The 51,822-nt window shown below is 65.1% G+C and carries 37 protein-coding genes and 1 pseudogene (1 of these 38 running past the window's edge); 21 read left to right on the top strand and 17 right to left on the bottom strand.

From position 1 onward, the window contains the following. Positions 1 to 680, bottom strand: partial view of a phenylalanine--tRNA ligase subunit alpha gene (pheS, locus tag ACSFDB_RS19170; RefSeq protein WP_440772503.1) — the beginning only. Its footprint begins 847 nt before the window's first position; only the first 680 of its 1,527 coding nucleotides appear in the window; its start codon is at positions 678 to 680; its stop codon lies beyond the left edge, outside the window. A gap of 529 nt (positions 681 to 1,209) precedes the next feature. Between pheS and ACSFDB_RS19175 the strand changes: the two genes are divergently transcribed. Next, positions 1,210 to 2,151, top strand: coding sequence for a UbiA family prenyltransferase (locus ACSFDB_RS19175; RefSeq protein WP_440772504.1), 942 nt, complete (start codon positions 1,210 to 1,212; stop codon positions 2,149 to 2,151). A gap of 125 nt (positions 2,152 to 2,276) precedes the next feature. Next, entirely contained in the window at positions 2,277 to 3,941 is a 1,665-nt protein-coding gene (locus ACSFDB_RS19180) for a sensor histidine kinase (RefSeq protein ID WP_502260897.1), read from the top strand. A gap of 13 nt (positions 3,942 to 3,954) precedes the next feature. On the opposite strand, the gene ACSFDB_RS19185 is transcribed toward ACSFDB_RS19180, so the two are convergent. The 3 genes from ACSFDB_RS19185 to ACSFDB_RS19195 form a co-directional block, all read right to left on the bottom strand. After that, positions 3,955 to 5,415 carry a hypothetical protein gene (locus ACSFDB_RS19185; RefSeq protein WP_440772505.1) on the bottom strand — a complete coding sequence of 487 codons (1,461 nt, stop codon included), beginning with the start codon at positions 5,413 to 5,415 and terminating at the stop codon, positions 3,955 to 3,957. Between the two features lie 146 nt (positions 5,416 to 5,561). Then, positions 5,562 to 7,187 carry a tryptophan--tRNA ligase gene (locus ACSFDB_RS19190; RefSeq protein WP_440772506.1) on the bottom strand — a complete coding sequence of 542 codons (1,626 nt, stop codon included), beginning with the start codon at positions 7,185 to 7,187 and terminating at the stop codon, positions 5,562 to 5,564. A gap of 110 nt (positions 7,188 to 7,297) precedes the next feature. After that, entirely contained in the window at positions 7,298 to 8,668 is a 1,371-nt protein-coding gene (locus ACSFDB_RS19195; protein WP_440772507.1) for a geranylgeranyl reductase family protein, read from the bottom strand. A gap of 107 nt (positions 8,669 to 8,775) precedes the next feature. Between ACSFDB_RS19195 and ACSFDB_RS19200 the strand changes: the two genes are divergently transcribed. Then, the gene (locus ACSFDB_RS19200; RefSeq protein WP_440772508.1) at positions 8,776 to 9,174 is read left to right on the top strand and encodes a methylated-DNA--[protein]-cysteine S-methyltransferase; all 399 of its coding nucleotides are present in this window, start codon (positions 8,776 to 8,778) and stop codon (positions 9,172 to 9,174) included. 39 nt (positions 9,175 to 9,213) lie between these two features. Here the strand turns inward: ACSFDB_RS19200 and ACSFDB_RS19205 are convergent, their stop codons facing one another. Continuing rightward, entirely contained in the window at positions 9,214 to 9,534 is a 321-nt protein-coding gene (locus tag ACSFDB_RS19205) for a hypothetical protein (RefSeq protein ID WP_440772509.1), read from the bottom strand. Positions 9,535 to 9,683: 149 nt separating this feature from the next. Between ACSFDB_RS19205 and ACSFDB_RS19210 the strand changes: the two genes are divergently transcribed. Together ACSFDB_RS19210 and ACSFDB_RS19215 are read left to right on the top strand one after the other, a co-directional pair. Further along, positions 9,684 to 10,613, top strand: a complete 930-nt coding sequence (locus ACSFDB_RS19210; protein ID WP_440772510.1) for an ornithine cyclodeaminase family protein — start codon at positions 9,684 to 9,686, stop codon at positions 10,611 to 10,613. Positions 10,614 to 10,796: 183 nt separating this feature from the next. Next, positions 10,797 to 12,566 (top strand): gamma-glutamyltransferase family protein, encoded by a 1,770-nt coding sequence (locus ACSFDB_RS19215; protein WP_440772511.1) that lies wholly within the window; start codon positions 10,797 to 10,799, stop codon positions 12,564 to 12,566. 285 nt (positions 12,567 to 12,851) lie between these two features. Here ACSFDB_RS19215 and ACSFDB_RS19220 read toward each other — a convergent pair whose 3' ends face one another. The 4 genes from ACSFDB_RS19220 to ACSFDB_RS19235 all read right to left on the bottom strand — a co-directional run bounded on the left by ACSFDB_RS19220 (position 12,852) and on the right by ACSFDB_RS19235 (position 16,817). Further along, positions 12,852 to 14,000 carry an FtsZ/tubulin family protein gene (locus ACSFDB_RS19220; protein ID WP_440772512.1) on the bottom strand — a complete coding sequence of 383 codons (1,149 nt, stop codon included), beginning with the start codon at positions 13,998 to 14,000 and terminating at the stop codon, positions 12,852 to 12,854. A 55-nt stretch (positions 14,001 to 14,055) separates the two neighbouring features. Beyond that, complete coding sequence (endA, locus tag ACSFDB_RS19225; RefSeq protein WP_440772513.1) at positions 14,056 to 15,120, bottom strand: tRNA-intron lyase; 1,065 nt, start codon at positions 15,118 to 15,120, stop codon at positions 14,056 to 14,058. A 271-nt stretch (positions 15,121 to 15,391) separates the two neighbouring features. Further along, positions 15,392 to 16,168 (bottom strand): DUF91 domain-containing protein, encoded by a 777-nt coding sequence (locus ACSFDB_RS19230; protein ID WP_440772514.1) that lies wholly within the window; start codon positions 16,166 to 16,168, stop codon positions 15,392 to 15,394. Positions 16,169 to 16,211: 43 nt separating this feature from the next. Beyond that, complete coding sequence (locus ACSFDB_RS19235; protein WP_440772515.1) at positions 16,212 to 16,817, bottom strand: TlpA family protein disulfide reductase; 606 nt, start codon at positions 16,815 to 16,817, stop codon at positions 16,212 to 16,214. Positions 16,818 to 16,943: 126 nt separating this feature from the next. On the opposite strand from ACSFDB_RS19235, the gene ACSFDB_RS19240 reads away from it, so the two are divergent. The 4 genes from ACSFDB_RS19240 (at position 16,944) to ACSFDB_RS19255 (ending at position 20,452) form a co-directional block, all read left to right on the top strand. Then, on the top strand, positions 16,944 to 17,663 hold the full coding sequence (locus tag ACSFDB_RS19240; RefSeq protein ID WP_440772516.1) for a hypothetical protein: 720 nt from the start codon (positions 16,944 to 16,946) through the stop codon (positions 17,661 to 17,663). 144 nt (positions 17,664 to 17,807) lie between these two features. Then, positions 17,808 to 18,341: a P-loop nucleotide/nucleoside kinase family protein gene (locus ACSFDB_RS19245; protein WP_440772517.1), complete on the top strand. Its 534-nt coding sequence runs from the start codon at positions 17,808 to 17,810 to the stop codon at positions 18,339 to 18,341. 121 nt (positions 18,342 to 18,462) lie between these two features. Beyond that, entirely contained in the window at positions 18,463 to 19,638 is a 1,176-nt protein-coding gene (locus ACSFDB_RS19250) for an HD domain-containing protein (protein WP_440772518.1), read from the top strand. 589 nt (positions 19,639 to 20,227) lie between these two features. Next, on the top strand, positions 20,228 to 20,452 hold the full coding sequence (locus tag ACSFDB_RS19255) for a hypothetical protein (protein WP_440772519.1): 225 nt from the start codon (positions 20,228 to 20,230) through the stop codon (positions 20,450 to 20,452). A gap of 55 nt (positions 20,453 to 20,507) precedes the next feature. Here the strand turns inward: ACSFDB_RS19255 and ACSFDB_RS19260 are convergent, their stop codons facing one another. Next, complete coding sequence (locus ACSFDB_RS19260) at positions 20,508 to 20,816, bottom strand: MazG nucleotide pyrophosphohydrolase domain-containing protein (RefSeq protein ID WP_440772520.1); 309 nt, start codon at positions 20,814 to 20,816, stop codon at positions 20,508 to 20,510. A 111-nt stretch (positions 20,817 to 20,927) separates the two neighbouring features. Here ACSFDB_RS19260 and ACSFDB_RS19265 point away from each other — a divergent pair, with 111 nt between their 5' ends. Together ACSFDB_RS19265 and ACSFDB_RS19270 are read left to right on the top strand one after the other, a co-directional pair. Next, positions 20,928 to 21,779, top strand: a complete 852-nt coding sequence (locus ACSFDB_RS19265) for an inositol monophosphatase family protein (protein WP_440772521.1) — start codon at positions 20,928 to 20,930, stop codon at positions 21,777 to 21,779. 79 nt (positions 21,780 to 21,858) lie between these two features. Further along, complete coding sequence (locus ACSFDB_RS19270; protein WP_440772522.1) at positions 21,859 to 22,452, top strand: DJ-1/PfpI family protein; 594 nt, start codon at positions 21,859 to 21,861, stop codon at positions 22,450 to 22,452. 144 nt (positions 22,453 to 22,596) lie between these two features. Here ACSFDB_RS19270 and ACSFDB_RS19275 read toward each other — a convergent pair whose 3' ends face one another. Then, complete coding sequence (locus tag ACSFDB_RS19275; protein WP_440772523.1) at positions 22,597 to 23,718, bottom strand: sensor histidine kinase; 1,122 nt, start codon at positions 23,716 to 23,718, stop codon at positions 22,597 to 22,599. A 214-nt stretch (positions 23,719 to 23,932) separates the two neighbouring features. Between ACSFDB_RS19275 and ACSFDB_RS19280 the strand changes: the two genes are divergently transcribed. From ACSFDB_RS19280 to ACSFDB_RS19290, 3 genes are all read left to right on the top strand, one after another. Then, a complete protein-coding gene (locus tag ACSFDB_RS19280; protein ID WP_440772524.1) occupies positions 23,933 to 24,754 on the top strand; it encodes a winged helix-turn-helix transcriptional regulator in 822 nt (273 codons plus the stop codon). Between the two features lie 234 nt (positions 24,755 to 24,988). Further along, positions 24,989 to 25,462, top strand: coding sequence for a DUF4870 domain-containing protein (locus ACSFDB_RS19285; RefSeq protein ID WP_440772525.1), 474 nt, complete (start codon positions 24,989 to 24,991; stop codon positions 25,460 to 25,462). A 192-nt stretch (positions 25,463 to 25,654) separates the two neighbouring features. Then, positions 25,655 to 35,323, top strand: coding sequence for a right-handed parallel beta-helix repeat-containing protein (locus tag ACSFDB_RS19290; RefSeq protein WP_440772526.1), 9,669 nt, complete (start codon positions 25,655 to 25,657; stop codon positions 35,321 to 35,323). A 20-nt stretch (positions 35,324 to 35,343) separates the two neighbouring features. Here the strand turns inward: ACSFDB_RS19290 and ACSFDB_RS19295 are convergent, their stop codons facing one another. Further along, the gene (locus ACSFDB_RS19295; protein WP_440772527.1) at positions 35,344 to 37,092 is read right to left on the bottom strand and encodes a histidine kinase N-terminal 7TM domain-containing protein; all 1,749 of its coding nucleotides are present in this window, start codon (positions 37,090 to 37,092) and stop codon (positions 35,344 to 35,346) included. Between the two features lie 226 nt (positions 37,093 to 37,318). Between ACSFDB_RS19295 and ACSFDB_RS19300 the strand changes: the two genes are divergently transcribed. Then, entirely contained in the window at positions 37,319 to 37,978 is a 660-nt protein-coding gene (locus ACSFDB_RS19300) for an HAD family hydrolase (protein WP_440772528.1), read from the top strand. A 130-nt stretch (positions 37,979 to 38,108) separates the two neighbouring features. Here ACSFDB_RS19300 and ACSFDB_RS19305 read toward each other — a convergent pair whose 3' ends face one another. The 3 genes from ACSFDB_RS19305 to ACSFDB_RS19315 all read right to left on the bottom strand — a co-directional run bounded on the left by ACSFDB_RS19305 (position 38,109) and on the right by ACSFDB_RS19315 (position 41,796). Further along, positions 38,109 to 40,472, bottom strand: a complete 2,364-nt coding sequence (locus ACSFDB_RS19305) for a DEAD/DEAH box helicase (protein WP_440772529.1) — start codon at positions 40,470 to 40,472, stop codon at positions 38,109 to 38,111. Positions 40,473 to 40,563: 91 nt separating this feature from the next. Then, entirely contained in the window at positions 40,564 to 41,163 is a 600-nt protein-coding gene (locus ACSFDB_RS19310; protein ID WP_440772530.1) for a DUF7978 family protein, read from the bottom strand. A gap of 117 nt (positions 41,164 to 41,280) precedes the next feature. Further along, positions 41,281 to 41,796 (bottom strand): PH domain-containing protein, encoded by a 516-nt coding sequence (locus tag ACSFDB_RS19315; protein WP_090312157.1) that lies wholly within the window; start codon positions 41,794 to 41,796, stop codon positions 41,281 to 41,283. Positions 41,797 to 41,973: 177 nt separating this feature from the next. On the opposite strand from ACSFDB_RS19315, the gene lipA reads away from it, so the two are divergent. From lipA to ACSFDB_RS19345, 6 genes and pseudogenes are all read left to right on the top strand, one after another. Beyond that, positions 41,974 to 42,924: a lipoyl synthase gene (lipA, locus tag ACSFDB_RS19320; RefSeq protein ID WP_440772531.1), complete on the top strand. Its 951-nt coding sequence runs from the start codon at positions 41,974 to 41,976 to the stop codon at positions 42,922 to 42,924. A 295-nt stretch (positions 42,925 to 43,219) separates the two neighbouring features. Beyond that, positions 43,220 to 44,326, top strand: a complete 1,107-nt coding sequence (gene pdhA, locus ACSFDB_RS19325) for a pyruvate dehydrogenase (acetyl-transferring) E1 component subunit alpha (RefSeq protein WP_440772532.1) — start codon at positions 43,220 to 43,222, stop codon at positions 44,324 to 44,326. Positions 44,327 to 44,330: 4 nt separating this feature from the next. Next, positions 44,331 to 45,391 (top strand): annotated as a pseudogene (locus ACSFDB_RS19330) (alpha-ketoacid dehydrogenase subunit beta). 1 nt (position 45,392) lies between these two features. Next, positions 45,393 to 47,099: a dihydrolipoamide acetyltransferase family protein gene (locus tag ACSFDB_RS19335; RefSeq protein WP_440772533.1), complete on the top strand. Its 1,707-nt coding sequence runs from the start codon at positions 45,393 to 45,395 to the stop codon at positions 47,097 to 47,099. Positions 47,100 to 47,177: 78 nt separating this feature from the next. Next, on the top strand, positions 47,178 to 48,641 hold the full coding sequence (gene lpdA, locus ACSFDB_RS19340; RefSeq protein ID WP_440772534.1) for a dihydrolipoyl dehydrogenase: 1,464 nt from the start codon (positions 47,178 to 47,180) through the stop codon (positions 48,639 to 48,641). Between the two features lie 149 nt (positions 48,642 to 48,790). Next, a complete protein-coding gene (locus ACSFDB_RS19345) occupies positions 48,791 to 49,942 on the top strand; it encodes a multicopper oxidase domain-containing protein (protein WP_440772535.1) in 1,152 nt (383 codons plus the stop codon). A 275-nt stretch (positions 49,943 to 50,217) separates the two neighbouring features. Here the strand turns inward: ACSFDB_RS19345 and ACSFDB_RS19350 are convergent, their stop codons facing one another. Beyond that, the gene (locus tag ACSFDB_RS19350) at positions 50,218 to 50,514 is read right to left on the bottom strand and encodes a DUF7521 family protein (protein WP_090312164.1); all 297 of its coding nucleotides are present in this window, start codon (positions 50,512 to 50,514) and stop codon (positions 50,218 to 50,220) included. After that, a complete protein-coding gene (locus ACSFDB_RS19355; RefSeq protein ID WP_090312165.1) occupies positions 50,511 to 50,888 on the bottom strand; it encodes a winged helix-turn-helix domain-containing protein in 378 nt (125 codons plus the stop codon). The genes ACSFDB_RS19350 and ACSFDB_RS19355 overlap by 4 nt, the downstream gene beginning before the upstream one ends. Positions 50,889 to 51,822 lie beyond the last annotated feature (934 nt).

Raw genomic sequence — 51,822 nt, forward strand, 5'->3', positions numbered from 1 at the left:
TTGTACTCGGCGAACTCGACGTCCTCCCATTCCCCGCTGGTCAGGAGTTCCGGCGTGACCTGACCGACCGTCTCGGCGGTCTCCAGGCCGGCCATCAGTTCGGTGACGGCGCGCTCGGTCAGCGTCACCTCGCGGACGGTCGACTCGGTGCGCTCGAGGAGGCCGCGCCGCTCGAGTCCCTCGAGGGTGTCCTCGTCGACGTCGACGCCTTCGACGGGTGCGTCGTCGGCTCCCGAGAGCGTCTCGAGTGCGTTCGCTTCCGCGTCCGCGCTCGGGTCAGCGTCCGGGTCGGCCGTGATCTCGCCGCTGTCGATGACGCCGTACCCCTTGCGGGCGTAGTTCGAGAGCGCGATGTCGACCTGCGGTCCCTCGAGTCCGGAGGCGCCGATGACCCGCCCCATCTGAACGGGATCGGTGTCGCCGCCGGCCTCGAGCGCGGCCTCGTAGAGCCGAACCTCGGGCAGTCGTTCGTCCGCATATTCGACGCCCTCGTCGGTGAGGGTGATCGTTTCGTCGACCCGCTCCGCGACGGCGACCAGCCCCGCCTCCTCGAGTTCGAACACCGCGCCGGTGACGGTCTCGGGAGGGAGGTCGGTCGCCGCAGCGAGGGCGTCGACGGACTCCGCCTCGTCTGCGCTCGCGGCCTCTACGACCGCGACCTGTTGTGCTGGAAGTTGCATTCGCTTGTTCGTATGGCTGCGTGTCGGTCAGTTAGCGGTTCCGATACTGCCTGCGGTTCGTTCCGCCGACGGGGCGCGTCGAACGGTCGGTTTCGCGGCGAGGACACGGTGTGTGCGCTCGCGGCTCCACCGGCCCGGAGTCACCGGGTAAAGAAGAAGCCGAATCCCTGATTGCAACGCAACGGTCGGTCACCGATACCGGCACGAACGTGGGATTCGGGTGCCATACGTTCCGTCTCTCGACGGCGGGCGAAAAACTTTGCGCTCACTGTGGTTCTCGTACCGCGGACCGAACCGATAACCGTCCGTCGACGACTCACACCCGAACAAAATTCATTCGGCTAATTCACTGAAACATACTTTCTTGTCATTTTACACATCCTATCTGGAGTCGGGGTTGGCAGTTCAATCGTCCACTCTCAGCTGTTAATGTAACCATTGTGCAATCCATACGCATATCTGTTAGCATAGACGACACATTCAGTACAGAGCCGCCACCGGACGGCCGCTCTCGAATACTACCGCAACTATGGCACGAAAAAATCACACGCTCTCAGACGAGAGTCACACGACAGTAGCGCGACGCAGTTCGCTGCTCGCTCGGCTTCCATCGAGTATCGGCCGGTTCTGGAACGCACTGGTGTACAGTTCGACGTATCTGGCGTTGATTGCGATGACCGAGGTGGTCATCGTCTCGGTTCTCCTCTCGCTGTCACTGACCCCGGCGGCGGTCGTCGTCGGACTGGTCGTCTTCGCCGTCTACACCAACGACCGCCTCGCGGACGTCGACACCGACGCGGTGTCGAATCCCGACCAGGCGGGGTTCGTCAGGCGGTACCGGGACGCCCTCTACGTGCTGGCATCGATCGCGTACGGACTCGCCGTCGCGCTCTCCGTTCTCGGTGGACCAGCCGCGCTCGCGATAACGCTGCTTCCGGGGGTGTTCTGGGTGTGTTACGCCACGGACTGGATCCCGGACACTGGCATGCGCGTCCGTCGGTTGAAAGACGTCTTCCTCGTCAACACGATCGTGGTCGCACTCGCGTGGGCCGTGACGCTGACGTTCCTTCCGCTCGCGTTCGCCGGCGGCGCCGTCACGATGTCGGCGCTGTTCGTCTTCGCGTACTTCTTTCTCCGGGTGTTTACGAACACGGAGATTCCGAACGTCCGTGACGTCGAAGGCGACCGGGCGATCGGCGTCCTGACGATTCCGGTCGTCTTCGGCGTCGACCGGACGCGCAGGATCCTCGCCGGGATCGATTGCTGTACGGCCGGACTCGTCGCGTTCGCAGTCTACGCCGGGTACATCCCATCCGTGCTGGCAGTTCCGCTGCTCGCCGGAATCGCCTACTCCCTGGGCATCACGTCGTTGGTCGGCCGGTACGAGAACGAGCGACTGCTGGCGAAGGCTGCCGAGTGCGAGTACCTCGTCGTCTTCGTCGTCCTTGCGTTCGTCGTACTCCTGATCTGACTCAACTGACGGGCTGCAAACATCTTTTGATGGCACGATTTTTCCGCACGTTTAATAGCTAACGGAGCCTCTCTCCTGCATCGGTGTTCTCTCTTACACTTTTGTCGGGAATATTACTTGCAACCGTGGCGATCGGCACAGCGGCGGCACTCCTCGCCTGGCGAGAACGACCCGAGCCGGGCGCCGTTCCACTCGTCGTGATGCTCACCGGACAGTGCATCTGGTCGGCGCTCCTCGTTTTCGATCTGGAGGCATCGACGCTCGGCGGGAAAGTCTTCTGGGCGAATCTCAGGTGGATCGGCGTCGTCGCCATTCCGGTCGGCTGGCTGCTCTTCTCTCTGGAGTACACCGGCCGAGATCGGTACGTCCAGCCACGCTACGTCGCGCTCATCTCGATCGTTCCGGTCCTCACCGTAATCTTCGCACTGACCGATAGTAGCCTGCTCTACACCGACTCGAGACTGGTGTACGAGGGCGATATGCTGTTGCTCAGCCGGACTCCCGGTCCCTGGTTCTGGGTGATCGCCGCCTACACCTACCTGCTCGGACTGCTCGGAGCTGTTCCACTCTTGGAGCTGATTCGGAACGATTCGCTGCCGTTCAGAGGGCAAAGCGCTGCACTTCTGGTCAGCATCGTGGCGCCGTGGGCGAGTAACCTCCTCTTTCTCGTGGGCGCGATTCCGATCCCGGGTCTCGACCCCACGCCGGTCGCGTTTTCGATCTCCGGGGTCGCCTGCCTCGGCGCACTCACGCGGTTTCAGCTCTTCGGGACGAGTCCGTCGCCGAACCCGCGTGCACGCCGACTGCTCTTCGAGCGGATGCCGGACGGTGCCATCGTCGTCGACGGACACGACTACGTCGTCGACATCAACGAAACCGGTGCGGCGATTCTGGGAACGGTTCCCAGTGCTGTGCTGGGGAGTCCGCTTCGAGAGACCGTTCTCGACGACTCGCTCGTCTCGTCGGACGGATCGGTCTCGGTACAACACCCTTTTCGAAGCAGAGACGACGAGCGACTGTACGACGTGACGGCGACGCGTATCACCGACGTCCACGATCGAACGATCGGCCACGTCATCACGTTTCACGATATCAGCGAGCACGTGCGACAGCAACAGCGCCACGAGGTCCTGAACCGCGTCTTCAGACACAACATCCGAACGGAGACGAACGTCATCAGCAGCTACGCAGAACTGCTCGCAGACGGTGCGAATCAGGACGTCGCCGACGAAATCACGGCGAGTGCGAGACGTATCGAATCGCTGGCGACCAAAGCCCGCGAAATCATCGACGTCTTCGAACAGGGACGCGAATCGATCGAGCCGGTCTCACTCGAGGTGCTCCTCTGCGATGTGAGCACGGCCATCCGTACCGAGTACCCGAACGCTCGCATCGAACGGGAGTCGAATCTGGACGGGATCTACGTCGCCAACGTTCTCGAGCCCGTGTTCGCGAACCTCGTCGAAAACGGCATCGAACACAACACCGGCTCGGACCCGTTCGTTCGCATCGAGGTCGAGGCGGACGACGACCGGGTGCGGATCCGTATCGTGGATAACGGTCCCGGAATCGACGCCTACGAGCGATCGTCGGTCGAACGCGGGACCGAGACGCCGCTCGACCACGGGAGCGGCCTCGGCCTCTGGTTGGCCAAGTGGGGCGTCGAAATCGCGGGCGGCTCGGTGACCTTCGGGACGAACGAGCCGACCGGGTCGGTCGTCACTATCGAGGTCCCACTGTTGTGCCCGTCCGGCGAATCGAGCGACGAGTCGAACGGAGTCGCGCCCTGAGTGCAACGAGAGACTACCCGTTCGGGAGCCGCGTCGTCTCGAGCGAGCCCGAATCGACCCACTCGAATCCCGCTTGCTCGCCGGCCGCTTTCGCCGTCGTCACCGCGTCGGGATCGAACGACTCCGCGAACTCGATGCGGGTCTCCTCGGGTTCTATCGCGGGCAGTTCGGGGAGGAACTCGTCGTCCTCGAGCAGCCCCTCGACGCTGACGGCGCCGCCGGCGCCGAGGGCGACCCCCAGCGCGCTGTAGCGGTCGTGCTCCGTCGCGAACTCGTCGTCGGTCCCGAAGGAGTCGTTGCCGACTCGAGCGGTCTTCGAGGAGCCCGAGAGCGTGCCGAATCCGTCGTCCGACGACTCATCGTCTTCGTCGGCTCGCTCGCGTCTGTCGCGTCCGTCGCGTCGCTCGGCCGTTCGCTCTCGCTGGTCCTCGAGCATCGCGTCGGCGACGTCCTGCGGCGACGGACCGGAGCTCGAGTCGCCGTCGCTCACCCTCGAAACCGTCGGTGAACCCCCTCGGATCTCGAAGCTGTCGGTTTCGGGCGACGGGGACGGCGTCGACGGTGCCGAGGCCCTCGCGTCCCCCTCGTTCGCTGCGGTCTCGCTCCCATCCGGTTCGGCTTCCTCGATGAGCGACGCGACCGAGGACTGGGTGCCGTCCGTCTCCGGGGTAGCAGCGTCGCTCTCGCCGTCGAGGAGCGACGGTCGCCGTTTCGCTCGCTCGAGCGCCCACGCCGGCCACGGACCCGACTCGAAAGCACCGTTCGGACCGTCGATACCGCTGTCTTCGCTGCCATCATCTGCTTCGAGATCGTCGTCCGCGGGAACGTACGCCTCGAGGCCGTGTTCGGGCAACAGCGGCCGATCGAACGCCGAAATTTGTTGGCCGTACCGTTCTCGAAGACGCTCTAGCTCCTCCGTTTCGACAACTGCGGCCCGCCAGCGGTCGGCGCCGGCCGACAGCAGGACGACCGTCGCGCCGGTGCCGGCGAGCAGTCGTTCGTCGACCGCGTGCAAGACGGCGGGCAGGTTATCGTCCGCGAGCGGCGTCTGCGGGTAGGTAACCGTCGCCTCGCGGGTGCGCCCTTTCGGATCCGTGGCGGTCAGTTCCAGTCTATCGCGTCCGGTTTCGGCCGGTCCCGTCCGCGTCCACTCGAGCGACCAGCCGATCGACGCGAAGACGGCCTCGAGTTCGCGCCCCAGCGCTCGCTGGGCGTAGCGCGCCGAACACGTAACGCCGCGGTCGCCGTGACAGATCAGCTGTCGAACCGTCGCCGTTCGGTCGCGTTCGTCGGCGAGCACGTCCGCGATGATCGCCTCGAGGGAGGCGTCGCCACCCGCACGGCCGGGCGGGACTGTGGTGTGATACTCCCGGCGCTGGGCGCGCACGTCGGCGGGCGTGACGCCGAAGGAGCCGAGAATATCGGCACAGCGCACGACGTCTCGATTCGGGGCGCCGGCTCGGCCGGTCTCCATCGACCCGGGCTACATCGTGACTACTGATATGCTTTCTCCTCGGGTTCAGTGACAAAAAACGAACGAACGCGATCGCCCGCCGCCGACGCCGTTTCCCCGTTGAATCGTCGCTGCTGCCGTCCGGAACGGTTTCCGCTCCGTCGTCGTTACCGCCGCCGGGGCGACTCGAGTTCGATGTCGGCGTCCTCGAGCAGTTCCTCGACCTCTGCGCGTTTCTCCTGGTGGTCCGCGAGGAACTCCTTCATGAGTTGGGCGGCCTGCTCCTTGCAGTCGCCACAGAGGCGTTCGCCGCCGACACACTCGTCGTAGACGCGCTTGGCGAACTCGTCGTCGTCGCCGGCGAGCAGGTAGGCGTACAGCTCGTAGACCGGACACTCGTCGGCCTTTCCGCCCTTCTCGCGCTGCTCCTCGGCCGTCTCGCGGCCGCCGGTGGTCGCCGACTTCACCTTGTCGTAGCCGTCCTCGGGGTCGTCGAGCAGCGAGATATGACTCGCCGGCACAGAGGAGGACATTTTCCCGCCCGTCAGCCCGGTCATGAACCGGTGGTAGATCGACGACGGCGGCTGGAAGCCGTAGCCGCCGTTGTCGACTTCGACCTGCCGGGCGAGCTCTTCGGCCGCGGCGCGGTCGATCTCGAAGGCGTCGACGTGGCTCTCGTAGACCCGTTTTTCGCCCTCGACGGCGTCGATGAGCGCGTCGAAGGCATCGTCGGTCGCCCGCCGATCGAAGAAGCGGGTGCGCGGGCGGACCGGCTCCATTCCTGCTTCGTTCAGTTTCGTCAGCACCGAACTCAGCGTGTCGGCGTCCGCGTCGATATCCGACAGCGGCGTCTCCTCGAGCGCCTCGGCGACGTGGACGCAGCGAAGGTCGTCGTCGTCGAAGTCCGCAGGATCGAGTCGGTCGTAGAACCCAGCGACGAGGTCGCGCTCCGCGGGCTCGAGTTCGAAGCTCGCGTACGCCTCGCTCACCTTGAAGAATCGCATTCGTTCGGCCAGATCCCGGGCCAGCCGGACGTGTGGGTCCTGATCCGGCCCGACGGGGATGACCGTGGGCTTTGGCTCCTCGAGTTGCGGGTAGAGGATGTCGGCCATCTGGGTGACCACGCTCTGCATGTGGGAGACGTCGGTCTCGCCGTCGAAGCCGTAGATCGCCTGGAACTCCGAGAAGTTGGCCTCGGCGCCGAGCTCGAACGCGAGGTCCTGCACCTCGCGGTTCGTCGACTGGCGGTAGAGCGTTCCGTCCTCGGGATCGAAGCCGAGCGCGAGCAGGGAGAGCAGGTAGCTGCGGGCGTGCTCGTCGATCTCCGCCCAGCTCATCCCGCGGGCCGAGTTGGCCTCGAGGTCGGCGATCAGGGCGTAGGCGTCGGCCCCCTGTTGCTGGTGCCAGATGATCTCGTCGAAGACGAGCTTGTGGCCGATGTGGGGGTCGCCGGTCGGCATAAAGCCCGAGAGGACGGCCGCGGGCTCGTCGTTCTGCAAGGCTCGTGCGACCGGGCGATAATCCCGGTGGCCGAAGATCACGCCGCGGCGCATCAGGTAGTGCGGGTGGGGCACTTCGTCCAGCACTTCGTCGAACTCTTCGATGCCGAACTCGTCGAAGAGTTTCCGGTAGTCGGAGACGGAAGAGGAGCCCCAGGGGTCCAGCGCGACGTCGTCGGCACCGGCAGCGCCGCCGTCGGCTCGAAGCGCCGACTGCGGTTCTGCGGCATCCTCACCTCCTTCGGTCAGCGGTTCCCCTGACTCGGACTCCTCGAGTGGGTCGTCTCCGGTCATTACTGGTTTGTTTCGCGCGCCACCGCGCAAAAGCCTTCGGCTTCGCGGCGCTGGACCGTCACGAGAGGCGACAGCGACCGATAGCGCTGCGGAACGAGTATTCGGCAGCGCTAGTACTTCGTTTCCGCGCCCGTCGCCGCGTAGATGTCGTCCATGATCGAGTTCCGTTCGGCCTGCCACGCGTCGAAGCTGTCGGGGGATTTCGGGTAGGTCTCGTAGTGGGCGAGCAGGCGGTCGGCGAGCCCCTTCGTCTCGTAGAGATTCTTCAGCGTCCCCCAGTGGCCGACCGTCTCGTACAGCACCTTCAGCTTCAGCCCGAGGCCGACGTCCGACGAGCCCGAGTACAGCGCCTCGGAAAGCTGTTCGCCGGGCAGCGCCGCCAGCAACGAGAGCAGGTCGTCGAGGTCGTACGCCGTCGCGAAGACGTTGTAGACGTCGAGAGCGGCGTACCGGCCGCCGTAGTGGTCCATCACGCGCTCGTTGTACCGCCAGAGGATCTCCTCGCTCGCATCCTCCTCCTCGAGCGCCCGTATCGCCTGTTCGCCGGCGTACTGGCCGGCGTAGGCCGCGCCACCGATCCCGCCGCCACTGATCGGGTTGACGTGTGCGGCCGCGTCTCCGATGGCCATGTAGCCGGGGGCCGTCGCCGAGTCGTACGGTCGACGCGTCGGAAGCGCCGCCCCGAGCTTGTCTTTCACCGTCGCTCCCTGCAGCTCCGGCCGCTGGCTGATGTCCTCCCGGAGGTCGCTGACCAGGTGCATCGGCTCCTCGTTCATCTGGAAGCCGAGACCGACGTTGATCTCCGTCGGCGTCCGCGGGAAGTACCACAGATACCCCGCGGAGCGTTTCGTCGGTTTGACCACGAGCGCGTCGTTCCACTCGACCGGTTCGTCCACCTCGATGATCTCGCGGTAGGCCGAGGAGAACTGCGAGTACCGCACGTTCGTATCGAACGTCGTCCCGTCGAAGTCGATCGCGTCCTGAAGGATCGACAGCGCTCCGGCGCCGTCCAGCGTGACGGTCGCCTCGTAGGACCGGCGTTCGCCCGCCCGCTTTGCCTCGAAGCCCGTGACGCGGCCGTCGTCATCCTGGGTGACGCCCTGTACGACGGTATCGTAGTGGAAGTCGACACCCGTGCGCTCGGCCGCGTCGATGAGCTGTCGACCGAACTCCCAGCGGTCGATGACCGCGAGCTCACCCGGGACCGGAATGTCCAGTACGGCGTCCTCCTGTGGAATCTCGAAGCGGCCGTGGTCGACGGCCGTATTCGTAAACGCGTCGGCGATCTCCGATTTCGGAATCGCCTTCGGGAACTCGTCAGCTCCCTTCAGTGCATCACCACAGGCGATGTGTCCGGCCTCCTCGACGTCCTTTCGCTCCACGATGACGACGTCGTATCCAGCCTTCGAAATCGTCGATGCCGCGTAACAGCCGGCGGTGCCAGCACCGACGATCGCGACGTCGTACTCGAACGAGGTCATGGTACCACCTTCGGTTCAGCGGGGAAAAATACTCATACTTCGGCGCTTCGCGTGACGCCTCCGCCGAAACATAGAGTAAAGCAGGCGGGCGACGAACGGCGCCACGAATGCAGATCAGCATCTTCGGCCGGGACCGAGAGATAGCCGCCTCGAGGATCGACGCGGAGCCGGAGGCGATCCGCGAACAGCTCCGCGAGTACGAGACCGGCGAGCGGACCGCGTTCGATCTCGAGATCGAGTATCCCGACGATTTCACAGGACGGGTCATGCAGGCGATGACGGAGATTCCGGCCGGCGAAACGCGAACGTACGGTGATATCGCGCGGGAGCTCGAGAGCGCGCCGATCGCGGTCGGACAGGCCTGTGGCCGAAACCAAATTCCGATAATCGTCCCCTGTCACCGAATCGTCGGCGTCGACTCGCTCACCGGGTACGGTGGTGGGTTGGACCTGAAACGCGAGTTGCTCGAGCACGAGGGGGCGGTGATTCCCGGCGAGTCGGCGTAGGCCGCACGACTTCGAGCGATAGGTCATCGATACGGCGACTCAACCGGGGCGCCCCTCCGCAGACGATTCGTCCCTGTCGACGAGCGCGATCGAGCACTCGGCGACGGTCGGGGCAGCGTCCCCGGACCTCGACACAGTGACTTGCAGGCCGACGCGAGTGCCGGGAATCTCGAGGATCCGATCGCGCCGGAGTCGTCGGACGAGCAGAATCCCGGCGATGACCACCGCGATGGTGGTGACAGCGACTGTCGGGTAGTCGACGGCGACCAGGACCGCAACGAAGCCGGCGACCACGAGGAAGCCGGCGGCGATCGAGCGGCCGGTGACGGGGTCGGGATGCGGCGGGTTGTGTCTCCACATACTGTCATAGAGGGTGTCGCCCGCCATAATTGTAATCTGAAATACATTTCAGTAAGGCGGCTTACCGAACTCGAGTTCAGTCGTCGGTGACACAGGTCGTCCTCGAGTCTCCGTCAACTGTTATCTCGGTCGCGGACGTCGGTTCGATCGTGCCCAATTTCCCCATCCTGACCGACGGAGAGGTCTACTCCCAGTTCGACTACGAGACTGTCGTCGACGCAATGTCCGACGCGTTCGCCGAACGCGCCGCCGGAACGCTCGAGGCCCCGCCGCGCTGGCACGTCGACGCCGGCGCGGGCGACCTGGTGTTCACCGCGGGCGCTGCGACCGGACCGACGAACGCCGCGGGATTTCGCGTCTACGAGACCTACCCCGAATCGGGCGCGGACCACACGCAACTCGTCGCGGTCTTCGACGCGACGACGGGCGCGTTCGAGGGTCTCGTCGTCGGTCACGCCGTCGGCGGTCTCCGAACGGGCGGGATCGGCGGCGTCGCGATCGACTGCCTCGCGCGCGAAGACAGCGAGACGCTCGGTGTGCTCGGCAGCGGCTTTCAGGCTCGAGCGCAGGTCGGCGCGGCCTGTGCGGTTCGGGATTTTTCGACGGTGTTGGTCTACAGTCCAACGGAAGAGAACCGAAACGCGTTCGCGGAGACGGTCGATGACGAGGTCAAACCGGCCGTTCGCGCGGTGGACGATCCGGAATCGGTCGTCCGCGAGGCCGACGCGCTCGTCTGTGCGACCGACAGCCAGGAGCCCGTCTTCGATCCCGACTGGCTCGAGTCCGGGACCCACGTCACGACGATCGGGCCGAAGTTCCGGGACGCCCACGAACTGCCCCTCGAGGTGGTCGAGCGGGCCGACGTCGTCGCGACCGACTCGCTGCCGCAGATCGACGCCTACGACCGGCCCCACCTCGTTTCGGGTGAGCACTACGACCGAATGATCGAACTCGCCGACGCGCTCGAAGACCCGACTCTCGGACGGACGGACCCGGACGACGTGACGCTGTTCTGTTCCGTCGGGCTGGCCGGCACGGAGGTCGTACTCGGGTCGCGATTCCTCGAGACGCTCGCGTAACCATTCGTTGCGGTGAACGACGCCGCTCGAGACGGCGCGCGTTCGACGACGACAGCACTCGCGCACTCGACCGCCGCACCGAGTGACTGTTGCGCGACTCGTCTCGACACCCTGCCCCATAACATCTCACTACGGCTCGAAACGTCCGGCGCCATTTTCCTTCTCGCTACCCGCCCACCCGGCATGGACACGAACGTCCGCCGCCGCGAGTTTCTCGCGGGTACCGGCGGGATCGGTGCCACAAGCGTGGCTGGGTGTACCGGGTTCTCGGTCGAGGAGTCCGACGAAGCCCAGAACGGATCCGGATCCGTCGCGGTCGTCTCACAGCACGAACTCGCGACCGAGGCCGGCCTCGAGGTCCTCGAAGACGGCGGTACGGCCGCCGACGCGGCCGTCGCCGTCGCCGCCGCGTTGAGCGTCGTCGAGCCCTGGTTCTCCTCCGCGCTGGGCGGTGGCACCTGGGCGCTCTACTACGACGCCGACGACGAGGAGATCACCAGTCTGGACGGCGTCGGTCCCGTCGGCTCGGAGGCGTCGCCGGAGGAGTACGAAGGCCGTGCGGAGACCGCGGGCGTGCACCAGGCCGTCGTTCCCGGCGCCTGGGACGGCTGGATGCTCTGGCTCGAGGCATACGGCGAACTGGATCTCGATACCGTGCTCGAACCCGCTATCGAGACCGCTCGAGAGGGCACCCCCGTCAACCCGGACATGCGCGGCTGGCTCGAGAACGAGGCCGACGAGATCGACGACCGGCCCGACGCCGCCGAGATCTACCACTCTGACGGCGATCTCCTGGAGGAAGGCGACACCGTCTATCAGGAGGCGATGGCGGACACGTTCGAGGCGCTCGCCGACGCCTACGACGACCACGCGGACGAGGACCGCAGCGAGGCGATTCAGGCGGCTCGAGACTACTTCTACCGCGGCCCGATCGCCGAGGCGATCGTCGAGTTTAGCGACGAGCACGACGGCTACCTCGCGCTGTCGGACTTCGAGGCGTTCGAAGCCGAGATCGTCGACCCCCTCTCGATCGAGTACGACGAGGACGTCGACGTCTACCAGAACCCGCCCAACAGTCAGGGGATCACGCAGCTACTGGCGCTGAACACGCTGAAGGCGTTCGACTTCGACGACCTCGAGTCCGAGGATGCGGACGCCGTCCACCTGCAGGTCGAGGCGATCAAACTCGCCTTCGCAGATCGCTACCACCACGTCGGCGATCCCGAACGGGTCGACATCCCCGTCGAGGAGTTGCTGGACGACGAGTACGCCGAAGCACAGACCGACCGGATCGACATGGACAGTGCGATGGAGTGGCCGTTCGATTCGGGGCTCGAGGACGAGGAATCAGTTTCGTCCGTCGGCGACGCCGATCACACCACCACGTTCCACGTCGTCGACGGCGACGGCAACGCGGCCGCGGTGACGACCAGTCTGGGCGCGCAGTTCCTCGTCGTCGGCGACACCGGCATCCACCTCAACAACCGGATGCGGATGATTTCGGTAGCGGACGACGATCCGAATCGGCTCACGCCGGGATACAAAGTTCGACACACTTCGAACCCCTACATGGCCGTTCGAGACGGCCAACCCTACATTCTGGGCGGGAATACGGGCGTCGACACCCAGCCCCAGGGCCAGACCCAGCAGTTCCTTCACGTCCACGAGTTCGGCCACGGCGCCCAGGAGGCCATCGACCACCCCCGGTTCGTGAGCACGGCGTTCCCGTCGACGGCCGTCCCCTGGGAGGCCGAGAACACGCTCGAGATGGAGGCCGAGTACCCCGAGGACGTCCGCGAGGACCTCGAGAATCGCGGTCACGACGTCGTCGACGCCCCCTCGGTCGGCTCCGCGACGATGATCGTGCTTGAGGACGAGGAGTCGCTCGAGACCGGTGCCGAACCGCGGATCTCGGCCGCCGAGGGTGAGGTTACGGAGTTGGAAACGGACTGAACTGACACGTATGCTGCCCGATCTGGCTACGTACGGTGGCGCGCGCTGTGTCTCGACGAGCGAACAGCGAGTCGCGACGCGAAGTTGCGCGAGGTCGTCGCGAGTGCCACGAGCGACTGCGTGGAAGACGCGAAGCGTCTTCCTGTGGATGAGTGAGCGAGGGCGACGAGCGAACGAATCGGTTGGGGAGGACGTGGAAATCACCGTTGCCAGTGCGAGCAAACTGTTCATCCCTACCGGAACACGACAGCACCAGCCTCCCCATTTGAAAACGGTGCGTCTGAGTTACGTCGAGCGGTCCGCAGCTGATCGCAACTCCTCGAGCCGGTCTACTGGTCCAACGTCGGCCAACACGACACCCGCGAACACCGTCTCGCTGTCGGGTCGCGGCGCGTCCCCGCCCAGAATCCCCGAACCGCCGATAGCGGACTCGAGCGTCCGCCGGCCTTCGGCGATCGCCTGCCGGTTGAGCCACGCGGGCGGGCCGCCGACGATCAGGAGTCCGCGCGCCGCGGTTTCGGGCTCGCACTCGAGCGTGAGCTTTCCGCGAATCCCCTTCCGGACGACGGTCTCGACGGCGCTGACGGCCTCTCTGGTTTCGACCTCCCGCTCCGTCGGCAGCAGTCCGAGTCCGAACTTCGAACTCGTGGTCTCGACGGTCTGTTCGGCGTAGCCGAGCGTCACGATGGCCGACTCGCTGCCAACGATCCGCTCGATATCGCTCGCGTCGATGACGGTTTGAGCGACGGGGCCGTCCGACTCGCCGCCGCCGGCGAAGACGGCCGCGACTCGCGTCGCCAGCGCTCGATTCGACCGGTCGCGGGCGTCTGCGAGCTCCTCTCCGGGTCGGAGCCACGTCTCGTTGTCGAACGGAACGATCGCGCTCGCTACTCCCTCGAGTCGCTCGAGCGTCTCGACCGCGTTCGTCGCCGCGTCGGGTCGCGGCGGCGTATTCTCCCCGGCCGTCGCCGACGCCCGCTTCGAGCCACCGCCGAGGCCGGACGGCTCGCTGGCGTCCGAGTCGAACTCCCGGTCGGCCGGCAGCGTCGCGAGGACGTACACCGACTCGTCGTAGGTTCGCTGGAGCGCCGCGACGAGCGCGGGGACCGTTCCGCCGCCGGTCACGCCACCGAGACCGACCGTGACGAGGAACGCGTCGGCCTCGGCGGGGGAGCCACGCTCGAGTACCTCGAGCAGTTCCGCGGCGTGTTCCTTCCCGTCCTCCGTCGCGGCCTCGAGCCCGCCGTCGAACGCCGATTCCGTGCCGTAGCGATAGCGGTGTGACTCGGGGAGCACCGTCCGCTGCAGGTCGGCCTCGTTAGTATCGAACGCGAAGACGTCCGTGAGAAACGAGCCTCCAGCCGGCTCCGCGGCCCGGATCGCATCGGCGATCCGACAGCCCGCGCCGCCGACGCCGATCACCTCGAGTTGCATACGGCTACCCTCTCGCGTCGGGGTTTTTATGGTTACGCTCGCGCGAGGCCCCGAATCAGGGCGTCAGCCGCTCCACCGACCACCAGTCGATCTCGCCCTCTGCGTCGACCAGCGCGAACACCATCGTCTTGCGGACGCCGTGGGCGAGACGTACGTCGAGCGCGAGGTCTCGCGGCTCGAAGACGTGGCCGTCGGGGTGCACCCGGAGCAGCAGCTCGGAGTGACCCAGGTTCTCGACGGAATCCACGTCGGCGTAGGTTCGGAAGTCCGCGCCGAACTTGTAGCCCGTCTTCGGGACGACGTCCCGCTCGCGCAGTTCGGTGTAGACCGCCAGCCGTCGAGCGAACCGCTCGCCCTCGACCTCGTGGCCCCGGTCGCGAACGGTCTCCGGGTCGAGATCGATCGCGCCGCGTTCGGCGAGGAAGGCCGCCTCGAGCAGCGACAACTGGAGTGTCGGCTCGTCGTACTCCCGACCCTCGAGCGGTTGGCCGTAGAACGTGGTCTCGTAGAGGGAAAGCGGGGGTTCCCAGACGACGACCCGATCGGCCAGCAGGTCGGCCTCACAGTTGTCGGGCAACGCGGCGTCGGGGGTCGACGACCCCGACGGATCGCGGGGCGAGACGTCGAAGTACGTGATCTCGCTCTCCTCGTCGACGACAGCGAGAACGCCGTCCTCGAGGTCGTTCGCGGGCACGTCGGTTCGCTCGCCGATCACCCGCAGCGCGTACTCGACCTCGCCGTCTCGAGGTCCCTTTCCGCGGGGGAAGACCGCGAAATCGACCGTTCCTTCGGGCAGGTCGGGAACCCACGGCTCCGCGGCCGGCGAGAGGTAGAACCCGCGCGAGCGCAGGTCGGCGTAGACCAGAAACCGGACGCCGAACTTCTCGCCGGGTTCGCGGGCCGCGAAAGCGCGGAAGTCAAGACGGTTGCCGGTCACGTCGTCGACGACCGCCTCGAGGTCCCCGCGATACAGGAGGTGAGCCGCCTCGATCGGTGCGAGGGCGATCTCGTTGCCCTCGAGCGGATAGCCGTAGCCCCGCGAGTCGTGATAGCGCTGCCGCGCGTCGCTCCCCACGCGAACGACGCCCGCCTCCGCGTCGAACCGCCCCTCGAGTGTCATACGCGGGGTTCGGCCGGCCGGGACTAAGGGGCTACGGATCGGTTCCTGGTCGAGTTTCCCGGGTGGACTGCGGAAATGAATAGCTCGAAAGCCCCTGGCACGCTCGACTCCCGCGACTTGCTGCGGTCCTCGTCTCACTGCGTTCGACTGCGGTCCTTGCGTCGTCGGGGTTCGTCGACCGCGCCAGCCCCTTTCAGTCCCGCCCGCCGCAGCGGTTGGCCGGGCGGCTGTGGTGCGTGGATGGGTGTCCGCTCTGGAGCGCGTCGTTTGGCTAGTCCCCCGCCGTGGATTCGGCCTCGAGCGGCCGTTCTAACACCGCTTCACACGTCGCGTCGAGACACCGCGTCCCGCTTTTGGTTTCGAACGTCGGCAGTCCACAGCCGCACTCGCCGTCGACGACGCCCGCGGGGACGGCGAAGCCGGTGTCGCAGTCGGGGTAGTGCTCGCAGCCGGCGATGAGTCCGCCGCGGCGGAGGATCCGGAGGTCGCCGTCGCAGTTCGACTCCGGACAGGCCCACTCGCGGTCGAAGGCTTCGCGGACCGCGTCGTCGAGGGACTCACAGGAGCGGTCGAGACAGACGTTGAACGCCAGCCCGCGCTCGACGCGCATTCTGGGGAGGCCACAGTCGCAGTCGCACTGCTCCTCGCGGATCGTCGCATCTCGAGGCACCCCGTAGCGGTCCCCGCAGCCGACGCAGTGGACGCCGTTCGAGCGCACTAACGCGCCGCCGCAGTCGGGACAGTGCCCGACGGGCGTTCCGGCTGCAGAGACCGGATAGTGCGCGAAGCCGTCCTGATCGTGGGCGGCGATCCGCAGCGTCTGGGTGTCCTTCTTCGCCACGAGCGTGAAGTCGCCGTTCCGGTCGCTCGAGACGCTGTCGGCCCGCGTCAGCCACGCCACGGGCTGGTAGCCGTCGCTGTCGTGGACTAAGACTGTGTTGTCGGGTTTGACGATCGTGGTCACTCGGCCGCGGTACTCCTCGCGGTCTCCGGTCTCGGCGATAACGGTACAGTCACCCGCAAGCACGCGGATCGCGTCGTCGATCATGAACGGTCTGGCCGCGGGTTGGTATATAAACTCGAGGATGCGATTACTGATTCTCGCCCGCGGCCTCGAGCGCGGTCTCGACGCCGTTGACCATCGTGTTCACCGTCGTTCCGCCCTCGTCGCCCCAGTGGACCTCGCCGGTGCCGTCGATGGCGATCGTCGTCGGCCGGAGCGTGACGTCGTAGTGGTCGTCGAGCGCGCCGGTTTCGTCGTTACCGATCGTCCAGTCGCCGTCCTGGTCGGCCCACCAGTCGGCCAGTTCAGTCGCCGAGGGCTGGGCGCCGACGCTCCCGTCGATAACGGAGAGCACATGGACCGTCCCGTCGGGACCGACGTCGACCGTCTCCTCGAGGCGGTCTCTGGCCTCCGCGACGCGCGGGAGTAGCGCCTTGCTGGTCGGACAGTTGAGTCGGGTGAAGTTGACCAGTTGGACCTGACCGTCGGTGGGGACGCTGACCGTTCCGGCGTCGCTGCCGGGCCCGTCGACGGTCGTCACGTCGAACGGCGGCTCCGCCCGATCGGTTCCCGTCCCGCCCTCGCCGGCGGTCGACCCATCCCCGTCCGGGCTCGAGCCGCTCTCGTTACCGTCGAGACAGCCGCTCAGCACCGCCAGTGGCGTCGCCGCTGCGATGAAGGAACGTCGGTTCATCTGATTGGGGAGCCGGATCGTCGGCTGTCGAGACGACGACGCGGAGTCGGGTGTGTGTTACCCCTGCGTACTGGGCCGTCCGATCCATCACGCACCACTTTTGATACCCTCACCTGAACGTCACCTATGGACGCTTTCGACGACGAGGACGCGGCGCTCGAGACCCAACTCGAGCGCCTCGAGGGCGAGGTCGCGACGCTCGAACGGACGATCCGGGCGACCGACGAGGACGTCGACGCCGAACTTCGGTCCCGGTTCGAGGCCGTCGCGGGCGAGCTACAGGCGGTGCTCGCCGAATCGAACGGCGGCCACGGGACAATAAACACCCGGACCGGGGGGACGATCACGCCGCTGGCCGCCGATCCCGCCGACGTTTCGCTCGCGGATATCGCCCACGCGCTCTCGAATCTCACCCGCTTTACGGGCCACGGGATGGAGTTCTACAGCGTGGCTCGACACGCGGTCCACGTCAGCTACGAGGTGGAAGCCCGCGGTGGCAGCCCCGCCGCCGTCCGCTGGGGACTGCTCCACGACGCCACGGAGGCCTACATCGCCGACGTTCCCGCGCCGGTCAAGCGGAGCCTGCCCGGCTACACCCACGCCGAAGCCGAACTCGCGGCGGTGGTCCGCGAGGCGTTCGGCCTCGACCTCTCGAGTGCGGACGAACGGCTGGTCGATTCCGCCGACGGCGACGTCGGCCGGTACGAACTGGCCGTCCACTTCCCCGACAGCGTCCACGAGAAGCCGGCCCTCGAGTGCGACCCTGCCGATCTGGAGCGACGACTGGGGACCGACAACGGCGACGAGTTGTTCCGTCGACGCGCTCGCGAACTGGGCTACGAGTGAGTCGGTCGCTCGAGTCGGTTCGACTGGTGGGTGACTCGAGTCGGCCCGGCTGGGAAGTCGACTCGAGACCGGCCAGAACGCGGCCTTCGAGACGCGTTTTACAAATCGTTCGGATTTAGTACCCTTCCTGACAGAGTGTGCAGCGTGGCTCGTCCAACGCTCCTCGTCTACTGCGGGCTGCCCGGCGTCGGCAAGTCGATGGCCTCCGGCTACACCGCCGATCGGCTCCCGGCGACGCGGTACCGCAGCGACGAAATTCGGAAGACGCTGTTTCCCGACCCGACCTACTCGTCCGCCGAGAGCGACGCGACCTACGCCGAACTGCTCGAGCGCGCCCGCGAGGACCTCGAGACCGGCTCGGACGTCGTCCTCGACGCGACGTTTCGCACGACCGCCCGCCGCGAGCAGGCGGCCGTCGCCGCTCGCGAGGCCGACGCGGACGTCCGATTCGTCCACGTGACCTGCGCGCTCGAGGTCGTCGAAGACCGACTCGCCGAGCGGACAGATTCGATCAGCGACGCCGAGTTCGAACAGCATCTGCTGCTGCGCGACTCGTTCGAACCGATCGATCGTGACCACGTCGTCGTCGACAACTCGGGGACGATCGAGGAGACCCGCGCACAGCTCGATCGACTGGTGTTGTCCGCGCCGCGCGAACAGTCACAGTCGACTCGGTGAGTACGCGTGCGCAGCCGGCAGCGCGATCGCACAACTGGGGACCACCACTCGCCCAGCACACCGCCACGCGATCGGAACCGCGGCGGCTAAGACGCTACCCTCTCGAGAGGCTACATATCCGATGACGACGATCAAGGACAGCGTTCACGACTATATCGAACTCGATCCGACCGCAGAGGCGCTGCTCGATACCGCCGAAATGCAGCGGCTGCGGTCCGTTCGACAGCTGAGCACCGTCCAACTCGTCTACCCTTCTGCGAACCACACGCGCTTCGAACACAGTCTCGGCGTCTACCATCTCGCCTCGCGTGCGGTCGACCAGTTGGACCTCGAGGCCGACCTCGCGGATCGACTGCGCGCGGCGGCGTTGGTCCACGACGTCGGTCACGGTCCCTTCGGCCACCAGACCGAAGCCGCCATCGAGCGCCACCTCGGCCGTCACCACGACGAGATCGAGTGGCTCCTGACCGACAGCGACCTCGGTGACGTCCTCGAGGCGCAGGGACTCGATCCCGAAGCCATCGCGGCGACCGTCGACGGTCGCGGCCCGCTCGGCGAACTCGTTTCCGGGCCGCTGGACGTCGACCGACTGGACTACCTCGTTCGGGACGCCCACCACACCGGCGTCCCCTACGGCACTATCGACCACGCGCGCCTGCTCTACTCGCTGCGAATCGTCGACGGTGAACTCGCACTCGAGGCCGGCGACGTCGCGACCGCCGAGAGCGCGCTGATCGCCCGGACGCTGATGAACGCGACCGTCTACCGCCACCACGTCTCGCGAATCGCGGGCGCGATGCTCGACCGGGCGAGCGAACGCATCCTCGCCGACGGCGCCGTCGACGCCGACCGATTCGCTCGGCTGACCGACGCCGAACTGCTCGCGACGCTCGAGGACCACGCGCCGACGGCCGACGTCGCCACCCGCCTGCGCGAACGGCGCCTCTACAAGCGAGCGGTCTGGCTCCCCCGCGGCGACGTCCCCGATCGGTTCGTCGGCCTCGAGTACGACTCTACGCGCGACCTCGAGCGCGAAATCGCCGTCGTCGCGGACGTGGACCCCGCGGCCGTCGTCGTCGACAGCCCCTCCGAACCCAGTTCGCCCGAATCCAGGGCTCGCATCGTCGTCGACGGCGACCTGCGGCGACTCGAGGAGCGCTCGTCGCTCGTCGCCGGGCTGGACGCCTGCGCGCGAGAAATTTGGCGACTGGGGGTCTACGCGCGGCCGGATGCGGTCGAATCGGTCCGGGAGGCGGCGGGGGACGTGCTCGAGGTCGACGCCGACGTCGTTCCGTAGTTTCGGATCGGTCGTTGGCTGAGCGTCGCTGCAGTCCGATCGAATCATCTGCGGTGGCGCGCGCTGACGGCGAACCTGAGCAACGCGAGGGGACGCCGTCGACACTGTGCGAGGTCGTCGCGAGTAGTGCGGGATCTTTGATCCCGCAAACCATGCGAACGGGCGCGTAGCGCCCGTGAGAAGGTGCCACGAGCGACTGCGTGGAAGACGCGGAGCGTCTTCCTATGGATGAGTGACCGAGCGACGCGAGGGAACGTTAGCGCGGGACCGAAGGTCCCGCGAACCATGCGAACGGTGCGCGGTTCGGAGTGAACGAAGTGAGCGAGAACCGCGAAGTGAACGGGGAACGGAGTGACCCGTGAACGGGTGCTCCGCACCCGTGAGCAGAAACCGGTTGGGGAGGGCGTGGCGAACCCATGTTGGCAGGGACAGAGCGCTCCTCCTTTCCTCGACCGTAAAAGGAGAACGCAGGGATCGCTACCGTCGAAATCGATCGCGGAAGTCAGTCGTTCTCGAGTGACACTATCACCGGAATGGGAAGCAGTGACTCGATCAAAAAGATATAGTCGTACGGACACAATATGGCGGTATGCCGTCGTTGGACGGTTTCAAAACGTGGTTCGACTACGACATCCTCATCACGGCGTTCGCCGTCGTCCTGGTCGTCGTCTTCGTCGGGCTGGAACGATTCGTCGGGGTGGCAGGACGGCTGCCACTCGAGCGCCCGGCGTTCGCGCTCGCCGTCACGGGTGTCGGTTTCGGGGTGGTCCTCGTTCTGCTCTGGGTTGCGAGCCGACTGAACACGCAGCAGTGATCGATACCGAAGACCCGTTTCGAGTCGATGGCTCGTATCGACGGCGTACCGCCGGTCACTCGCCCGAACCGGGCGTTTCGTTGGCGTCCATCCGTCGTTCGTACTTCTCGAGCGCTTCCTCGAGTGCCTCAGACGCGTCGACCTCGAGCGAGTTCGCGAGCGCGAGCGTCGCAAAGAGCACGTCGCCGATCTCGTCGGTTTCGAGGGTCAGTTCCTCGGGTTCGACACCGTACTCCGTCGACGTGTTCGCGTCCTTCGCGAGTTCGCCGACCTCCGAGACGAGATCGAGCAGGCGGAACTCGGGCGGCGTCTCGAGGTCGTATTCGTCCACGAACGCGGCGACAGCGGCCTGCTGGTCGTCCATACGGCTACGTGAGTTCCCAACGTCAAGAACCGACCGAAACGCGATTAGTCCAACCGAGAACTGGTCGGGGAAGAACAACGACCAAGTAGGGATCGGCCGTACTCGAGTGCCATGACGACCCTCGACGAACTCGAGCGAACCGCGATCGAGGCTTGTGCCGCCGGCGGTGCGTACCTGTGCGACGCCTACCGCGCGGAGGACACGGACGTCGATGCGAGTGCCCACGACGTGAAATCCAGCGCGGATACGGGCGCGGAGCGACGGATTCTCGAGGTGATCCGTGCCGAATTTCCCGACCACCCTATCATCGCCGAGGAGTCGGGCCGCCACGAGGGGTCGGGCGAGTACACCTGGCTCGTGGATCCGCTGGACGGGACGAACAACTTCGAGTCGGGACTCCCGTCGTTCGCGACGGCGGTGACGGTGCTCGAGGGCGCCGATTCCGGCTCGTCGACTTCCGACTCGGAACCCGTTCTCGGCGTCGTCTACGTCCCGCTGCTCGACGATCTCTACGTCGCCACTCGAGGCGGGGACGTCCGACACAACGGGCAGCCGGTCTGCGCGGACAGCGACGCCAACCCCGAGACGGCCACCGCTGTCTCGGTCATTGGCCACGATGTGAAACGCCGACCCGAGCAGGCGGCCGTCTCCGCGTCGATCAACCGGGCGCTCGAGGACCGCTGCAAGCGTCGCCTCGAGAGCTGGTCCCCGACGGTCCACTGGGGGCTGCTCGCCCGCGGGCGACTGGACGGGATCGTCTGCTACCGGCCGGACGCGGAGGAACAGCTGTTAGGTGAGCTGTTTGCGGCCGAAAGTGGACTGCTCGCGGCGAGTGGCGGCGGTGATCGCGCGGGTCGCGACGGCCGGGACAGCGAGGTCCGCGGCGAGTGGTTCGTCGCCGCCGGAAACCGAGCGGTGTTCGACGCGCTCCGCGAGGTCGTCGACGAGACCGTCGAGCGATAAGTGTCTGCGAGCGCGGCTTCTATCTCGTCCTGCCGATTCTGGCACAATACGTTTTACCTCCCCAGCCCTCCGTCCGGGTATGGCCGAAACTACTGCCGAAATCGTGCTGTTCGAGGGCTTCGACGAACTGGACGCGATCGGTCCCTACGAAGTGCTCGAGAACGCCGCCCAGGCCGGCGCCGACCTCGAGACGAGTCTGGTGACCCTCGAGGAGACGGACATGGTGACCGCGAGTCACGACCTGCGCGTCGAGTCCCAGGGAACGCTGGGCCAGCCCGACATCCTGATCGTCCCCGGCGGGGGCTGGACGACGGCGAACGAGGGCGTCCGTGCGGTCGTCGACGACGGAGCGCTGGGCGACGCGGTCGACGAACGGTTCACCGAGGGCTCGACCGTCGCCTCGGTCTGTACCGGTGCGATGGTGCTCGCCGAAGCGGGGCTGCTCGAGGGCCGGCCCGCGGCAACCCATCCGGTCGCGGAGGACGACCTCGAGGCGTCCGCGGCCAACGTGGTCGACGAGCGGATCGTCGACGACGGCGACGTGCTGACCGCGGGCGGGGTCACGTCGGGGCTGGATCTCGCGCTGTGGCTCGTCGAGCGCGAGTTCGGCGAGGAGATCGCGAGCGAGGTGAGTGAGTTGATGGAATACGAGCGCGGCGAAGTGTTCGGCTGAGGCCGCAGCCCTCCGCCGTGAGTTCGACGCCGAGAACACGCGACATCAGTTCCGAGTTCCGCATGCCGTCCCGACTCGTCCCGCGACGAGTCGGCTACGTGACGTTCCTCGGCGCGGCGATCTCCGTGTGGCGGGCTCTTTTTGCTACTCCTCCTGTCCCCGAACTCGATCGAGCGTCACCGAGACGATCGTTCCACGCGGATCGTTGTCGGTGATCTCGAGGTCGCCGTCGAGGAGATCCAGCACGGTCGTCACCAGGTAGAGACCGGTCCCCATTCCCGAGTCGGCGTCGAACCTGGCGTCGGGATCGCTAAGGAGGTGTTTTTGGGAGTCGGGGATGCCGACCCCATCGTCCGCGACGACGACCGTCGCCCGATCGCCCGTCGTCTCGAGTGCAACCGTGATCGACGCGGTGGTCCGATCGGTGTGGACGGCCGCGTTCGAGAGCAGTTGCGCGAATACGGAGCTCAGCGTCGGCGAAGCGGAGACGACGACGGACTCGTTCGGCAGCGCCGTTCGGTCGACGGCGACGGCGTCGCCGAACTCGTGCTGGAGGCGGTCGAGTTCCGTCTCGAGAACGGCGGCGAGGTCGCAGGGCTCGCGTTCGACGTCGATATCGGCGGCGAGGACGTCCATCAGTTCGGCGGCCGTATCCGTGAGCTCGAGGGTGTGCGTCGCGGCCTCGAGCAGCGCCTCGAGGGCCGGTTCGTCTCGGGAATCGACGCCTGACCGGAGCTGATCGCCCCAACCGACGACCATACTCAGGTCGTTACGGATGTCGGTCCTGACGAGTCGATTCAGCAGGGCGAGTCGATGGTTCCTGTCGAGAAGCTGGCGCTGGGTTCGCGCTCGCTCGATCGCGTACCCGATCGTTCGCAGGAGCAGTTCGGCCGTGATCGAGCCCTTGACGAGGTAATCCTGTGCGCCACAACGGATCGCGTCGACGCCGAGATCGCCTTCGTCGTGTCCCGTTAGCACGACGATCGGGACCGACGGTGCACGGTCGACGAGCCGATCGATCGTCTCGAGACCGGCGCTGTCCGGCAGCGTGAGATCGAGCAGGACCACGTCCGGCGATGTGGATCCGACTCGTTCGATGGCCTCTGAGAGCCGACCGACGTGCTCGATCGAACCGATTCTGACCGCAGTTTCGCGCCCCCTCCGCTCGAGTGCGGTCTGGTGCTCCGTGACCAGCCGGTCGACGAACCGAGCGTCGTCGGGATCGTCCTCGACGAGCAGGAGGTCGACCGCACGCAGGGAGTCCATTTCGCACACCATGGGGTGCGATCGTTCTATTAGTTCCGGTGCTAGTCGACGAAGTGTTGCGTTCGGCGGCGCCGAACCGACTCGAGCGAGCTGCCCGATCAGCGCTCCGGAGCGGCCGAGCGACGCGGAACGTTACCCAACGGCGTCGTTTCCCCTCCCGAGCGAATGCGCCACGAGACCGAATAGCTAAGCCCCTGCATTCGGACGTTCTCACATGACTCGTCGCGAACTCGACGTTCCACGGACGACTCATACGGCGCTCGACGCGTTCACGCTGCTTTCGAAGAAGTGGCATCCGGTCGTCGTCGCTGTGCTCCACCACCACGAGTCGCTCGGGTTCAACGGGCTTCTCGAGGCGATTCCTGATCTCTCGGGGAAGGTGTTGACCGACACGCTCGAGGCGTTGCGGGATGCGGGGCTCGTCGAGCGGACGGTCGTCAGCGAGTCCCCGCTCAGAGTCGAGTACGAACTCACCGAGGCGGGGGCGGAGCTCGAGCCGGTCTTCGACGACTTGGGTGCGTGGGGCGAGCGACACCTCGAGGCGGCCACACCGACGATCCTGCTCGCCGATGCCGATCGACGAATTACCGATCTGTACGGACAGTGGTTAACCGATCGGTACACCGTCGCTCGAGCCCACACCGCCGATGACGTTGATCGCTACCTGCGGGAGTCGATCGACGTCGTGGTCTACGACGAGGGGCTTCCGGGCGTCAGCGCAGCCGACGTGCCCGCCGCCGTGGGAGCGGGCTGTCGGACGATCTTGCTCGTCGGCGACCGACCCGAACTCGACCTGCTCGAGATCGAGTGCGACGACGTGCGACGCAAGCCGATCGTCCGCGAGACGCTGCTCGAGGCGATCGACGACCAACTGCGCCGACGGGGAGAGTCGGCCGACGACCGCGAACGCGGCTCGTTGGTTGCCAAGCGGTCGCTTCTCGAGTCAGTGTACTCGCAGGACCACCTCACACGGCAGGCGGCCTACCGCGACCTCGAGTCGCGACTCGAGGCGCTTGTGGACGGGCTCGAGGAGTGACCGACTGAGCCGCCCGCGACCGAACGCTGTCATATCACAGAGGAGATCTGTGTCGCCCTCGAGTTCGGAACGCCACTCATCTGGCGACGAGTTCGTGATCGGTTCGCCGTCGAACTGCTGCGTTCGCTTTTGTCGGGTAGCGGGCGGGCAAGACGGAGTCGACTGTGAGGAAGGTTACTCAACGGTAACGTTCGCGGATACGTTCAGCTCAGATAACCGTTAAGCGGCGATGCAGTGAGCCAACTGTACGAGCGACTCCCGATGAAAGCTACTGAAACGGAACTGGCGGCTGGCGGAACCGACACTGACCGCGTAGAGACCGAACCGATCGTCGGTGGACTCGACGAAAACGTCGCCGGGGCGCTGGCGTACCTCTTCGCGCCGTTTACCGGCTTCGTACTCTACCTCCTCGAGGGAAACAACGAGTTCGTACGGTTTCACGCCGTCCAGAGCATGATCGTTTTCGGCGGGCTGTTTGCGACCGTCGTCGCGCTGCTGATCTTCCAGACGATACTCGTCCAAATCTCGTTCGTCGGCTGGATATTCGCCATCGTGGTGAGTCTGGTCTCGCTGCTCCTCGCGCCGGTTATCTTCGTTCTCTGGCTCTTTCTCATCGTCAAAGCCTACAAGGGAGACCGCTACGGCCTGCCGATCGTCGGTGGCGTCGCCGAGGAGTACGTCTGGGTGGCTGCCGAGGAGTACGTCTGAGTGGCTGCCGAGGAGTACGTCTGAGTGGCTGCCGAGGAGTACGTCCGAGTGATTGCCGAGATTGGCGCGGAAATCCGTTCTCAATAGGTAGGTTACAGTGACGTAACTGATCGGGGTAACTTCCCGGTCAGCTAACTGTTATCTCTGTTGGCCGTTTTCCCGAGTTATGTATCAAGGGTGGCCATAACGTTCATGACGTTCGAGCATTCGAAACCGAGCGGACATGTTCGGCTCCTCGCGGTTTTCTTTTCGGTGTTACTGATCACATCTGTCATCGCTCCGGTCGCCGCGGCTGGTGGCCCTGACGCGGCGGTGGATTCGACGGGCGATACGGAACTTGCCTGGGCGAGTGGTGACTCGACACAGCAAACGTCGACGACTGACGATGGGTTGCGTTCCTCGGACGGGGACGAAGAGCCGGTTGGTGGCTTAACTGCCACCGAACAAGGGTCGACGATATCCGCCACCGATGTGTCGTGTAACCTGACTGTTGAATCCGGTGGGTCTATTCAATCGGCGATCGCCACGGCTGAATGGGGTGAGACGGTCTGCGTCGACGCCGGAACCTACGAGGAGGATCTGTGGATCGACACCGGCGGGCTAACGCTGGTCGCGACGGGGGACGTGACGCTCGTCCCCGACGACGAGACGCTCACCGGTATGCACGTAAACGCCAGTGGCGTCACGGTCAAGGGCTTCGAGATTCGGGAGTTCTCGCGAGGCATTCACGTGGCGTCCGAGACGAGCAACGTCGAAATTCGGAACAATCTACTGACGGCGAACGACATCGGTGCCCACCTCGCGGCGGTCACCGGAACCGTCGTCGACGCCAACACTATCACAGCAAACGCCGAGAACGGAATCGAATTCCATGAGTTTTCATCTCAGGAGGGTGTTGAGATCACGAACAACACGATCACGGACAATGAGTATCATGCGATCAACGCGATCGCCTCGTTGGGCTCGAACGGTGCATCCGGAACCCTCGTCTCCGGCAACACCATCTCCAACAACACCGGCACCGATTCTTCGCCGGCGATCACCTTTGAGCGCTCGAGCGATACGACCATCGTCGACAACGATGTCCGGCACGACGGTCAGATCGGGATCGACATTCGGGACTACTCGTCCGACGCCCTGATCGAACGGAACACGATCACGAACACCCCGCGGGGCATTCACCTCAGTGAGGTCTCTTCGATCGAGATTCGGGACAACGACATCGAGGGACTGTCAGCGTCCGCCATCTGGATGCGAGATTCGAGTTCGATCGATATCGTTGACAACCGGCTTGACGGCAACGGACAGGGAATCACCTCGAGTGGGCTAGATACGCTCCTCGTCGAAACCAATACGGTCTCGAGCGAGGGATCCGACCTCAGTCTGTCCTCGACGACCGACGCGACGGTCCGCGATAACGCGTTCGCTCACGGTGTTGCCATATCGAGTGGGATGAACGAACAGGAACTGATCCACTTCCTCCACGAGTTCGAGGACAACACGGTCGGGGGCGATGAGCTCGTCTACGTACGCGACGTAGACGGCGAGACGATCACCCCATCCAGTCATCCGGACGCCGGACAGATCATCGTCGCGAACTCGACGAACGTGGAGATTTCGAACTTCGACCTCGATGGGACCGTCGCCGCGATTCAACTCGGGGTGACCGAGGGAACGACCGTCGCGCACAACACGATCGCCGACGGTGTCGACGGCGAGAGGGGTGGAATCGTCGATATGGGCTCGACCGGTTCCGTTATCGAGCACAACGACGTGTCGACCGTGCAGTACGGTGTGAAACTGGTCGGTGGATCCGAAAGCGTCGTCCGAGATAACACGGTGAGTGACACGTGGGGTCCTGGCGGGGACGGGTACACCTTCGGGATCCTGACCGAACGATACGGGACGGATCACGCGATTCGCAACAACACAGTTACCGGCACCTACAGCGACGGCATCCACGTCCGACAGGGGGTCGAAAACACGTACGTAGCGGGGAACACCGTCGAGAACAGCGGCCGTGACGGGATTCACGTTCGATGGGGATCGGAGAACGCAACCGTCGTGGCCAACACGATCGCGAACAACGGCGACCGCGGCGTGTACGTCGACGCCGAGGACGTAGTGGTCAGGAACAACAGCATCGTCGGCAACCCCACTGGCGTGCAAAGTGCCGGCGACGAGGTTGACGCCCGCTGGAACTGGTGGGGCGCCGAGAGCGGCCCGAGCGGGGGCGTTGCCGATCCCGAAACCGGAACCGCCGCGAGCGGTTCCGGCGACTCCGTGAGCGCCGAGGTGCGATTCGACCCGTGGACGGAGACCGAACCCATCGACGACGCGCCGCAGTTCGCGGTGTCGGTCGAGGAGACGAACTCGCCGATCACCGCCGGAGAGACGCTCACCATCGATGTCACCGTCGAGAACACCGGCACCGAGGCGGGAACGCAAACGATCGATCTCGAGGCCTTCGACCGCTCGGTCGTCGACTCATTTGAGGACTTGGCACTCGGCCCCAGCGAGAACCACACGGTCACGCTCATCTGGGAGACCGACGCGAGTGACGCCGGCAGCGGTGAGGTGACGGTTCGCAGCGATGACGATGACGCCATGGCGTCGGTGTCGGTCACTCACGACGGCCCCGTGACGATCACCGAGAGTACGGTCATCTCGGCGCCCGGAACCTACCTGCTCGATGCGGATCTCACCGACGATTCGACGGCCATCGAAATTACCTCAAGCGACGTCGTCTTCGACGGGCAGGGCCACACCATCGCTGGCGTTGACGTGGACGGCGACGGACCCCAGTACGGGATTCACGTCAACGGCGCGGACAACGTCACCGTCGAGGACGTGACGGTCGACGGCTGGGACACCGGATTGTACTTCTCGGGGAGCGACGGCGTGGTTGCGGACGTGCTCGTCGAGAACGGAGGCACCGGCGCCGAGTTCGCCAACGCGCACGACAACGAAGTGACGAACCTCACGGTTCGACACACCGAGAACCGGGCACTCACCGTCGGTGGGTTCACACACATTCCGGCGAGCGGGAACATCTTCACGAACGTTACCGCGTACGACAACCAGCAGGGTGGCGGCGGCTTCGATCCGGGTTCGGTCAACCTCGGATGGGCCGCGAGCGACAACGAGTTCGTCGGGGTGAGCGCCTCCGGTGGCGTCGCCGGCATCCGCACGGCCAGCGGTTCGTCCGGAAACACCTTCGTCGACGTCGAAGCCCACGACAACGATCGGTACGGCTTGAACCTCGAGTCGTCGAACGGAGACACGTTCGACATGGTCAACGTTTCCGGCAATGGCTGGCACGACATTCGAATTGGTGAGGGAGGCGGAAACACGCTGACGAACGTGACCGCGGGCGGCGAACACGGAACCGCGATTTATCTCGTCGGCGACCTCTCCGGCGGTCCGGCCGCCAGTCACAACACGTTCGAGTCGGTGACCGTCACCGACACCAGCGAAAATGCCATCGGGCTCAGTAATGCCGACTACAACGAGTTCACCGACGTCACGTACGCGGACAGCGATGGACGCGCGGTTAGCGTCACGAGCCGCTCGGAGAACAACGAGTTCACCGACGTGACCGTCACCGGTGGAACCGCGAGCGCCGCCTACCTGGCGCCAAACGATAACTACGACAACACGTTCACGAACGTCCAGGTCACGGGAGCCCAGGACGGGCTGTCGATTTACGGCGACGGGACGACCGTCACGAACCTGACAGTCGAAGACGTCGGTGGGACCGGCCTCGGCGTCTCCGGTTCGGCAGCCGACAGCGTCGTCTCGGGCGTCACGGTTCGAAACGCAAGCACTGGCGTGAGCATGTTCGGTTCGCCGACGAGCAACACGATCGCCGACCTCACCATCGAGGACACCAACACCGCGATCGTGGTGCGGGGCTTCGACAACATGATCGCCAACGCGACGATTCTCGACAGCGCGACCGGCGTCGAACTCGGTAGCGGTACGAACAACTGGGTCCAGTCGATCACGCTCGGGAACACGATCGTCTCCGCGACCGGTAGCGACGTTCGCCTGAACGCAACGGCCGACCCTGGCGAAGTGCCGACAGGCGTCGACGCAGCTGGCCACTATGTCGAGATCACGAATACGACTGAAGAGGGTGTACTCGACCAGCTACGACTGCACTACGATGCGGATGACCTCGGCGACATTGAAGAAACGTCGCTGCGCGTCTGGCACTTCGACGCTGACGGCGCGTGGCACGCGCCGGCGAACGACACCTTCGTCTCGGGGCCCAACCTCGACGAACAGTTCGTCGGGGCCTACGGCGTCACCGAGTTTTCAACGTTCGGTGTCTTCGGCGAGACCGACGTTGACGCGCCCAACATGGGTGCGCTCGAGGGAACAGTCACTGGCGACGGTTCGCCGCTCGAGGGTGCGCAGGTGCTCGCTTTCGACGCCGACGGCTTCGGTATGCTGGCCGAGACGGATATGGACGGAAATTACGACCTCGTGCTCCCGGTCGGCAGCTACGACCTGGTCGTAAACGCTGAGGGCTATCTCGACGACTCTCTCACCGGCGTCGAAATCGAGGACGGAGAGATGGCGGTCGAGAACGTCGACCTCGAACCGGAACCCAACCCGGGCACGTTGGTCGGCAGCGTGACCGACGACGAGACGGGCAACATCATCAACGGTGCGACGATCTCCGCTGAACACGTCGACACCGGCGAAGTGACGACCGGGTCAACCAGCCACGGAACGTATTCGATCGATCTCATGCCGGGGACCTACACCGTCTCGGTCTCCGCGACTGGATACGAATCGACAACCGCTGAGGGTGTCACGATCGAGGAGGACGAGTCGACCACGCACAACGTCGCCCTCCTCCCGATCCAGCACGCGATCTTCACGCACGACCCCGCGACGGCGATCGTCGGCGAACCGGTGACCTTCGACGCGAGTGCGTCGACGCCGCCCGCCGGAACGTCGCTCACCTACTTCTGGGACTTCACCGACGACGGAACGTACGTGGAGACGACCGACCCAGTGACAACGCACGTCTTCGACGAACCCGGCGACCACGAGGTGTTCCTCGGGGTCCAGGACGACGCGTACGAATCCGCTTCGACGACCCAGACGATCACCGTCGAAGAAGCACCCGAGGCGAACATCGTCGTCTATGGCGCGGACGTCGACCCCGAGCCGCTCCCACACGGTGACACGCTCTCCGTCAATGCCCACCTCTACAACAGCGGGGAGATTGCGGGTAACGAAACGCTCGAGCTCGTCGTCGACGGCGAGGTCGTCGACAGCCAGACCGTCACCGTTCAGACGGGAATCACACAGGGAGCGGCCACGCTCGAGTGGGACTCCTCGGACTTCGAGATGCCGGAGGGCGAGCTCACTGCGTCGGTCTCCCTCTCGCTCAACGGCTTCGACCTCGGGACGCTCCACGTCCAGAACGCCTACACGGACGTGCAGGTGATCGCCGCCTCGTCCTCGGAGACCGAACTGATCGAGGGCGAGGAACTGTCCGTCGTTGGCAGCGTTTATCAGGCGGGGACCACCGAGGGTCCACAGGAGATTGCGCTGAACGCGACGAACCTCGAGACGAACGAGACGACGACCGTCGGAACGCAGACCGTGACGCTCCAGCCGGGGTACTACCACCTGGGTGGGGTGAACATCACCTTCGAACCCGAACCGGGAACCTACGAACTCACGCTCGGTGACCGTCCGGTTGGTATCGTCGAGGTCGAGCCAGCCGAGTCGGACATTCAGGTGATTGCAGCATCCACCTCCGAAGTCGAGCTGATCGCGGGTGAGGAGGCGTACACGATCGGCAGCATCTATCAGAGCGGCAATGTCGAGGGAACGGAGACGATCGAGTTGACGGCGACGAACACCAAGACGGACAATACCAGCATCGTTGGCAGCCAGGAGGTAACGCTCTCGCCGGGTTACTACCACCTGGGAGCGATCAACATCACGTTCGAACCGGAGACCGGCGGAACGTACGAACTCGAGTTAGGTGATCGTCCGGCTGGCACGGTCGAGGTCGACGATGCCGAATCGGACATTCAGGTGATCGCGGCGTCGACCTCCGAAGTCGAGATGGTCGCGGGCGAAGAGGCGTACACGGTCGGGAGCATCTACCAGAGCGGTAATATCGAGGGAACGGAGACGATCGAACTGACAGCGACGAACACCGAGACGGACAATACCACGGTCGTGGGCAGCCAGGAGGTAACGCTCTCGCCGGGTTACTACCACTTGGGAGCGATCAACATCACGTTCGAACCGGAGACCGGCGGAACGTACGAACTCGAGTTAGGCGATCGTCCGGCTGGCACGGTCGAGGTCGACGATGCCGAATCGGACATTCAGGTGATTGCGGCGTCGACCTCCGAGGTCGAGCTGATCGAAGGCGAGGAAGCGTACACCATCGGGAGCGTCTATCAGGCCGGCAATATCGAGGGAACGGAGACGATCGAGCTGACGGCGACGAACACCGAGACGAACGAGACCGAGGTCGTCGGCAGTCAGGACGTGACGCTCTCGCCGGGTTACTACCACCTTGGTGCGCTGAACATTACGTTCGAACCAGAGACGGGCGGAACGTACGACCTCGAGTTGGGCGATCGTCCGGCTGGCACCGTCGAAGTCGAGGATGCCGTCTCGGACATTCAGGTCATCGCCGCGTCGACCTCCGAGGTCGAGATGATCGAGGGTGAGGAAGCGTACACCATCGGGAGCGTCTATCAGGCCGGCAATGTCGAGGGAACGGAGACGATCGAACTGACGGCGACGCACAACGAAACCGGCGACACAGAAGTCGTGGGCAGCCAGGAGGTCACGCTCCAACCTGGCTACTACCACCTGGGAGCGATTAACATCACGTTCGAACCGGAGACCGGCGGAACGTACGAACTCGAGTTGGGTGATCGTCCGGCTGGCACCGTCGAAGTCGAAGACGCGATCTCGGACATTCAGGTGATAGCGGCTTCGCCGGACGGATACAACCTTACCGTCGGTGAAGAAGTCAACGTCATCGGGAGCGTCTACCAGGCGGGGAACGTCGAAGGAACCGAGGAGATCGAACTGACGGCGACGCACACGGAGACAGGTAACACGACCTCGGTTGGCAGCCAGGAGGTGACGCTCTCGCCGGGGTTCTACCACCTTGGTGCGCTCAACGTCACGTTCGCACCCGACGAGGCGGGCACCTACGACCTCGAGTTGGGTAACCGAAGCGCCGGTTCCGTCGTCGTCAACGAGTCGCTCTCGGACATACAGGTCGTCGGTGCCTCGGTCGCCGATGTGGAACTGATCGAGGGTGAGCAGACCCACGTGATCGGCAGCATCTACCAGGCCGGTGAGGAAGGCGGAACCGAGACGATCGAACTGACGGCGACGCACAACGAGACCGGCGAGACGGAGGTCGTGGGCAGCCAGGACGTCACGCTCTCGCCCGGCTTCTACCACCTGGGCGCGATTAACATTACGTTCGAACCCGAAGCGGCGGGAACGTACGACCTCCAACTCGGCGACCGCGATGCGGGATGGGTCGAGGTCGAGGAGGCGGTCTCTGACATCCAGGTAATCGCGGCGTCGACCTCCGAAGTCGAGATGATCGAAGGCGAGGAGGCCTACACCATCGGCAGCATCTACCAGAGCGGCAATATCGAGGGCACCGAGACGATCGAACTGACCGCGACGCACACCGAATCCGGCGAGACGACGACCGTCGGCAGTCAGGACGTGACCCTCGAGCCCGGCTACTATCACTTGGGGGCGCTCAACATCAGCTTCCAGCCCGATATAGCAGGAACGTACGACCTTGAACTCGGTGGGCGCGCTGCGGGCACGGTCGAAGTCGAACCGGCTGTCTCGGACATCCAGGTGATTGCGGCCTCCACCAGCGACGTGGAGATTGCGCTCGGACAGGAGACGTACGTCATTGGAAGCATCTATCAGGCCGGCACCGTCGAGGGAACCGAGGAACTCGAACTCACGGCGACACACGACGAAACCGGCGAAACCGAAGTGGTCGGTAGCCAGACAGCTACGCTCGCACCCGGCTACTATCACCTCGGTGCGCTCAACGTCACGTTCGAACCCGGCCAGACGGGTACCTACACCCTCGAACTCGGTGATCGCACCGCCGGAACGGTCGATGTCGTCGAACCCACCGTTGATCCATCGATCACGGACGTCGCAGGTCACTCGAGCGGCTACGACGTCGACCTCGAGGCCGACGTCGTCTACACGAGCGAGAACGCGCCCGTCGAGATCGACGTCGAGTCGGATCTCGATATCGAGTCGGTGACGCTGCTCGTCTCCTCGCTGCAGACGACGTACTCGATCAGCGCGGACGCGGAACACAACGGTGGCAATAGCTGGAGTGTCGAGGTTCCCGTCGACGACATCCCCGACGACGGGGTCTACGAACTCTCCGTCGTGGCCGTCGACGCGGTCGGAACCGGCGGGTTCGCGGACGCTTCGGAGCGCTTGGTGATTGACCGCGAGGAACCGGGGACCTCAGTCACGCTCGAGGGCGTTGACGGCGAAGACGCGACGGTCGTGATCGAGAGCGACGAACCGCTGACGGGTGCCCCAACCGTCTCGGCCGAGCTCGTCGAGCCCGACGGCTCGACCAGCGACGTGCCGGTCACGATCGAGAGCGACGACGGCACCGGGACACTGTTTACGGGCACGCTCGAGTTCGACGAGTCGGGCAATTACACCGTCACCGTGGCCGGAACCGATCGCGCTGGAAACGTGGGCGAAGACACAGCATCGGTCGTCGTCAACACGGCGTTCACGCTCGGCGACGGAGAGATCATCGTCGCCGACACCGGCACCTCGATCGCCTTCGACCTGATCGACGACGTCGACGACGCCATCGCAACACAGGAGCTGTACGTGGCGCTCTCCGAGAACTCGTTGAACACCGACCTCGATGGTGGGAAACTCGGCGTCGGCTTCCTGACTGCAGACCTCGACGACTTCATCAACCACCAGCTCGGCGAAGAGGACGGGTTGATCGAGAGTGCGACGATCACGATGGCGATCGACGACGGCGCGTTGCCGGACGGCACCGACGCGACCGACGTGAGCCTGTATCACTACGAGGGTGACAGCACGTGGGATCCCGTCGACTCCGAAGTCATCGACGTGGGCGGCGATCCGTTCGTGACCGCCACGGTTCCTGGCTTCTCAACCTACGGCGCGCTCGTCTCCGACGAGCAGGACCCGGTCGTCACGAGTGTCAGTCCGTCCGACGGCTCGACGCTTGCGGCCGGCACGGACGAGACGACCGTGCGCTTCGAGTACGAAGACGACCTCTCGGGCATCGACGTGGGGGCGGTGACGCTCACCCTCGACGGCACCGATGTCACGATCGCCGACGGAACACAGATCACGTCGGCGTACGCCGAACACACGTTCGCCGTGGTTGACGGCGATTCCCACACCGTCGCCGTGACAGTCGTCGATGAGGCGGGGAACGAAGCGAACGCGATGACGAGCTTCACCGTCGGAGACGATTCCAGTTCGTCACCGACTCCGGCACCACTACCGTCTCCATCGCCGGATCCCGAGGACGACGCAGGTGATGACGATTCGACCGACAGCGATGTGACTGATGATGACGACGGGACGGCTGACGACCCGGATGGCAAAGAGGACGGCTCGGATGACGGTACCGCCGAAATAGAGGATGGCTCGGATGACAGTGCTGCCGAAACAGACGACGATTCTGACGCCGGGAGAGACGACGGCGATGCAGGTGACGAGTCCGGCGACGGAATCCCCGGATTCGGACTCGTGGCAGCCCTCGTTGCACTCCTCGCTATCGCGCTGTTCCGAACTCGGTAACGCCGCTCGGAACTCGATTTTTAGGTCTCGATCTCGAAGCGAGCACCGCCGCGCTTGCTCTGTCCGACGCGAAGCGTCCAGCCGTGGGCGTCGATGATCGTCTGGACGATCGACAGCCCCAGCCCGGTCCCGTCGTCCTTCGTCGAGTATCCCTGCTCGAGCACCGCGGCCTCCATTCCAGCGGGAATCCCCGGGCCGTCGTCTGCGACGTAGAACCCGGTTCCATCCTCGAGTGCGCCGACCTCGATCGTGACGGTCTCGCTGTCGTGCTCGTCGTCAGCCTGCGGCCGACTGCTCGTTGCGTCGCATTCTTCACTACCGTGCTGAGCCTGCGAAGCAGAGCTTGTGGAGCTGTGCTCCACAGCGTTCCGAAAGAGGTTCTCGAACACGCTGTGCAGGTAGGCGTCGTCGGCGGAGAGCGTCAACTCGTCGGCGAGCGTGAGCGATGCCCCGGTGGTGTCGACGTGGTCCCAGGCGGAGCACGCGACTGCCGTCAGCTGACACGGTTCGCGCTCGACGCTCTTTCCGTGGAGCCTCGCGAGACCCAGGAGATCGTCGAGGATCGCCTCCATCCGCTCGAGGCGGTCGCGCACCGCTTCGAAGTCCTCGTCGTCACCCGTCTCCTGGGCGAACTCGAGATAGCTCGAGGCGATGCCAAGCGGACTTCGCAGGTCGTGGCTGACGAAGCGCGTAAACTGATCGAGCTGTCGATTCGTTCGCTCGAGCGCCAGTTCCTTGCGCCGGCCGTCGGTCACGTCGCGGATGGCGACGACGTCGCCGACGTACTCCTCGGGACGGCCCATCAGCCGGGCGGACAGCGTTCTCGGGTCGGTGTAGACGGGTGAGAGACGCAGATCGTAGTGTCTCGTCTCGCCGGTCCGTTCGACGGTACACTCCGTCGTCGTTTCGACGCCCGCTCCGACGTGATCTCGGAGTATCGGGAAGGTGTCGAAGGCGGCGTCACCCGGACGGCCGACGACGTCGGAATCAACCTCGAGGATGTCCTGTGCGGTCCGATTGAGTTCGATGATCCGACCCTGGGTGTCGAGCGCGATCACACCGTCGCTCATGCTGTCGACGAGCGTCTGGCGAGCGACGGGCGCGACTTCCAGGAAGTCGGCGTAGAACAGCGCCCACAGGAAGACGCCGCCGACGACCGGTCCGGCGATCGAGAACGCGCTCGAGCCGCCGGGAGCGAGGTCGGTGATGTAGGCGACCGTCGTGAGCACGAACAGGCCCATCGCCCAGGCCATCGCGAGGGCCTGCCGGCGATAGATCCCTCGAGAGCGCCGGTACTCGTCGAGAACGAGTGCGAGTCCCGTTACGATCGCGAGGGTCGCAAGTAGCGCGTGGACGTAGAACAGCGGTCCCGGTTCGACGACCTCGAGCGTCGCGTAAAACAGTCCGTGTTGCGGGTTGGTCCACTGGACGAGCTGATCGAGCAGGGGGACAGCGACCAGTAGCGGTGCCATCGGCGGCAGCCACGCTAGTTCGCGACTCGAGTACTCGACGGCGATGTAGAGCCAGGCGACGACGAGCAGGTCGATGAAGACGTAGCCGAGGATCGTCCCCCAGTAGACCCAGCCGATGCCGAGCGCGACGAACGCGAGATCGGGAACGATCGCCCAGCCCGCGCTGGCGAGGCTGAACACGACGAGGGGGAGCCCGGCGGGTTGCTCGCGGTGGCGCCACGCCACGACCGCGATCGCACTGAACAGGACGACGCCGACGACGTTCAGCCAGAGGTACGGTTCGAAACCCTGAATCATGCGTTCGCTCGGTAGCCCCGCTCGCCCGACGAGACGTCGGTTCGGTTCGCTCCCAACGGAGCGTCTATCGCCACCGTTCCCGACACGAGGCTGTGCGAGTTACTACCACTCATCAAATACGCGGTGTATAACCGTACCGGTCTCTGGAGCGAGTAGGCGAGGGTTTTCACCCCGAAACCGACTGCTTGCCAAACGGCTATCCGTGACGCCCGGGTAGCCCGCTCACATGAGCGACACGAGCGCAGTGCTGTTCGATATGGACGGCGTCCTCGTCGACAGCGAGGACTACTGGGTCGAGTTCGAACGCGAGGAGCTCTTTCCCGACGCCGTCCCCGACGACGACGTCGACCTCGCCGAGACTAGCGGGATGAACTTCCGCGAGATCTACGACTACCTCGAGAACGAGTACGAAACCGCCATCAGCCGCGAGGAGTGGATCGACCGGTTCAACGCCGCGGCCGAGGAGATCTACACCGAGCGCGTCGACCTCCTCGACGGCCTCGACGACCTGCTCGACCGACTGGACGAACAGGACGTCCCCACCGCGGTCGTTTCCTCCTCGCCCCACGACTGGATCGGGATGGTCACGGAGCGCTTCGACCTCGAGAGCGAGTTCGACCGCGTGATCAGCGCCGACGACATCGACGCGGCAAGCAAGCCGGAACCCGACGTCTTCGAGCACGCGGCCGACGAGATCGGCGTTCCCGCCGAGGAATGCGTCGTCGTCGAGGATTCGGAGAACGGGATCGAGGCGGCGGCTCGAGCCGACACCGTCGTCGTCGCCTACCGGATCGACGCCCACGGCGACATCGATTACTCGCTGGCGGACGAGGTCGTCGATTCAGCCGACGGGGTTCGGGAGGCGGTGCTCGAGCTGGCCGTGTGAGATAACTGTAACGCAGCGGTCCGGGACCGAACACCGTCCGCTCGGCGCACTCATACGGTCCGCTGTAACGATTTACCGGTGAACCGCAGGACGGTCACGGTTGCACCGGAAATGACTTACAGCAGACGTATCAGACGACGTCGACGGTCCGCCGTTCTCGGATCGGGAGCAGCGGCTCTTCGGGAAAGACGATACTGACGGTGTACTCGAGTTCCTCGGCGTCGGCCCCGAAGACGCCGACGGGAACCGTGTCCTCGTCACGAAGGTAGCTGCTCGTGCTGGTCATTTCGACCCCGTTGACGGTCACCCGAATGCCCGCCCGCGCGGGCTCGCCGACGTTGCGGATCGTCACCTCACAAACTTCGTTCTCGCCCGTCGCGACGGTCTCGGGGAACTCGCCCCAGTCGATTTCGATGGCGGGGAGCGACTGAGCGCCCTCGTAGACGCGCTCGGCGACGCCCTCCGAGAGGTCGGCCGAAATCAGTCCGTCGAGTCCCGCGTCCACGATATCGCCAGGCGTCGACAGCCCCTCGCTCGACAGCTTGCTCGCCCGTCCCGGCCCGACGCCATCGATGGCGGTCAGGCCGACCGCGTCCTCGGCGACGCCGTTCTCGATCCGGGCCTCGACCCGGCGGGCGAGGTTGGCTTCGTGGGGCCCCGCGAGACGGTCGAGAAACGCCCCCAGCGCGGAGATCAGTCGCGTCGCGTTGCGACGGATCACCCACGCGTCGCTCGAGAGCTCCGTCGGCGTCGAGCCGTCCGCGGCACCACGAAGGATCGCGAGAACCTTCCGCTGACCCGCCTCGAGATCGTCCGTCTCCCGGCCGACGAGCACCGCGTTGATCGCGTCGCGTTCGGACTGGCGGGCCGAGACCGAGTCGAACTCCTCGGCGGTCGCAACCGCCTCGAGGATGTCGTCAGCCGCGAGCGTCTCGCCGTCCTCACCGGCGCGGTCGCACAGCTCCGCGAACGTGACGGCCGTCGCGAGGCGCAGGTAGTACTTCGAGGCCAACACGCCCCGCGGCGTCGCCTCGATCGAGAGGGTCTCGGGGTCCATCTCCACGAAGCCGCGCCCGACCAGCTGCTCGAGGCAGTCCCGGACGCGCTGGCGGAGGTTCGGGAAGTCGTACTCCTCGGGCTTCGACTGGCCGCGAACGTAGTAGAAGGTCGTCTCGAGCCAGTCCATCACGTCCTCGAGATCGGTGATCGTCCCCATCGCGATCTCGGCGTTGAGGTGGGTCTCCAAGGTCTCCGCGAGGCGGGATTCGATCTCCTTGCCGTCGCGAAGCAGCCGTCGGTACTTGTCCGCGTCCGAGCCGTCGCAGACGACCCAGCCGTAGCCGATATCGTCGTAGCCCGGTCGGCCCGCGCGGCCGAGCATCTGGAGCACGTCGAGGGGACTCATGTCGACCTCGCCCTCGAGGGGGTCGTGGATCTTCGTGTCCCGGATCACGACGCAGCGCGCGGGGAGGTTGACGCCCCACGCGAGCGTCGAGGTCGAAAAGAGGAGTTCGATGTGGCCCTCCTTGAACCACTCCTCGACGAGGTCGCGGTCGTTCTTCGAGAGGCCGGCGTGGTGGAACGCGACGCCGTCGAGCACGGAGTGATAGAGCGTGTCGTTGTCCAGTCGCTCCTTCAAATCGGTGTGGAACTCGTACTCGCCGCGAACGCCCATCGGAACGTCGCGCTCGGCGATCTCGTCTCGGGCCTTCTTGGCCGCCTGGACGGTGTCCTGCCGGGAGGAGACGAAGACGAGCGACTGGCCGTCCTCTCGGAGGTGTGGCTCCGCGAGGTCGATCGCCCGGTAGAGGCGACGGTACTTGTCCGCGAAGGCGTTGTCGCCGTGTGTGTAGGTTTTGACCCCCGCGTTCAACTCGACGGGGCGGTACTCGTCGCCGAACTCGAACGTGGTCTCGTCGGGCGCGTCGAGCCACGCGGCCACGTCGTCGACGTTCGGCATCGTCGCCGAGAGCGCGACCACGCGCGGGTCACAGAGCCGTCGGAGTCGAGAGATCGTGACCTCGAGCACCGAGCCGCGTCGATCGGCGTCGAGCAGGTGAACCTCGTCGATGACGCAGACGTCGATATCGGTGACGAAGTCGTAGCGTCGGGAGTCGTGTTTGCGGGTCGCCGAGTCGAGTTTCTCGGGCGTCATCACGAGGATGTCCGCGCGTCGCGCTCGTCGGGGATTCAGATCCCGCTCGCCGGTGACGACGTACACCGAGTAATCCAGCTCCTCGAAGCGGTCCCAATCGTCTTCTTTCTCGTTCGTCAGCGCTCGTAACGGGGCGATAAACAGTGCGGTCCCGCCGTCGGCGAGCGCCTTACAGATCGCCAGCTCCGCGAGCGCGGTCTTGCCCGAAGCCGTCGGCGCGCTCGCGACCACGTTTTCGTCGGACTCGAGCAGCCCTGGCAGTGCCTCGCGTTGCATCCGGTTGAACTCCTCGAAGGCAAAAGCGTCCGCGAATTCGGGAAGAACCTCGGCGACCTCCATCACCCTCACACGGGGAGTGACGGGTCAAAGGCGTTTCCTTCGAGGCGCGTTTCGGCGGGGTGAGGGAGAAACGGGCGACTCGAGTTTTCGCTTACCGCGAGCCGAAAACGGCCACGAGCACGGCCCCCGCGGTGGCGAACACGAGCGGGTAGAGGATGCCGCCGAGCACGATCGCGGGCAGGAGCTCCGGTGCGACCGAGCCGCTCGCTTCGATGCCGAAGAACGACCCCTCGGAACTGGATTCAGCGACGAGTGCGCCGAGACCAACCACGACGGCGTAGCCGATGGTCACCGGCGTGCCGACGGTGACGGCCTCGCCGATATCGGCGACGTTCCACTGTCGGGCGAGCATGGCTCCCATCCCGAGTAAGACGAGCGGCGGGACGACGTACAGCAGCGTCGCGCTCGTCGAGCCCGATTCGGCGATGAAGTCGACGGTGCTCGAGCCGCTGAACCCGCCGAACGAACCCGTCGTCTCGACGTCGACCAGGTGGGCGTTGTAGAAGTACCAGGCGACGCCCTTCCAGTCGGCGACGTCGCCGCCGAAGGCGTCGCGGACCTCGTCGACGATCAGCACGTAGCTCACGAGGTAGCCGATCGCGGCGGCCAGGACCCCGAGTCCCGCACTCGCCGCGACGCTCGAACCGCGCGATACCGCGCCGTCGTTGGCCGTCGACAGTTGTGACGCCATTGTGTCGACCCCGGAAGGGGGTTGAACTAATGGGCTTTGTGGTTCGACTCGAGAACTACGGGAACGTTGTCACTACGGAACGTGACTGAACGCGACGGAGAGCGCCGACGAGGGAGGTTAGACGGCCGACTCGTCGGTCGACGTCGCCTCGAGTTGGTCGCTCAATAGACTCGAGGCCCGCTCGGGGCTGGGGACTCGTTCGAAGGTGAGTTCGGGGTCGCCCGAGCCCGCGGTGAAGACGGTCAGGTCGCCGTAGCCGAGCGCGCGGCCGACCACGCCCTGGCTGAGGCTGGTGTTCTGGACGCGGTCGAGACGAAACTGGGTGACGTCCCGCGAGACGACGCCGTACTTCTTGTACAGCTCGGAGGTCGTGATCACGTAGCGGGTGTTCGTCCAGACGAGGTAGCGCGCGAACGCCAGCCCCGCGCCGCCGAGGGCGACGAGAACGCCCACGATCGTCAGGAGTCCGACGCCGTCGCCCGCGGTCCAGCCGGCCAGAACGAGACCGAGTAGCGCGACGACGACCCCGACCGGGAGCCCCGCGCCCATCGTGATCGGGTGTGGACGGCTCTCCCAGACGACGTCGTCGTCGTCGCTGATGTGGAACCAGTCGGGAGTCGTGCTGAAGGCCATCGCTCGAGGGTATTCCGTTCGCTCGGATAACGCTATCGGGGGTACGAGGGCCCTACTCTCACGTAACCCGGACATACGCGACACTCGAACGGTCTGCGCAATCTCGAGGTCGCGCGGCGGGGGATGTCAACCCCCGGAACCACCACGGTTTTTCACCGAGGGCCCCTTCGTACGGGTATGAGCAGCGCACGCAAGCCCGACTGGTTGAAGATGCGGCCGCCGTCGGGCCGGGAGTTCGCGGGCATCCGAGAGACGCTGCGCGAGCGCAACCTCCACACCGTCTGCGAGGAGGCCAACTGTCCGAATCTGGGCGAGTGTTGGTCCGGCGGAGCGGGAACCGGGGAGAGTGCGGGCGGGACGGCCACGTTCATGCTGATGGGGGATCGGTGCTCTCGAGCCTGCAACTTCTGTGACGTCCAGACGGGCGGGATGGAGCCGCTCGATCCCGACGAACCCGCAAACGTCGCCGACGCCATAGCCGAGATTGGGCTGGACTACGTCGTCCTGACGAGCGTCGACCGGGACGACCTGCCGGATCAGGGCGCGGGCCACTTCGCGGAGACGATCCGCGAGATCAAGGATCGACATCCCGGGATCCTCGTCGAGGTCCTGATTCCCGACTTTCAGGGCGAGGAACGGCTCGTCCGGAAGATCATCGACGCCGATCCGGACGTGATCGCCCACAACGTCGAGACCGTCGAACGCCTGCAGTTTCCCGTTCGGGACCGACGAGCGGGCTACGAGCAGAGTCTGGGCGTGCTCGAGCAGGTCGACCGCGAATCCGACATATACACCAAAACCTCCGTCATGCTGGGCCACGGCGAGTACGATCACGAGGTCTACCAGACGATGGCGGATCTTCGCGAACGCGGCGTCGACATCGTCACGCTCGGGCAGTATCTCCGTCCGTCGACGGATCACCTCGAGGTGCGACGCTACGACCACCCGGACAAGTACGAGACGTGGCGTCGCGTCGCCGAGGACGAGTTGGGATTCCTCTACTGCGCGAGCGGTCCGATGGTGCGCTCGTCGTACAAGGCCGGCGAACTGTTCGTCGACGCCGTGCTTCGGGAGGGAAAGAGCGTCGAGGAGGCGAGAGCCGACGCACGCGATTCGAACGTGCAATAACTCGAGCCAACGGGATCCTGAACGACAGAGGGCGCCTCGTGCCACCACCGATGGTTCTTGTCAACCCACCACCCGATACTAACCTCCTGTTTGTCCAGTATTTACTCTCCTCTCGAGCCAAAATTAGACGAATGAATTATAATATCCACACATGAACAACTCCGTTCGGATTTGGCGGGGAGCGGACGGTATTTCTGTGCGTGGTTGGCAAGAATCTCTCTCATAGTAAACTTTTTTGGGAAACTCCTTTATCCCGAGCGATAGTTCCCTAGACTATGTACAGGTGGGTCTTTCCGTGAGTACGTTACAGCGAAACCCCCGAGACCGAGTGCAGATACTCGACGAGGGCGGTCGGGTCCTCGAGGGCGCCGAGGTGCCCGACCTGAGCGCCGAGGAACTCGTCGAGATGTATCGGCAGATGCGCCTGATTCGTCACTTCGACGAGCGGGCGGTGAGCCTCCAGCGCCAGGGGCGGATGGGAACGTATCCGCCGCTGTCGGGACAGGAGGGCGCACAGATCGGCAGCGCCTACGCGCTCGCAGAAGACGACTGGGTGTTCCCCAGCTACCGCGAGCACGGCACCGCGCTGGTTCGCGGCATGAGCCTGAAACGCACGCTGCTCTACTGGATGGGTCACGAGCAGGGCAACCAGATCCCTGCAGACGCCAACATCTTCACCGTCGCCGTGCCCATCGCGACCCAGATCCCTCACGCGACGGGGGCCGCCTGGGCCTCGAAGCTCAAAGGCGAGGAGAAGGCCTTCCTCTGTTACTTCGGCGATGGCGCGACGAGCGAGGGTGATTTCCACGAAGGGCTCAACTTCGCCGGCGTCTTCGACACGCCGAACGTCTTCTTCTGTAACAACAACCAGTGGGCGATCTCGGTTCCTCGAGAGCGCCAGACGGCCAGCGCCACCTTAGCGCAGAAGGCCGAAGCCTACGGCTTCGAAGGGGTCCAGGTCGACGGGATGGATCCGCTGGCGGTCTACAAGGTCACCCGCGACGCCGTCGAGAAGGCCAAAAATCCGGGCGAGGGCGAACTTCGACCGACGCTCATCGAGGCGGTCCAGTACCGCTTCGGCGCCCACACGACGGCCGACGACCCGTCCGTCTACCGCGACGACGACGAGGTCGAACGCTGGAAGCAGAAGGATCCGATCCCGCGCCTCGAGAGCTACCTCCGGAACGAGGGGATCCTCGACGACGACCGCGTCGAGGAGATCGACTCGCAGATTCAAACGGACGTGGCCGACGCCATCGACGCCGCGGAGGCCGTCGAACGCCCGGATCCCGAGGAGATCTTCGCACACGTTTACGAGGGGATGCCCAAGCGTTTACAGCGACAACTCGAGTACTTCGAATCGATTCGCGAGCGACACGGCGACGATGCGCTCTTAGAGTGATACCATGGCTGCAGAGACAGATACACACGCACACGCAGACGCGGACGGAGAATCGGAGAGCCTCACGCTCGTACAGGCGGTTCGTGACGGCTTGCACACCGAGATGGAACGCGACGACGACGTCGTCGTCATGGGCGAGGACGTCGGGAAGAACGGCGGCGTCTTCCGCGCGACGGAGGGGCTGTACGACGAGTTCGGCGAGAATCGAGTGATCGACACCCCGCTGGCGGAGTCGGGCATCGTCGGCACGGCCATCGGTATGGCTGCCTACGGGATGCGCCCGGTCCCCGAGATGCAGTTCCTCGGGTTCATCTACCCCGCGTTCGATCAGATCGTTTCTCACGCCGCGCGCTTGCGGACGCGCTCGCGCGGACGATACACGTGCCCGATGGTCACGGCGGATTTCAAGATAGGGTCGCCCGTGTGGATCTCCGAGCGCCCTACGGCGGCGGCATCCGAGCCCCCGAACACCACTCCGAGTCGACGGAGGCGATGTTCGTCCACCAGCCCGGACTGAAGGTCGTCATCCCGTCGACGCCGTACGACACCAAGGGGCTGCTCATCAGCGCGATTCGCGACCCGGATCCCGTGCTCTTCCTCGAGCCGAAACTCATCTACCGGGCGTTCCGCGGAGATGTTCCCACGGAGTCCTACGAAGTGCCCCTCGGCGAGGCGGCCGTCCGCCGCGAGGGCAGCGACATCTCGGTCTACACGTGGGGGGCGATGACCCGACCGACCATCGAGGCCGCCGAGAACCTCGCCGAGGAGGGGATCGACGCCGAGGTGGTCGACCTCCGGACGCTCTCGCCGCTCGACGAGGAGACCATCGTCGAGTCCTTCAAGAAGACCGGCCGCGCGGCGGTCGTCCACGAGGCCCCGAAAACGGGCGGACTCGGCGCCGAGATCACGGCGACCCTCCAGGAGGAAGCGCTCCTCTATCAGGAGGCCCCGGTCGAGCGGATTACGGGCTTCGACACGCCGTTCCCGCTGTACGCACTTGAGGACTACTACCTGCCGGAACCGGCACGAATCGAGGACGGCATCCGTAACGCAATGGGGTTCTAAGATGGTCAGAGAGTTCGAACTGCCGGACGTCGGCGAAGGGGTCGCAGAGGGCGAACTGGTCTCGTGGCTGGTCGAGGAGGGCGACGAGGTGAGCGAGGATCAGCCGGTCGCGGAGGTCGAGACCGACAAGGCCCTCGTGGAGGTGCCGTCGCCGGTCGACGGCACGGTTCGCGAGTTACACGTCGAGGCGGGCAAGGTCGTCCCGGTCGGGACGGTGATCATCTCGTTCAACGTGGAAGGTGAAGAGAGCGAGGCGCCACGCGCCTCGGAAGCGAGCGGTGAAACCGCGAGCAAGGATGAAGAGCCGACGGAATCGGCACAAGAACAGGCGAGCGAGCCTGCAGGTGTCGATTCACCCGACCACGCACAGGTTCAAGCCGACGACGGCGAAGCCGCCGGCAGTTCCGGCGCGCTCGGTGCCGAGACCGACGAGGTCGCGACGCCGCAGGACCGCGTCTTTGCGCCCCCGCGCGTGAGAAAAATGGCCCGCGAGGAGGGGATCGACCTCACGCGGGTTCGCGGCAGCGGTCCCGGCGGTCGGATCACCGCTGCGGACGTCCAGGCCGCCGCTGGTGGCGGTCCTACAGGCGGCGGACAGGCACAGACGCAGGAATCCGGTGGAACGACCGCGACCGCGGACGAATCGGCCGCGGCGGACGACGGCGACTCGAGCGACGCGGGAACTGAGGAAGGGACAGCGGACGCGGCCTCGAGTCAGGCCCAAGCGCAGACGGCAAGCGAGCCGCCAGCGAATATCGAATCCGCCGATCGCGAGAAGACACTTGCTGCGCCCGCAACCCGACGGATCGCCGAGGAGGCGGGCGTCGACATCGACGCCGTTCCGACGGACGAGGAACGCGACGGCGAGGCGTTCGTGACGCCCGAGGCGGTTCGGGAGTACGCCGACGCCCAACAGCGGGCCCAGGAGGCCGACCGAGCGGCGGTCGAGGCCGGCGAGCCGGTCGGAACGAAAGGGACCGACTTCGCCGAGGGCGAACGCGAGCGCCGCGAACCGTTCAAGGGCGTCCGCAAGACGATCGCCGACGCCATGGTCGAGTCGAAGTACAGCGCGCCTCACGTCACCCACCACGACGAGGTCGACGTGACGGACCTGGTCGAAGCCCGCGAGCAGCTCAAGCCTCGCGCAGAGGATCGCGGCATTCGGCTGACCTACATGCCGTTCGTCATGAAAGCGGTCGTGGCAGCGCTTCAGGAGTACCCCGAGATGAACGCGGTCATCGACGAGGAAAACGAGGAGATCGTCTACCGCGACTACTACAACATCGGGATCGCCACGGCGACCGACGTCGGCCTGATGGTGCCGGTCGTCGACGACGCCGATCGGAAGGGGCTCTTACAGCTCTCCTCGGAGATGAACGAAGTCGTCCAGAAGGCCCGCGAACGGACGATCAGCCCCGACGAACTGCGCGGCTCGACGTTCACGATCACCAACGTCGGCGGCATCGGCGGCGAGTACGCGACGCCGATCCTCAACTACCCCGAGGCGGGCATTCTCGCGCTCGGCGAGATCAAACGCAAACCGCGCGTCGTCGTCGACGAAACCGGCGCGGAGTCGATCGAACCGCGATCCGTGCTGACGCTGTCGCTGTCGTTCGATCACCGACTGATCGACGGCGCGGTCGGCGCCCAGTTTACGAACACGGTGATGGAGTACCTCGAGAACCCACACCTACTATTGCTCGAGTGAGCGTAGAGTCTCCTACCAGCAACCACCACGATTCACTATGTACACAGTAACACCACACACGAGGGAGGGACCGAACTGATGGTCGTCGGAGACGTCACCACCGGGACGGACGTGCTGATTATCGGCGCCGGTCCGGCCGGCTACGTGGCCGCGATCCGGGCCGGACAGCTCGATCTGGACGTTACGCTCGTCGAGAAGGAAGCCTACGGAGGTACCTGTCTGAACCACGGTTGTATCCCGTCGAAGGCACTGATCACGGCGACCGACGTCGCCCACGACGCCGCTACGGCCGAGGAGATGGGGATTCACGCCAACCCCGCGATCGACCTCTCGGGGATGGTCGCGTGGAAAGACGGCGTCGTCGACCAGCTCACCAGCGGCGTCGAGAAACTCTGCAAGGCGAACCAGGTCAACCTGCTCGAGGGAACCGCCACCTTCGTCGACGAAAACACCGTCCGCGTCTCTCACGGCGGTGAGGGACAGGGATCGGAGACGCTCGAGTTCGAACACGCGATCGTCGCGACCGGCTCGCGTCCCATCTCGATTCCGGACTTCTCGTTCGACGACGAGCCGGTCTTGAACTCGCGACAGGCGCTCGCGTTGGACTCCATCCCAGACTCGATGGTCGTCGTGGGCGCGGGCTACATCGGCATGGAACTGGCCAGCGTCTTCGCGAAACTGGGGACCGACGTAACGGTGATCGAGATGCTCGACTCGATCCTGCCGGGCTACGACGACGACGTCAAACGACCCGTCAAACAGCGCGCGAAGGAGCTGGGGATCGAGTTCGAGTTCGGCTACACCGCCACAGAGTGGTACGAACCGGACGGGGGCATTCGCGTCATCGCCGACCCCGTCGAGGACGCTGCGACGGATGGTGGGAGCGCCGAAGCCGCAGCAGAAGAACGCCTCGAACTCGACGTCGAGAACGTGCTCGTGGCCGTCGGCCGCAGCCCCGTCTCCGACACGCTCGACCTCGAGGCGGCCGGCGTCGAGACCGACGAGCGCGGCTTCATCGACACCGATTCGCGCGCCCGCACGAACGTCGATCACATCTTCGCCGTGGGCGACGTCGCGGGCGAGCCGATGCTCGCCCACAAGGGGAGCATGGAGGGACAGATCGCCGCCGAGGTGATCGCCGGCGAGCCGTCGGCGATCGACTACCAGGCGATGCCGGCGGTCGTCTTCACCGACCCCGAGATCGCCACCGTCGGAATGACCGAGACCGAGGCCGAGGAGACCGGCTTCGAGACGGTCGTCGGCCAGTTCCCGTTTCGGGCCAGTGGTCGTGCGCTGACGACCGGCGAGTCCGACGGCTTCGTCAAAATCGTCGCCGAGGAGGACGAAGGGTACGTCCTCGGTGCGTCGATCGTCGGTCCCGAGGCCTCCGAACTGATCGCCGAACTCGGACTCGCGATCGAGTTGGGTGCGACCCTCGAGGACGTTGCCTCGACGGTTCACGCCCATCCGACGCTCTCCGAATCGGTGATGGAGGCCGCCGAGAACGCGCTCGGGCACGCGATTCACACGCTGAACCGATAGCGGACGAGTTACCGCGTACCGAGTCAACGAATCTCCCGTTTTTGGCCCGAACAGGGTCTCACCGGCCGAAAGTCGTCGACTGAGTTCCCGCCCGGCGGGAACTACCTTTACCACCCTTCATCCGTCGGCCCTTCTCTTCAGCTGTGACCATGACAGCTACCACCCCCCGCCGCATTCGACGGCGAACCATCCTCTCGGTCGCCGGCACGGGCGCACTCGGTGCGCTCGCCGGCTGTACGGGTCTGCTCTCGAGCGACGATGGCGACGGCGAAGACGACGAAGACGACTCGGACGGCGACGACGGTCCGCTGACCGACTACGAGTACACCGACCCACCACAGGTCGTCGATTTCGCCGAACAGGGCAACGAGGCAACGCTGCGAACCGTCCCCGCCCGCCACCAGCTCGTTACCGAGGCGGCCAGCGGCGGTCCCGTCGAACTCCCCGAAGTGTGGGCCTGGCAGGCGGACGATCTCGCGCCGTCGGTTCCCGGCCCCGTCTTCCGCATGAACGAGGGCGAGACGGTCGAACTCACGTACGACAACAGCGAACACAACCGGCCCCACACCGTTCACGTCCACGCCGTCGGCAAGACTTGGGCCGACGACGGTGCCCCGGTCACTACCCGTACTCGCGTCAAAGGTGGCGAGAGTCACACCTACACGCTCGAGGGTACCGCTCCGGGCACTCACGTCTATCACTGCCACTACCAGACGCACAACCACCTCGATATGGGCATGTACGGGATCTTCCGAGTCGATCCCGAGGACTACGAACCGCCGGATCGGGAGTACTTCTTCACGCTGCGCGACTGGGACAGCCGGCTCCACGAGCGAGAAGCCGGCGGTGACGCCGACTACAGTCCGGTCGATCGCTCTCCGGACACCTACACGATCAACGGTCGGAGCGCCCCGACGACGTTCCACCCGGAGCTGGGGACGCCGCTGATCGTCTCCGAGGGTGACACCGTGCATCTCAACATCGCGAACAACGGTTACGAGTCACACCCCTTCCACACGCACGGCCACCGGTTCACCGTCATCGAGAAGGACGGCTCGCCGATCCCCGAATCGGCCCAGCACGAGGAGGACGTCGTCAACATCGCTCCCGCGGAACGCTACACGCTCGAGTTCGAGGCCACTGCCGACCCGGGTATCTACCCGGCTCACTGCCACAAGGTCCACCACGTCACGAACCAGGGCAGCTACCCCGGCGGCATGGCGACCGCGATCGTCTACGAGGACGCGATGGAGACCGACGAGTTCGGAGAAATCATGGACGACGCCGGCTTCGAGGGCTGAACGGAATTCCCGTTTCCGGCCCGTACAGAACGCCGACTTTTCGGCTCGTATTCGAGGCGACTCACTCGCTTCTGCCGATTTGCCGACGGGAGACAGTTCGGATCGACCCATCGCCTTCGCAATCGCTTCGCAATTCTGATCGGCTGAAAATCACTCACCACTTTTCGAACGGCTACAGCGGTTGCCGGCGGGAATCGACTCGATTTCGGCACGCGGGTATGGAGAGAGGACGCTGATCTTCAGCGACGTGGTGTGTCGAAAACAGGGTGCGGAGTCTACTGCACGTACAGCGAGTACGCGATCACGAGGAAGCCGGCCAGAACGAGCAAACTCTCGAGCAGTATCCCCAAGGCCAACTGGACGTTGAGCAGTTCGTAGAGCATCCCCGCGAGGACGAGTCCGAGCGTCACGAGCCCGAACCCGAGTGCGAGCATTCCGAGCGCGCGCTGTCGTGTCCGCCGATACGCCTTGAACGCGAAGTACGTGATGACGCTTCCGACGACGAGCACCAGCGTCTTGACGACCGCGAGTGCGAGTGCGATTTCGGTCGCGCCGGTGTGATGTGGGCTCATGTCTCCTTTCGCACCTCCGACCACAGTTCGGCCAGCCGTTCGTCCGCCGTCCGGGCCGGTCGCTCGATCTGCACCGCCAGCGACCGATCTTCGTCCAACACGAGGGTAATCTCGTCGAACGCGACCGCGTACTTGCTCGCGTGGTGACCGTCCTGGCGAATCTCGGTCGACTCCTCGAGTAACGTCGAGTCGGTCAACAACTCGAGCTTTCGATACAGCGTCGACTGCGGGATCTCACACCGTTTCGTCAGCTCAGAAGCCGTCATGGGTTCCTCGAGATTCCGGATGATCTCTCGGCAGTCGGGGTCGTCGAGCGCGGAGCAGATCTCCTCCGCTGACGGCGTTGACTCCGAAGCGATCGGGTCCCGGACCATTCGTCTACCTCTTACGACGCACGTGGTTTATTGGCATCGATGCATTCGCTCCTCGAACCCCGTTACGTCCGAACTCGTTCGGTTATCCGGTGACAGTCGCTCGAATCACGACAGGTTCTTGCGCGTGCACGCTCGAACAGAAATTACGCGGGTCTCATTCGGCCCGACCGCGCCTGCAAGGGCGGAATGACCGGCCGACCTCCGCCCGCGTGATATTCTACTCAGGAGTCGACCGCTCGGACCGACTCGGGCTCGAGCAGCGGCTGCGTATCGTCGTGTAACTGCAGTGATTGACTGGTGGAAAACCGTGCCATGGTAGCGGGTTCCGATGGTCGAATCGTTCGACGGCCTTATATACCAACCCGGCACTCGTTACTAATGCGAACAACGTGGCGCACGACGCCGCGTTCCCTCTGGCCGTTTCCCGGCACGGAGGTAGACACTCCATCCACTCTCGCACGACTGCCGTCGGGTCGATCCGATGGCCTTATCCGTATACGGGCGTTCGAAACGTGATGTGCTCGTGGCCGGCTTCGCCGGTCGCGACGATCCGTTGCCCTTATACGTTGCTGGGCGTTCAGTTCGGATCGCAACCGATCCGCCGGATGCGGTTTTCGGCGATCTGCGATCCGACGCCCTTAAGTGTACGAGGGCATTCGGATGGATTGCAAACGAATATGTGATCGACGGGGCGTTCAACTCGCTCCGTCATCTCGGATCAACAGGGTTCGAAGGGGTTATGTACCCCAGACGACCTAGGAATAGATCCGAAGGAAATGAGGATCCTTCCCCTGCGGTCCGCCGTACAGAAGGGATCTGATGTTAGCCTTGGTAGTTCGGTGACGCTCGACCGGTCGCGGTCTGAGGTCGCCGAACGTGGACCCATTTATGTGTGAGTGTGTACAAGAATTTACATTCACCGCCAAATGAACCC

The organism is Natronorubrum amylolyticum, from assembly GCF_052040145.1.
Lineage (GTDB): Archaea > Halobacteriota > Halobacteria > Halobacteriales > Natrialbaceae > Natronorubrum.

Bases quoted from the DNA above. Each gene is read 5' to 3' on its own strand.
- ACSFDB_RS19350 (WP_090312164.1), bottom strand. From the start codon at position 50,514: ATGAGCCCACATCACACCGGCGCGACCGAAATCGCACTCGCACTCGCG.
- ACSFDB_RS19250 (WP_440772518.1), top strand. From the start codon at position 18,463: ATGACGACGATCAAGGACAGCGTTCACGACTATATCGAACTCGATCCG.
- ACSFDB_RS19310 (WP_440772530.1), bottom strand. From the start codon at position 41,163: ATGGCGTCACAACTGTCGACGGCCAACGACGGCGCGGTATCGCGCGGT.
- ACSFDB_RS19270 (WP_440772522.1), top strand. From the start codon at position 21,859: ATGGCCGAAACTACTGCCGAAATCGTGCTGTTCGAGGGCTTCGACGAA.
- ACSFDB_RS19275 (WP_440772523.1), bottom strand. From the start codon at position 23,718: ATGGACTCCCTGCGTGCGGTCGACCTCCTGCTCGTCGAGGACGATCCC.
- ACSFDB_RS19215 (WP_440772511.1), top strand. From the start codon at position 10,797: ATGGACACGAACGTCCGCCGCCGCGAGTTTCTCGCGGGTACCGGCGGG.
- ACSFDB_RS19260 (WP_440772520.1), bottom strand. From the start codon at position 20,816: ATGGACGACCAGCAGGCCGCTGTCGCCGCGTTCGTGGACGAATACGAC.
- ACSFDB_RS19200 (WP_440772508.1), top strand. From the start codon at position 8,776: ATGCAGATCAGCATCTTCGGCCGGGACCGAGAGATAGCCGCCTCGAGG.
- ACSFDB_RS19220 (WP_440772512.1), bottom strand. From the start codon at position 14,000: ATGCAACTCGAGGTGATCGGCGTCGGCGGCGCGGGCTGTCGGATCGCC.
- ACSFDB_RS19190 (WP_440772506.1), bottom strand. From the start codon at position 7,187: ATGACCGGAGACGACCCACTCGAGGAGTCCGAGTCAGGGGAACCGCTG.
- ACSFDB_RS19175 (WP_440772504.1), top strand. From the start codon at position 1,210: ATGGCACGAAAAAATCACACGCTCTCAGACGAGAGTCACACGACAGTA.
- ACSFDB_RS19195 (WP_440772507.1), bottom strand. From the start codon at position 8,668: ATGACCTCGTTCGAGTACGACGTCGCGATCGTCGGTGCTGGCACCGCC.
- ACSFDB_RS19240 (WP_440772516.1), top strand. From the start codon at position 16,944: ATGGACGCTTTCGACGACGAGGACGCGGCGCTCGAGACCCAACTCGAG.
- ACSFDB_RS19335 (WP_440772533.1), top strand. From the start codon at position 45,393: ATGGTCAGAGAGTTCGAACTGCCGGACGTCGGCGAAGGGGTCGCAGAG.
- ACSFDB_RS19290 (WP_440772526.1), top strand. From the start codon at position 25,655: ATGACGTTCGAGCATTCGAAACCGAGCGGACATGTTCGGCTCCTCGCG.
- lpdA (WP_440772534.1), top strand. From the start codon at position 47,178: ATGGTCGTCGGAGACGTCACCACCGGGACGGACGTGCTGATTATCGGC.
- ACSFDB_RS19345 (WP_440772535.1), top strand. From the start codon at position 48,791: ATGACAGCTACCACCCCCCGCCGCATTCGACGGCGAACCATCCTCTCG.
- endA (WP_440772513.1), bottom strand. From the start codon at position 15,120: ATGACACTCGAGGGGCGGTTCGACGCGGAGGCGGGCGTCGTTCGCGTG.
- ACSFDB_RS19315 (WP_090312157.1), bottom strand. From the start codon at position 41,796: ATGGCCTTCAGCACGACTCCCGACTGGTTCCACATCAGCGACGACGAC.
- ACSFDB_RS19230 (WP_440772514.1), bottom strand. From the start codon at position 16,168: ATGATCGACGACGCGATCCGCGTGCTTGCGGGTGACTGTACCGTTATC.
- ACSFDB_RS19205 (WP_440772509.1), bottom strand. From the start codon at position 9,534: ATGTGGAGACACAACCCGCCGCATCCCGACCCCGTCACCGGCCGCTCG.
- ACSFDB_RS19300 (WP_440772528.1), top strand. From the start codon at position 37,319: ATGAGCGACACGAGCGCAGTGCTGTTCGATATGGACGGCGTCCTCGTC.
- lipA (WP_440772531.1), top strand. From the start codon at position 41,974: ATGAGCAGCGCACGCAAGCCCGACTGGTTGAAGATGCGGCCGCCGTCG.
- ACSFDB_RS19355 (WP_090312165.1), bottom strand. From the start codon at position 50,888: ATGGTCCGGGACCCGATCGCTTCGGAGTCAACGCCGTCAGCGGAGGAG.
- ACSFDB_RS19280 (WP_440772524.1), top strand. From the start codon at position 23,933: ATGACTCGTCGCGAACTCGACGTTCCACGGACGACTCATACGGCGCTC.
- ACSFDB_RS19295 (WP_440772527.1), bottom strand. From the start codon at position 37,092: ATGATTCAGGGTTTCGAACCGTACCTCTGGCTGAACGTCGTCGGCGTC.
- ACSFDB_RS19305 (WP_440772529.1), bottom strand. From the start codon at position 40,472: ATGGAGGTCGCCGAGGTTCTTCCCGAATTCGCGGACGCTTTTGCCTTC.
- ACSFDB_RS19235 (WP_440772515.1), bottom strand. From the start codon at position 16,817: ATGAACCGACGTTCCTTCATCGCAGCGGCGACGCCACTGGCGGTGCTG.
- ACSFDB_RS19185 (WP_440772505.1), bottom strand. From the start codon at position 5,415: ATGGAGACCGGCCGAGCCGGCGCCCCGAATCGAGACGTCGTGCGCTGT.
- ACSFDB_RS19255 (WP_440772519.1), top strand. From the start codon at position 20,228: ATGCCGTCGTTGGACGGTTTCAAAACGTGGTTCGACTACGACATCCTC.
- ACSFDB_RS19265 (WP_440772521.1), top strand. From the start codon at position 20,928: ATGACGACCCTCGACGAACTCGAGCGAACCGCGATCGAGGCTTGTGCC.